54 protein-coding genes are annotated in these 55882 nt (G+C 72.2%); 31 read left to right on the forward strand and 23 right to left on the reverse strand.

Annotated features, from left to right (window positions below; all coding sequences use genetic code 11):
• Positions 1-153: 153 nt before the first annotated feature.
• The 4 genes from ABZY44_RS02735 to ABZY44_RS02750 form a co-directional block, all read right to left on the reverse strand.
• Entirely contained in the window at positions 154-1596 is a 1443-nt protein-coding gene (locus ABZY44_RS02735) for a GH1 family beta-glucosidase (RefSeq protein ID WP_356649746.1), read from the reverse strand.
• Positions 1597-1791: 195 nt separating this feature from the next.
• Positions 1792-2685 (reverse strand): carbohydrate ABC transporter permease, encoded by an 894-nt coding sequence (locus ABZY44_RS02740; RefSeq protein WP_356649747.1) that lies wholly within the window; start codon positions 2683-2685, stop codon positions 1792-1794.
• Between the two features lie 4 nt (positions 2686-2689).
• Positions 2690-3775 (reverse strand): sugar ABC transporter permease, encoded by a 1086-nt coding sequence (locus ABZY44_RS02745; RefSeq protein ID WP_356649748.1) that lies wholly within the window; start codon positions 3773-3775, stop codon positions 2690-2692.
• A gap of 166 nt (positions 3776-3941) precedes the next feature.
• Complete coding sequence (locus ABZY44_RS02750) at positions 3942-5303, reverse strand: ABC transporter substrate-binding protein (RefSeq protein WP_356649749.1); 1362 nt, start codon at positions 5301-5303, stop codon at positions 3942-3944.
• A 415-nt stretch (positions 5304-5718) separates the two neighbouring features.
• On the opposite strand from ABZY44_RS02750, the gene ABZY44_RS02755 reads away from it, so the two are divergent.
• Positions 5719-6792, forward strand: coding sequence for a LacI family DNA-binding transcriptional regulator (locus ABZY44_RS02755; protein WP_356649750.1), 1074 nt, complete (start codon positions 5719-5721; stop codon positions 6790-6792).
• A 383-nt stretch (positions 6793-7175) separates the two neighbouring features.
• On the opposite strand, the gene ABZY44_RS02760 is transcribed toward ABZY44_RS02755, so the two are convergent.
• A complete protein-coding gene (locus ABZY44_RS02760; RefSeq protein ID WP_356649751.1) occupies positions 7176-8924 on the reverse strand; it encodes a glycoside hydrolase family 6 protein in 1749 nt (582 codons plus the stop codon).
• A 670-nt stretch (positions 8925-9594) separates the two neighbouring features.
• Here ABZY44_RS02760 and ABZY44_RS02765 point away from each other — a divergent pair.
• Entirely contained in the window at positions 9595-12522 is a 2928-nt protein-coding gene (locus tag ABZY44_RS02765) for a glycoside hydrolase family 48 protein (protein WP_356649752.1), read from the forward strand.
• A 177-nt stretch (positions 12523-12699) separates the two neighbouring features.
• On the opposite strand, the gene ABZY44_RS02770 is transcribed toward ABZY44_RS02765, so the two are convergent.
• A complete protein-coding gene (locus ABZY44_RS02770) occupies positions 12700-12975 on the reverse strand; it encodes an isoamylase early set domain-containing protein (RefSeq protein ID WP_356649753.1) in 276 nt (91 codons plus the stop codon).
• Between the two features lie 178 nt (positions 12976-13153).
• Positions 13154-13846, reverse strand: a complete 693-nt coding sequence (locus ABZY44_RS02775; RefSeq protein WP_356649754.1) for an HSP18 transcriptional regulator — start codon at positions 13844-13846, stop codon at positions 13154-13156.
• Positions 13847-13974: 128 nt separating this feature from the next.
• Here ABZY44_RS02775 and ABZY44_RS02780 point away from each other — a divergent pair, with 128 nt between their 5' ends.
• The 4 genes from ABZY44_RS02780 (at position 13975) to ABZY44_RS02795 (ending at position 16692) form a co-directional block, all read left to right on the forward strand.
• Positions 13975-14409: an Hsp20/alpha crystallin family protein gene (locus tag ABZY44_RS02780; protein ID WP_356649755.1), complete on the forward strand. Its 435-nt coding sequence runs from the start codon at positions 13975-13977 to the stop codon at positions 14407-14409.
• 103 nt (positions 14410-14512) lie between these two features.
• A complete protein-coding gene (locus ABZY44_RS02785; RefSeq protein ID WP_356649756.1) occupies positions 14513-14908 on the forward strand; it encodes a DUF2267 domain-containing protein in 396 nt (131 codons plus the stop codon).
• Positions 14909-14960: 52 nt separating this feature from the next.
• Positions 14961-15407 (forward strand): DUF2267 domain-containing protein, encoded by a 447-nt coding sequence (locus tag ABZY44_RS02790; protein WP_356649757.1) that lies wholly within the window; start codon positions 14961-14963, stop codon positions 15405-15407.
• A gap of 793 nt (positions 15408-16200) precedes the next feature.
• Positions 16201-16692: a hypothetical protein gene (locus ABZY44_RS02795; RefSeq protein ID WP_356649758.1), complete on the forward strand. Its 492-nt coding sequence runs from the start codon at positions 16201-16203 to the stop codon at positions 16690-16692.
• A gap of 58 nt (positions 16693-16750) precedes the next feature.
• On the opposite strand, the gene ABZY44_RS02800 is transcribed toward ABZY44_RS02795, so the two are convergent.
• A complete protein-coding gene (locus ABZY44_RS02800; protein WP_356649759.1) occupies positions 16751-17599 on the reverse strand; it encodes an aldo/keto reductase in 849 nt (282 codons plus the stop codon).
• Between the two features lie 267 nt (positions 17600-17866).
• On the opposite strand from ABZY44_RS02800, the gene ABZY44_RS02805 reads away from it, so the two are divergent.
• Complete coding sequence (locus ABZY44_RS02805; protein WP_356649760.1) at positions 17867-19450, forward strand: FMN-binding glutamate synthase family protein; 1584 nt, start codon at positions 17867-17869, stop codon at positions 19448-19450.
• 76 nt (positions 19451-19526) lie between these two features.
• Positions 19527-21254 (forward strand): thiamine pyrophosphate-dependent enzyme, encoded by a 1728-nt coding sequence (locus ABZY44_RS02810; protein ID WP_356649761.1) that lies wholly within the window; start codon positions 19527-19529, stop codon positions 21252-21254.
• A 112-nt stretch (positions 21255-21366) separates the two neighbouring features.
• Here ABZY44_RS02810 and ABZY44_RS02815 read toward each other — a convergent pair whose 3' ends face one another.
• On the reverse strand, positions 21367-21858 hold the full coding sequence (locus tag ABZY44_RS02815) for a hypothetical protein (protein WP_356649762.1): 492 nt from the start codon (positions 21856-21858) through the stop codon (positions 21367-21369).
• A gap of 222 nt (positions 21859-22080) precedes the next feature.
• Between ABZY44_RS02815 and ABZY44_RS02820 the strand changes: the two genes are divergently transcribed.
• Entirely contained in the window at positions 22081-22506 is a 426-nt protein-coding gene (locus tag ABZY44_RS02820; RefSeq protein WP_356649763.1) for a profilin, read from the forward strand.
• A gap of 24 nt (positions 22507-22530) precedes the next feature.
• Here the strand turns inward: ABZY44_RS02820 and ABZY44_RS02825 are convergent, their stop codons facing one another.
• Complete coding sequence (locus tag ABZY44_RS02825) at positions 22531-23406, reverse strand: oxygenase MpaB family protein (protein WP_356649764.1); 876 nt, start codon at positions 23404-23406, stop codon at positions 22531-22533.
• A gap of 355 nt (positions 23407-23761) precedes the next feature.
• Here ABZY44_RS02825 and ABZY44_RS02830 point away from each other — a divergent pair, with 355 nt between their 5' ends.
• The 8 genes from ABZY44_RS02830 (at position 23762) to ABZY44_RS02865 (ending at position 33025) form a co-directional block, all read left to right on the forward strand.
• Positions 23762-24115: a PRC-barrel domain-containing protein gene (locus ABZY44_RS02830; protein ID WP_356649765.1), complete on the forward strand. Its 354-nt coding sequence runs from the start codon at positions 23762-23764 to the stop codon at positions 24113-24115.
• Positions 24116-24331: 216 nt separating this feature from the next.
• Positions 24332-24523, forward strand: coding sequence for a hypothetical protein (locus ABZY44_RS02835; protein WP_356649766.1), 192 nt, complete (start codon positions 24332-24334; stop codon positions 24521-24523).
• Positions 24524-24746: 223 nt separating this feature from the next.
• On the forward strand, positions 24747-26231 hold the full coding sequence (locus tag ABZY44_RS02840) for an aldehyde dehydrogenase family protein (protein ID WP_356649767.1): 1485 nt from the start codon (positions 24747-24749) through the stop codon (positions 26229-26231).
• A 15-nt stretch (positions 26232-26246) separates the two neighbouring features.
• A complete protein-coding gene (locus tag ABZY44_RS02845) occupies positions 26247-27836 on the forward strand; it encodes a GMC oxidoreductase (RefSeq protein WP_356649768.1) in 1590 nt (529 codons plus the stop codon).
• Between the two features lie 5 nt (positions 27837-27841).
• On the forward strand, positions 27842-28933 hold the full coding sequence (locus ABZY44_RS02850) for a glycine betaine/L-proline ABC transporter ATP-binding protein (protein ID WP_356649908.1): 1092 nt from the start codon (positions 27842-27844) through the stop codon (positions 28931-28933).
• 52 nt (positions 28934-28985) lie between these two features.
• Entirely contained in the window at positions 28986-31049 is a 2064-nt protein-coding gene (locus ABZY44_RS02855) for an ABC transporter permease subunit (RefSeq protein WP_356649769.1), read from the forward strand.
• Positions 31050-31182: 133 nt separating this feature from the next.
• Positions 31183-32064, forward strand: a complete 882-nt coding sequence (locus ABZY44_RS02860; protein ID WP_356649909.1) for an ABC transporter substrate-binding protein — start codon at positions 31183-31185, stop codon at positions 32062-32064.
• Between the two features lie 517 nt (positions 32065-32581).
• Positions 32582-33025, forward strand: a complete 444-nt coding sequence (locus ABZY44_RS02865) for a transglycosylase SLT domain-containing protein (protein WP_356649770.1) — start codon at positions 32582-32584, stop codon at positions 33023-33025.
• Positions 33026-33241: 216 nt separating this feature from the next.
• On the opposite strand, the gene ABZY44_RS02870 is transcribed toward ABZY44_RS02865, so the two are convergent.
• The 3 genes from ABZY44_RS02870 to ABZY44_RS02880 all read right to left on the reverse strand — a co-directional run bounded on the left by ABZY44_RS02870 (position 33242) and on the right by ABZY44_RS02880 (position 35136).
• On the reverse strand, positions 33242-33550 hold the full coding sequence (locus tag ABZY44_RS02870; RefSeq protein WP_356649771.1) for a hypothetical protein: 309 nt from the start codon (positions 33548-33550) through the stop codon (positions 33242-33244).
• 186 nt (positions 33551-33736) lie between these two features.
• Positions 33737-34276: an EF-hand domain-containing protein gene (locus ABZY44_RS02875; protein WP_356649773.1), complete on the reverse strand. Its 540-nt coding sequence runs from the start codon at positions 34274-34276 to the stop codon at positions 33737-33739.
• A 158-nt stretch (positions 34277-34434) separates the two neighbouring features.
• Positions 34435-35136, reverse strand: coding sequence for an aspartate/glutamate racemase family protein (locus ABZY44_RS02880; RefSeq protein ID WP_356649774.1), 702 nt, complete (start codon positions 35134-35136; stop codon positions 34435-34437).
• 269 nt (positions 35137-35405) lie between these two features.
• Here ABZY44_RS02880 and ABZY44_RS02885 point away from each other — a divergent pair, with 269 nt between their 5' ends.
• Positions 35406-36491 (forward strand): oxidoreductase, encoded by a 1086-nt coding sequence (locus ABZY44_RS02885; RefSeq protein WP_356649775.1) that lies wholly within the window; start codon positions 35406-35408, stop codon positions 36489-36491.
• A 425-nt stretch (positions 36492-36916) separates the two neighbouring features.
• Positions 36917-37288: a hypothetical protein gene (locus ABZY44_RS02890; RefSeq protein WP_356649776.1), complete on the forward strand. Its 372-nt coding sequence runs from the start codon at positions 36917-36919 to the stop codon at positions 37286-37288.
• 122 nt (positions 37289-37410) lie between these two features.
• Here ABZY44_RS02890 and ABZY44_RS02895 read toward each other — a convergent pair whose 3' ends face one another.
• The 3 genes from ABZY44_RS02895 to ABZY44_RS02905 are packed head-to-tail and all read right to left on the reverse strand — an operon-like array spanning position 37411 to position 40065.
• Entirely contained in the window at positions 37411-38442 is a 1032-nt protein-coding gene (locus tag ABZY44_RS02895; protein WP_356649910.1) for an FAD-dependent monooxygenase, read from the reverse strand.
• The gene (locus tag ABZY44_RS02900) at positions 38439-38987 is read right to left on the reverse strand and encodes an isoprenylcysteine carboxyl methyltransferase family protein (RefSeq protein WP_356649777.1); all 549 of its coding nucleotides are present in this window, start codon (positions 38985-38987) and stop codon (positions 38439-38441) included. The genes ABZY44_RS02895 and ABZY44_RS02900 overlap by 4 nt, the downstream gene beginning before the upstream one ends.
• 7 nt (positions 38988-38994) lie before the next feature.
• Positions 38995-40065, reverse strand: coding sequence for a 3-oxoacyl-[acyl-carrier-protein] synthase III C-terminal domain-containing protein (locus ABZY44_RS02905; RefSeq protein ID WP_356649778.1), 1071 nt, complete (start codon positions 40063-40065; stop codon positions 38995-38997).
• 79 nt (positions 40066-40144) lie between these two features.
• On the opposite strand from ABZY44_RS02905, the gene ABZY44_RS02910 reads away from it, so the two are divergent.
• Together ABZY44_RS02910 and ABZY44_RS02915 are read left to right on the forward strand one after the other, a co-directional pair.
• A complete protein-coding gene (locus ABZY44_RS02910) occupies positions 40145-41062 on the forward strand; it encodes a UbiA family prenyltransferase (RefSeq protein ID WP_356649780.1) in 918 nt (305 codons plus the stop codon).
• Positions 41063-41309: 247 nt separating this feature from the next.
• Entirely contained in the window at positions 41310-41585 is a 276-nt protein-coding gene (locus tag ABZY44_RS02915; protein ID WP_356649781.1) for an isoamylase early set domain-containing protein, read from the forward strand.
• Here ABZY44_RS02915 and ABZY44_RS02920 read toward each other — a convergent pair whose 3' ends face one another.
• Positions 41586-41909, reverse strand: coding sequence for an STAS domain-containing protein (locus ABZY44_RS02920; RefSeq protein ID WP_356649782.1), 324 nt, complete (start codon positions 41907-41909; stop codon positions 41586-41588).
• Positions 41910-42306: 397 nt separating this feature from the next.
• Here ABZY44_RS02920 and ABZY44_RS02925 point away from each other — a divergent pair, with 397 nt between their 5' ends.
• On the forward strand, positions 42307-43575 hold the full coding sequence (locus tag ABZY44_RS02925; RefSeq protein ID WP_356649783.1) for a DUF3533 domain-containing protein: 1269 nt from the start codon (positions 42307-42309) through the stop codon (positions 43573-43575).
• A 35-nt stretch (positions 43576-43610) separates the two neighbouring features.
• Positions 43611-44312 (forward strand): 2-phosphosulfolactate phosphatase, encoded by a 702-nt coding sequence (locus ABZY44_RS02930; protein ID WP_356649784.1) that lies wholly within the window; start codon positions 43611-43613, stop codon positions 44310-44312.
• A 43-nt stretch (positions 44313-44355) separates the two neighbouring features.
• On the opposite strand, the gene ABZY44_RS02935 is transcribed toward ABZY44_RS02930, so the two are convergent.
• The gene (locus ABZY44_RS02935) at positions 44356-45300 is read right to left on the reverse strand and encodes a hypothetical protein (RefSeq protein WP_356649785.1); all 945 of its coding nucleotides are present in this window, start codon (positions 45298-45300) and stop codon (positions 44356-44358) included.
• A 341-nt stretch (positions 45301-45641) separates the two neighbouring features.
• Here ABZY44_RS02935 and ABZY44_RS02940 point away from each other — a divergent pair, with 341 nt between their 5' ends.
• On the forward strand, positions 45642-45872 hold the full coding sequence (locus tag ABZY44_RS02940; RefSeq protein ID WP_356649786.1) for a hypothetical protein: 231 nt from the start codon (positions 45642-45644) through the stop codon (positions 45870-45872).
• A gap of 212 nt (positions 45873-46084) precedes the next feature.
• On the opposite strand, the gene ABZY44_RS02945 is transcribed toward ABZY44_RS02940, so the two are convergent.
• From ABZY44_RS02945 to ABZY44_RS02955, 3 genes are all read right to left on the reverse strand, one after another.
• Positions 46085-46486 carry an ATP-binding protein gene (locus ABZY44_RS02945; RefSeq protein ID WP_356649787.1) on the reverse strand — a complete coding sequence of 134 codons (402 nt, stop codon included), beginning with the start codon at positions 46484-46486 and terminating at the stop codon, positions 46085-46087.
• Between the two features lie 474 nt (positions 46487-46960).
• Positions 46961-47764: a hypothetical protein gene (locus tag ABZY44_RS02950; protein ID WP_356649788.1), complete on the reverse strand. Its 804-nt coding sequence runs from the start codon at positions 47762-47764 to the stop codon at positions 46961-46963.
• Between the two features lie 67 nt (positions 47765-47831).
• Entirely contained in the window at positions 47832-48338 is a 507-nt protein-coding gene (locus ABZY44_RS02955; RefSeq protein ID WP_356649789.1) for a SigE family RNA polymerase sigma factor, read from the reverse strand.
• Positions 48339-48787: 449 nt separating this feature from the next.
• Here ABZY44_RS02955 and ABZY44_RS02960 point away from each other — a divergent pair, with 449 nt between their 5' ends.
• The 3 genes from ABZY44_RS02960 to ABZY44_RS02970 all read left to right on the forward strand — a co-directional run bounded on the left by ABZY44_RS02960 (position 48788) and on the right by ABZY44_RS02970 (position 50461).
• On the forward strand, positions 48788-49120 hold the full coding sequence (locus tag ABZY44_RS02960) for a hypothetical protein (protein ID WP_356649790.1): 333 nt from the start codon (positions 48788-48790) through the stop codon (positions 49118-49120).
• 223 nt (positions 49121-49343) lie between these two features.
• Entirely contained in the window at positions 49344-49757 is a 414-nt protein-coding gene (locus ABZY44_RS02965; RefSeq protein ID WP_356649791.1) for a rodlin, read from the forward strand.
• 140 nt (positions 49758-49897) lie between these two features.
• Complete coding sequence (locus ABZY44_RS02970) at positions 49898-50461, forward strand: dihydrofolate reductase family protein (RefSeq protein WP_356649792.1); 564 nt, start codon at positions 49898-49900, stop codon at positions 50459-50461.
• A gap of 122 nt (positions 50462-50583) precedes the next feature.
• Here ABZY44_RS02970 and ABZY44_RS02975 read toward each other — a convergent pair whose 3' ends face one another.
• Both ABZY44_RS02975 and ABZY44_RS02980 read right to left on the reverse strand, forming a co-directional pair.
• Positions 50584-52086, reverse strand: a complete 1503-nt coding sequence (locus tag ABZY44_RS02975) for a SulP family inorganic anion transporter (protein ID WP_356649793.1) — start codon at positions 52084-52086, stop codon at positions 50584-50586.
• 124 nt (positions 52087-52210) lie between these two features.
• Positions 52211-52618, reverse strand: a complete 408-nt coding sequence (locus tag ABZY44_RS02980) for an ATP-binding protein (protein ID WP_356649794.1) — start codon at positions 52616-52618, stop codon at positions 52211-52213.
• A gap of 289 nt (positions 52619-52907) precedes the next feature.
• Here ABZY44_RS02980 and ABZY44_RS02985 point away from each other — a divergent pair, with 289 nt between their 5' ends.
• From ABZY44_RS02985 to ABZY44_RS03000, 4 genes are read left to right on the forward strand one after another with little or no spacing between them, the layout of a single operon-like run.
• On the forward strand, positions 52908-53252 hold the full coding sequence (locus ABZY44_RS02985) for an STAS domain-containing protein (protein ID WP_356649795.1): 345 nt from the start codon (positions 52908-52910) through the stop codon (positions 53250-53252).
• Entirely contained in the window at positions 53252-53935 is a 684-nt protein-coding gene (locus ABZY44_RS02990) for a response regulator transcription factor (RefSeq protein WP_356649796.1), read from the forward strand. Before ABZY44_RS02985 ends, ABZY44_RS02990 begins: the two co-directional genes overlap by 1 nt.
• A complete protein-coding gene (locus ABZY44_RS02995) occupies positions 53932-55080 on the forward strand; it encodes a PAS domain-containing sensor histidine kinase (RefSeq protein WP_356649797.1) in 1149 nt (382 codons plus the stop codon). Before ABZY44_RS02990 ends, ABZY44_RS02995 begins: the two co-directional genes overlap by 4 nt.
• Entirely contained in the window at positions 55077-55556 is a 480-nt protein-coding gene (locus ABZY44_RS03000; protein WP_356649798.1) for a response regulator transcription factor, read from the forward strand. Before ABZY44_RS02995 ends, ABZY44_RS03000 begins: the two co-directional genes overlap by 4 nt.
• Positions 55557-55882: the final 326 nt, after the last annotated feature.

Raw genomic sequence — 55882 nt, forward strand, 5'->3', positions numbered from 1 at the left:
GCGCCCCCCTACGGCCGGGACCGGGGGCCGCGGCCCGGGGCGGAGGACCACGCCGCGGCCGCCGCCCCGCCCGCGCCGGGGGGGGGCGGCCCCCGGCCGCGGTCGTCGTGGCGCCGGAACGTCTTCGCCGCGCGCCGGCGCGGCCCTCAGGGGCTACACGTCGCCGGGAGCGCGCAGTTCGCCGGTCCGTGCCACAGCCGCGTACCAGTGCGCGCTCGACTTGGGCGTGCGCTCCAGCGTCTCGTAGTCGACGTGGACGGCGCCGAAGCGCTTGGCGTACCCGTACGACCACTCGAAGTTGTCGAGCAGCGACCAGAGGAAGTAGCCCCGTACGTCCGCTCCGGCTTCGATCGCCCGGTGCAACGCGTCGAGGTGGTCGTGGATGTAGTGGGCGCGTTCCGGGTCGTGGACCGTGCCGTCCGGGCCGACCTCGTCCTCGTACGCCGCACCGTTCTCGCTGACGACCAGCGGCAGGCCCGGATACCGGGCGGCGGTCCGGGTCAACAGGTCGTACAGCGCATCGGGGTCGACCGCCCAGCCCATCGCCGTACGTTCGCCCGGGGCACGGTGGAAGGCGATGTCGTCGGCGCCGGGCCAGGGGGAGTGCTCGCTGTTGCCGTGGCCGTCGTCCTGCGGCTTCTGCGCACCCTTCGCGACGTGCGAGACGACCGTCGGGGTGTAGTAGTTGACGGCGAGCAGGTCCAGGGGCTGGTGGGTCGTGGCGGTGTCGCCGTCCCGGACGAAGGACCAGTCCGTCAGGTGCGCGGTGTCCGCCAACAGGTCGGCGGGGTAGGCCCCTTCGACCATCGGGCCCAGCCAGATGCGGTTGCCCACGGCGTCGATCCGGCGGGCGGCCTCGAGGTCCTCGGGCGAGGAGGTCAGCGGGCGGACCTCGTGGAGATTGAGGGAGACGGCGAGCTGGCCGCCCCCGGGCAGCGCGGCCCGCAGGGCCTGTACGGCGAGACCGTGACCGAGGTTGAGGTGGTGCGCCGCGCGCAGGGCGTCGACCGGGTCGGTGCGGCCCGGGGCGTGGACCCCGGAACCGTAGCCGAGGAACGCGCTGCACCAGGGCTCGTTCAGCGTGATCCAGCGCTGGACCCGGTCTCCGAGGGCGTCCGCGACGAGGCCCGTGTACTCCGCGAACCGCTCGGCGGTGGAGCGCTCCGGCCAGCCGCCCGCGTCCTCGAGTTCCTGGGGCAGGTCCCAGTGGTAGAGGGTGAGGGCGGGCTCGATGCCGGCGGCGAGCAGTTCGTCGACGAGCCGGCGGTAGAAGTCGAGGCCCCGCTGAACGGCAGGGCCCCGGCCGGTCGGCTGGACCCGGGACCAGGAGACGGAGAACCGGTAGGCGTCCAGGCCCAGTTCGGACATCAGCCGGACGTCGTCGCGGAACCGGTGGTAATGGTCGACGGCCACGTCACCGGTGTGGCCTTCGAAGACCTTGCCGGGGGTGTGGGAGAAGGTGTCCCAGATGGACGGGGTCCGGCCGTCCTCGCGGGCGGCGCCCTCGATCTGGTACGCGGCGGTGGCCGTGCCCCACAGGAAGCCGGGCGGAAAGGTACGGGCGGTGGTGAGGGGCCGGGTCTCGGACGCGGTCATAGGAGAGCGCTCCCAACGCATTCGGATGAAGTGGTGCCGGATGAAGCCGCGCCGGATGACGGGGCGCGGACAGGAAGGCGGAGGAACAGAAGGGCAGAGGGACGACCGAAGGGACAGAAGGGCAGGGGGAGGGCACGGGGAGGGCACGGGGCGGAGCGGCAGGAGGGCGGTCCGGCCGTTCCGCGGCGAGCGGCGTCAGTTCTTGACGGCGCCGGCGGTGATGCCGCCCACGATGTGCTTGCCGAGCACGGCGAAGACCAGCAGCAACGGCAGGGTGGATATCAGCGCACCGGTCAGCACGACGGCCTGGTCGACGGTGTGGTTGCCCGCGCCGAGACCGGCCAGGGCGACCTGGAGGGTCGGGTTCCCGTCGGGGGTCAGCGCGATGAACGGCCAGAAGAAGTCGTTCCAGGCCTGGACGAAGACGAGCATCCCCAGGACCGCCATCGCGGGCCTGGCCACCGGGAACACCACGTGCCAGATGATGCGCAGGCTGTGCGCCCCGTCCATCCGGGCCGCCTCCACCAGCTCCACCGGGAGGGCCTCGATGAGGTACTGGCGCATGAAGAACACGCCGAAGGCGGCGACCAGCGACGGCAGGACGACCGACTGGAGCTGGTCGACCCAGCCCAGGTCGGTGATGATCTGGTACAGCGGGATCACGCTGAGCTGGGGCGGGATCGTCATGGTCGCCACCACCAGGGCCAGCAGGGCGCCCCGGCCCTTGAAGGCCAGTTTGGCGAAGGCGAAGCCTGCCAGGGTGGAGAACAGGACGGTGGACAGGGCCACGAGCCCGGCCACGACCGTCGTGTTGACCAGCGCCTCGCCCATGTCGACCTGGTTCCAGGCGAAGGAGAGGTTGTCGAAGAGCCGGGGGCCCGGGAGGAGCGGGGCCGGGGCCTCGACCACGCGCTCGCCCGAGTGGGAGGCGGCGACGAGGTTCCAGTACAGCGGGAAGAGGGAGATCAGGGCGGCCAGGCCCAGCAGGACGTACGTCAGGGGACCCGCGTGGTGCTGACGGCCCGCCGACGGCCGCAGGCGCAGCACGCGCGGGGCCTTGGCGGAGGTCGTGTCGAGTGTGTGAGCCATGAGGTCAGCTCCCCGGGTTCTCGCGGTCGCGGCCGTGGCTGCCACGGGTGGCGCCGCGGCGGTCGCGGTGGTCGTTGCGCTTGCGGTTCGAACGGGAGACCAGCGCCTGGAGGCCGCCGATGAGCAGCAGGAGCAGCAGCATGACCCAGGCGATGGCGGAGGCCTGGCCCAGCGCGCCGGTCACCCAGCCCTTCTCGTACATGAGCAGGCTCAGCGTCTGGAACTGGTTGCCGCTGCCGCCGCTGATGCCGACGCTGCCGCCGAAGAGCATCGGCTCGCCGAAGAGCTGGGTGGCGCCGATGGTGGAGACGATGACGGTGAAGAGGATCGTCGGCCGGATGGAGGGGATGGTGACGCTGAGGAACTGGCGCCAGCGCGAAGCCCCGTCCAGCGCCGCGGCCTCGTAGAGGTCCTGCGGTACGGCCTGCATCGCCGCCAGGTAGATGAGCGCGTTGTAGCCCGTCCAGCGCCAGGTCACGATCACCGAAATCGCTATCTGGGCCGGCCACTTGGAGGACTCCCAGGCGACCGGATCGAAGCCGGCCCAGCCGAGGACCGTGTTGATCAGACCGTAGTCGGTGTTGAACAACTGCGCGAAGACGAGCGTCGCCGCGGCGATCGAGGTGGCGTACGGGGCGAGGATCGCGACGCGGAAGAACCCCCGCCCGCGGAGCTTGTAGTTGAGCAGGTGGGCCAGACCGAGGGCCAGCAGCAGCTGGGGAACGGTCGAGATCACGCCGATGGTGAAGGTGTTGGCGAGTGCGTTCCAGAAGAACTCGCTGGTCGCCAGGGAACTGTAGTTGTCCAGTCCCCTCCACTGGGGGCTGCCGCCGAGCTCCACCCGGTGGAGCGAGAGCCAGCCCGTGTAGATCAGGGGGAAGAGGCCGAAGGCCGCGAAGGTGAGGAAGAAGGGGCCGATGAAGACGTAGGGGATCGCCTTCAGATCGAGGCGGTAGAGCGTGCTGCGCCAGCCGCTCCGGCCGGAGGGCCGCTGCTTGCGGGGGCCGGAGGCGGTGCCGGCGCTGGGGCCCGGGGGCTGGGCGGCGGGCGGCGGGGAGCCGCCGCCGGTCGCCCGTACGGAGGTGGCCACGGGGGCGTCCTTCCAGGTCGATGCGTGCGGTGGTGCGGTGCTGGTGACTCGGAGGTGCGGGGGAGGTGTGGCGGAGGGGGGCGGAGGTGCGGTGGTGCGGACGGCGACGGCCCGCCGCCACCCGCGGGGAGGCGGCGGGTGGCGGCGGGCCGTCACGCTGCCCCCGCTACTGGTCGATCTTGTCGTCGACCAGCTTCTTGACGTTCTCCCAGGCCTTCACCGGGTCGGTGCCGCGCTGCTCGATGTCGAGGATGCCGTTGTCGGTGAGGAAGGTCTTCACCTGTCCGTCCCACCGGCTGATCGGGGCGGGCGAGATGCCGGCCGCGGCCTCCGAGTAGATCCTGCCGACCGGGGTGTCGCCGAAGTACGCCAGCTTGGCGTCCTGCACCGCCGGCGAGGTGAGCGTGTCCTTGGAGGAGGGGATGTTGCCGTTCACGCCGAACACCTTGGAGTGCTGCGCCGGGGCGGTGAGCCAGGCGGCGAGCTCGGCCGCCTCCTTGGCGTGCTTGCCCGACTTCGGAACGGCGAGGAAGGAGCCGCCCCAGTTCCCGGCCACGGGCGGCGCGGCGATGTCCCACTTCCCCTGGTTCTCCGGGCCGGCCTGTTCCTTGATGATGCCCGTCATCCAGCTCGGGCAGGCCACCGTGGCGAACTTCGAGTTCTTGAAGGCCGCGTTCCAGCTGCCCTTCTCATCGAACTGACGCAGCTTCGCCGTCAGTTCGCCCTGGGCCGCCGCCACGGCGGTGTCCCAGGCCTTCTTCACGCCGGGGCTGTTCTGGTAGTCCAGCTCGCCCTTGGCGTTGGCGTACTGCACCGGCTCGCTGGAGACCACGGCGTTGAACAGACCGCTCGCCGAGTCGTGGAAGGAGGTCCCTTCCGGGGCGCTCTTCTTGTACGTCTCGCCGGTCTGTATGAACTTCGCCCAGTCGCCCGCCCAGAGTTTGGCGACCTCGGCGCGGTCGGTCGGCAGTCCGGCCTTGGTGAAGAGGTCCTTGTTGTAGCAGATGGCCATCGGACCGATGTCCGTACCGAGGCCGATGACCTTGCCGTCGCCCGTGGTGGCCTGCTTGACCTTCCAGTCGAGGAACGCGCCGAGGTCCGCCCCGCCCGTCTTGCCGAGATCGGCCCACTTGTCCGCCAGGGCGGGACCGGTCGCCTCCGCGATGTAACCCACCTCGAGGGCCTGGATGTCCGCGAGGCCGCTGTCGCGGGAGAGACGCAGTTTGAGCGTGTCCCAGTACTTCTGCCCGTCGGCGACGTTCGACTCCTCGATCTTGATGTTCGGGTGCGCCTTCTCGTACTCGGCGTAGAGCTTGGCCCCCGTGGCGTTGTCGTAGCCGAAGGAACCGAAGGTCCCGATCCGCAGCGTGATCTGCTCGCCACCCGCGGCACCGTCGTCGCCGCCGTCGTCACCGCCGCAACCGGTGAGCAAGGCGGCGCCGGTCACGACGGCGACGGCCGCGGCGATCGCGGTGCTCGCGGTACGGCGTCCGTGTCCGTGTCCGCGTCTGCTGCTGGAAGTGCGCATTCCACTCTCCTCGTCCAAGGTGGTGCTCGTTGTGCGCCAGGGTCGTGCGCCAGGGTCCGGCGGGCTGTTCGCGGCTCGGCGAGGGCCCGCCCCGGCCGGATGTGGAGGCCTTGTCGCATCCCCTGAATGGGAGCGCTCCCACGTCGCTGCCGGAAGGTTGCTGCCTGGCGGGTGTGGGTGTCAAGAGATGAACGCGAATTCATTACACAGCGCCCTCCGGCGCAGATCCGTGCACCGTTCCGGCGTGTGTCCCGTCGGACGGTGAACACGGCCATGGCATCGGGAGGGGATCGAAGGTAATGTGGGAGCGCTCCCATCTCTCCGTCGGCGTACCGTGTTCCGCGGCGGACGGGGGGCGGGATCGAGCGTCTTACCTGTTCAGCCGACCGGGCCGGCTTGCCCGGCACCAAGTGCGATGGCGTACGAGGGGAGTTACGTGAGCGGACGGCAGAACGGCAGGCCCACCCTGGAGGAGGTCGCGGCCCTGGCCGGCGTCGGCCGGGGCACGGTCTCCCGGGTCATCAACGGGTCGCCGCGGGTCAGCGAGCAGGCCCGGACGGCCGTCGCCCGCGCCGTCGAGGAGCTCGGGTACGTGCCCAATCAGGCGGCCAGGGCCCTGGCCGGCAACCGCACCGACGCGGTCGCCCTCGTCATTCCGGAAACCGAGGCCAGGCTGTTCGCGGAGCCGTACTTCCTCGACCTGATTCGTGGGGTCAGTGCCGAACTGGCGGAAGCGGACAAGCAGTTGCTCCTCACCCTGGTGCGGACCGAGGCGGAGCGGCAGCGCTTCGAGCACTATCTGGCGGCCCAGCGGGTCGACGGCGTACTGCTGGCATCCGTCCACGGGGACGACCCGCTGCCCGACCGGATCGCGCAGCTGGGGCTGCCGGTCGTCATGAACGGCCGGCGCTCCGAGGCCGAGCCCGTCGCCTATGTGGACTCCGACAACGTCGGTGCGGGCCGGGCGGCCGTCGCCCACCTCGTGGGGCGGGGCAGGAGCAGGATCGCGACCATCAGCGGGCCGCTCGACATGTACGTGGCCCGCGCGCGCGTGGGCGGCTACCGTGCGGGGCTCGCCGAGGCGGGTATCGCGCCCGACGAGTCGCTCGTGGCGGCCGGTGACTTCACGGAGGAGGGCGGCAGGCTGGCGATGCGCGAGCTCCTGCTTCGCAACCCGGGTCTGGACGCGGTCTTCGCCGCCTCCGACGTGATGGCGGCCGGTGCGCGCGGTGTGCTGCGCGAGGCCGGGCGTCGGATTCCCGAGGACGTGGCCCTCGTCGGGGTCGACGACTCGGCGGTGGCCCGCCTGATGGACCCGCCCCTGACCAGCGTGCGCCAGCCGATCGAGGAGATGGGCCGCACGATGACCAGACTGCTGCTCCAGAAGATCGCGGAGGAGTCCGGAGCCGGCTCCACCCGCACGCGGGCAAGGAGCGAGGAGCCGCGCCGGGTCCTCCCGACGGAGCTCGTCGTGCGCGATTCCTCCTGACCGCGGGCCGCCTCCGTCCGGCGGAGAACGGGGCTGCGCGCTGACCGGCTCCGGGCGGGAACCGCCCACGCGCCGACGGGCTCCGGGCGGGAGTCGCCGGACGCCGGCGTATCGCCCGCGAGCCGAGAGTTTCCGGACGGGAGCCGCTGGGCGGAGGCGTACCGGAGCGGGCGGCAGGCCCGCTCCGGCCGCAGAGCCGGCCCGCCAGGACCGCTCCGGGCCGGCGACCCGCCGCACCGGGCGGCGGAGTAGGGCGGCCCGGTCCGCGCCGTCCCCGCGGATGGGCCCGACGGGCGACGGCCGACGGCCGACGCCCGTCGCCCGGCGCCGTACGGAACGGACAGTTCCGCACGGCTCCGGGCTGTCGGCTCATCGGGGGTGGGTCAGAGTGCGGGGTGGGCGTTCTTCATGAGTTCTTGGAATTGGGCGGAGAACCATTGTCCTGCGAGGGGTGCGTCGGGGAGGGATCCGGACATGCTGTTGCCGTTGCGGGCGTTGCCGGTGTAGGTGGGGTCGCACATGCGGTCGAAGCCCTTGCCTTCGTTGTTGGGGATCTCCTTGCTGGCGCCGTCGGATTCGCCCGGGGGCTTGATCCACACGTAGGCGTCGATGCCGGCGGCGGGGGCCGCCTGGGGTCGTTCGCCGAGTCCGGCGCCGGACTGGTTGCACCAGTTGCCGAGGTGGATGCGGCGGTCGTAGCGGCCGCCGTTGACGTAGGTGTCCACGCTCGTCAGCGCGCCGGGGCCGGTCGGGCGGGCGGTGCCGCCCCAGCCGTTGCGGGAGGTGTCGATGAGCATGCCGATGCCGGGGTCGAAGCCGAGGGAGATCAGCTTGGTGCGCATGCCCTGGGCGTAGGACAGCTCGTCGGTGTAGCGGTTCCAGTCGACCCACTTCGACTGGCGCACGGAGGTGCCGTTGACGGAGTCGTCGATGGTGAAGTTGTTCTCCTTCAGGGCGCTGTAGTTGGCGGTGTTGACGATGAAGCCGTGCACGTTGGCGAGCGTGGAGCCCTCGGCGGTCGCGGCCTGCTTGAACATCTCGGCGGAGGCGCCGAGGTTGTCGTCCCAGCCGAGCCAGCCGTGGTGGCCGGCGTCGACGTAGTTGTAGACGTTGGGGATCGAGCCGAGTTTGTTCAGGGCGTAGCCGACGCCCTTGATGTAGTTGCCGTTGGTCTTCATGACGTCGCAGTTGGGGGTGGCGGTGGGGCGTCCGGAGACGTTGGTGACGAGGTTGGGCAGTGAGTCGATCTCGACGGTGGTGACGATCCGCAGCCCCGCGTACTTGGCTTCGCGGAGGATCGAGGCGATCGGGTCGATGTACTGCGTCTTGTACTTGTCGATCTCGGTCGGGCCCAGTTCGCCGTTGGAGGCGAGCGCGGAGCAGTCCCGTCCGGGGAGGTTGTAGATCACCAGCTGGACGACGAGTTCGCCGCTGCCCTTCTGTGTCAGGGCCGCGTCGAGGTGGTCGCGCAGACCCATCGTGCCGCTGGTGCCCGTGACGAGGGCGATGCGGTCCAGCCAGACGGCGGTGGGCTGGTTGGCCACCCTGCTGCCGCCCGGTTCGGCGGCGGCGTGGGCGGACCACTCGGGGTTCACGTACATTTTGGCGCCGGCGTAGGGGTTGTCGACCTTGTTGCCGGTGGGCGGAGGTGTGGTGGGCGGCGTGGTGGGCGGGGTCGTCGGGGGTGTGGTGGGGGGCTGGGTCGGGTCGGTGGCGCCGTTGCAGGTGACGCCGTTGAGCTTGAAGGTCGCGGGGACGGCGTTCGTGCCGTTGTGCGAGCCGTTGAACCCGAAGGACGTCGAACCGCCCGTGGCCAGCGCCCCGTTGTAGGACACGTTCTTCGCGGTCACCGCGGCCCCGGACTGGGTGATGGTGGCGTTCCAGCCCTGGGTGACCTGCTGGCCGTTGGCGTAGGACCATTCCAGGGTCCAGGAGGCGACCGGGTCGCCGGTGTTGGTGACGATCACGTTGGCGCCGAAGCCGGTGTTCCACTGGTTCGAGATCTGGTATTCGACCTTGCAGCCGGTGGTGGCGGCGCCGGTGCTGGTACCGAACGCCGTGGCCGTGGCGCCGGCGGCCGTGACGAGGCTGAGGGCCGCCAGCAGGGCGGTGCGGGGGATGGTGCGGCTCATTTCGTGGGGTGCCTTTCAGTTCAGGGCGCGCAGGCGGTCGCGCACCCGGTGCCGATCGGGGGGGAGTGCCGTGGTGCGGAGGGGTGCCGTCGTACGGAGCGGGTGCGGTCGTCGGAACCGGGCCGCGGCGCGGTCGATGAACGCGTGTCCGGTGTGCTCGCCGCTCTCGCCCGTGACCGGGGGACCCGGTCCGCGACCGGGGCGGGGGTGGGGGAACGGGTGAGCCACTGGCTCGGGTCGTTGTAGGCGATCCCGGGGACCGGCAGGAAACTGCGGGCCCCGGTCGCCTGCACGGCCTGCACCAGGTCCTGCGTGCCGGCGACGTCGTGGCCGATGCCGCCGGGTACCGCCGTCGCACGAGGTCGGCGCTGCTCCGCCGAGCAGTGCTGACAGGCGCGGGGGGTGGTGGGCGGGTCTTGCAGCGAGGTGCGCCCTGACGGCGCACCGAATGATGGAACCGCTCCCACTGGTTGGGGCCAGACCGTAGCGCCAAGTGCCGCCGATCAAAAGAGGAGTTGAGTAAATTCCTCGCAGATTGCTTTCGACTCTTCACACGTCTTGACGCCGTCACGCCACGTATGCACAGTGGGAGCGCTCCCACTGGTTCAGAGCTTGTGCGCAGACCGCTCCTCCCATCCCGTCTCCCCGAGCCGCGAGGAGAACCATCCGCATGTCGTCACATCCCCCGCCCAGATTCCGCGGACGACGCAAACTGCTGACCGCGTCCGCCACGGCCGTGGCCCTCTCCCTCCCCATGGGCCTCACGGCCGTCGGCGCCACCACCGCCGCGGCAGCAGCGGTGCAGTGCAGCGTCGACTACAAGATCAACAACGACTGGGGTTCGGGCTTCACCACCGAACTCACCCTCACCAACCGGTCCACGACCGCACTCGACGGCTGGACCCTCACCTACGACTACTCCGGCAACCAGCAGCTGACCAACGGCTGGAACGGCGTTTGGACCCAGTCCGGCAAGAGCGTCCGCGTCGCGGCCCCGGACTGGAGCAAGACCGTCGCCGCCGGCGCGGCCGTCACCGCCGGCGCCCAGTTCAGCTACAGCGGGACCAACGCCGCCCCCACTTCCTTCGCCGTCAACGGCACCCCGTGCACCGGAGCCCACCAGCCCCCGGTCGCCGTCCTGACCAGCCCCACCGCGGGCGCCGTCTACACGGCGGGTACTCCCGTCCCGCTAGCCGCCACCGCCGCCGCGGCCGACGGCGCCACCGTGGGCAAGGTCGAGTTCTACAGCGACACCACGCTCCTGGGCACGGACACCACGGCGCCCTTCACCCTGGATGCCACCGGCCTCGCCGCCGGTTCCCACTCCCTCTACGCCAAGGCCTACGACAGCCTCGGGGCCTCCGCCGAGTCCGCCCCCGTCGGCATCTCCGTCGCTGCGGGCCCCGCGCTCGTCGCCACCCCCGCGCAGCTCTCCGTACGCCGCGGGGAGACGGGCACCTTCGACCTGAAGCTCTCCAAGCAGCCGGCCGCGAATGTCACGGTGGCCGTGGCCCGCACCTCGGGCAACACCGACCTCTCGGCGGCACCCGCCACGCTCACGTTCACCCCGGCGAACTGGAACACCGCCCAGAAGGTGACGGTCACCGCCGGGACCACCGGCAGCGGATCCGCCGTCTTCACCGTGACCGCCCCCGGCCACGCGAAGGCCGAGGTGACGGTCGCCGAACTGGCCGCCGACTCCACGTACGACGCTCGCTTCCTCGACCTCTACGGGAAGATCACCAACCCGGCGAACGGCTACTTCTCGCCCGAGGGCATCCCGTACCACTCCGTCGAGACGCTGATCGTGGAGGCCCCGGACCAGGGGCACGAGACGACCTCGGAGGCCTACAGCTATCTGATCTGGCTGCAGGCGATGTACGGGAAGATCACCGGGGACTGGACCAAGTTCAACGGTGCGTGGGAGACCATGGAGAAGTTCATGATCCCCACCCATGCCGACCAGCCGACGACCGGCTCCTACAACGCCTCCAAGCCCGCCACCTACGCGCCCGAGCAGGACCTCCCCTCGCAGTACCCGGCCAAGCTCGACGGGGGAGTCGCCGCCGGCGCGGACCCGATCGCCGGTGAGCTGAAGAGCGCGTACGGCACGGACGACATCTACGGCATGCACTGGCTCCAGGACGTCGACAACGTCTACGGCTACGGCAACGAGCCCGGAAAGTGCTCCGCCGGACCGACCGCGACCGGGCCCTCGTACATCAACACCTTCCAGCGCGGACCCGAGGAATCGGTCTGGGAGACCGTGCCGCACCCCACCTGCGACAACTTCACCTACGGAGGCAAGAACGGCTACCTCGACCTCTTCACCGGGGACGCCTCCTACGCCAAGCAGTGGAAGTTCACCGATGCCCCGGACGCCGACGCGCGCGCCATCCAGGCCGCCTACTGGGCGGATGTCTGGGCGAAGGAACAGGGCAAGGGAACCCAGGTCACCGCGACCGTCTCCAAGGCGGCCAAGATGGGCGACTACCTGCGGTACTCCATGTTCGACAAGTACTTCAAGAAGGCCGGGAACTGCGTCGGCCCGACCGTCTGCCCCGCCGGCACCGGCAAGGACAGCGCGCACTACCTGATGTCCTGGTACTACGCCTGGGGCGGCGCCACCGACACCGCGGCCGGCTGGTCCTGGCGGATCGGCTCCAGCCACGCGCACAGCGGCTACCAGAACCCGCTCGCGGCCTACGCGCTCAGCGAGTACGCCCCGCTGAAGCCCAAGTCGCCGACCGGCGCCACGGACTGGGCGACCAGCCTCGACCGGCAGCTGGAGTTCTACCGCTGGCTCCAGTCCGACGAGGGCGCCATCGCGGGCGGCGCCACCAACAGCTGGCAGGGGCGCTACGCACAGCCCCCGGCCGGGACCCCCACCTTCCACGGTCTGTTCTACGACGAGAAGCCGGTTTACCAGGACCCGCCGTCCAACCAGTGGTTCGGCTTCCAGGCCTGGTCCATGGAGCGGGTCGCCGAGCTCTACGAGCAGACGGGCGACGCGGGCGCCAAGGCCGTGCTCGACAAGTGGGTCGGCTGGGCCCTGTCGAAGACCACGATCAACCCCGACGGCACCTACCGGATCCCCTCCACCCTCAAGTGGTCCGGCGCCCCCGACACCTGGAACGCGTCGGCGCCCGGCGCCAACGCGGGCCTGCACGTCACCGTCGCCGACTACACCGACGACGTGGGCGTGGCCGCCGCGTACGCCAAGACCCTGACCTACTACGCCGCCAAGTCCGGGAACGCCGAGGCCAAGCGGGTGGCCAAGGCCCTGCTCGACGGCATGTGGGCCCACCACCAGGATCCGCTGGGCCTCTCCGTCCAGGAGACCCGGACCGACTACAAGCGCTTCAACGACCCGGTGTACGTGCCCAGCACGTGGACCGGAAAGATGCCGAACGGCGACGCGGTGAACTCCTCGTCCACCTTCGCCTCGATCCGCGGCTTCTACAAGAACGACCCGGCCTGGCCGAAGGTCGAGGCCTACCTCGCGGGCGGCGCCGCGCCCGTCTTCACCTACCACCGGTTCTGGGCCCAGGCGGACATCGCCCTGGCCATGGGTTCGTACGCGGAACTGCTCGAATAGCAGGGCGCCCCGCCGGGAGACGGCGACGCGTACGACGAGGCCGGGCAGCCCGCGAGGGCCTGCCCGGCCTTGACGCGCCCAGGCTTTCGCCCCACCCGTGCGGGCCGGTGGCCGGGACAAGGGATCAGGCGATCAGGTGGATCAGGTGGGTCAGTCGGATCGGGTACATCAGGCGGATCAGGTGTGGAGGCGGCCGTTGGTGCCGTCGTGGCTGTCGGCCTGCTCGTCGTCGAACCAGTGGTCGTCCGCGGCGAGGTAGCGGAAGGAGTGCGCGCCGTGCCGGGGGAGGGTGACGGTCGCGGTGCGGGTGCCGTCGCCGCGCGGCTGAAGGGGGTGGGCGGCGGGATTCCAGTGGTTGAAGTCTCCCACCACGCTGACCGGGCCGGGGGGACTGTCCTCGGGGAGGACGAAGGTGACCTGGGCCCGGTTCTTCAGTTGCTTGCGTTCGAGCACGGGAGGACTCCAGCCGCGAAGGGAAAGGGAACGAGCCCGTGCATCCTCGCCGCTGCGGGAGCCCGGCGCGGTGCCACACGGCCGCCGGCGGCCGGATCTCACCCGGCCGGTCTCCGCACCGGCCTGCTCGCGAGCCGGGGCCCCTCCACCGGCGAGCGGGCGGGGACGCGGAGCCGGATCAGGCGTTGCGCTGATCTCGGGTGTCCCGGCGGAGCTGGTCCGCGTGCCGGGTCAGGGTGTCGATGCGTTCGGCGAGCTCGGAGTCCTCGGGCCGCAGGTGGGCGCGGGTGTCGGTCAGCGGGCGCACGAGGCGGGCGGCGTCGCTGTCGGCGAGGGCCAGGTTCAGGTCGCCGACGGCGCCTTCGGCATCGGCGGGGAGGCCGGTCAGGGAGGTGACCTGACCGGCGAGCCGGCGCAGGTCGGCAGCGTTGTCACGGGCCCAGGCGGTCACGGAGCGGTCGGCCGCGCGGGTGTCGCGCGTGGCCTGGACGCGCTGCTCACCGGTGCTTCCGTCGGCGCCGGGGCGCAGCCGGAGGTAGCGCCGTTCGGCGGCCTGGCGGCTGGCGACCCCGAGGGGGCCGGCGAGGTCGGCCCAGCTCGCGCCCCGCCCGCGGGCGGTCTCGATGAGCCCGGTCTCCCAGCCGGCGAGCTGCTCACGGACCTCGCGCAGCAGCAGCAGGGTGGCCAGGGCCGGGTCCGGGCCCGCGTCCCGCGCGGGCTCCGTGGCCGCCGACGCGGCTGTCGGCGTAGCGGCCTGCGGCGGTTCCGCGGATGCTCGGTGCGCGGTCCTGACGGCCTGATCGATGGCCTCCAGCGCCGCGGCCGCCGCGAGGAAGGAGACCTGCGGCGCCGTCGGGGCGTACTCGTTCATGGGGCACTCCCTGCTCTGTCACCCTCTGGGTGACATCCTGCTTGTCATCGCTTCGATGACATGTTACAACGGAAGCACGTTGAAGCGCATTGGCAGTTTCTGCCTGAACCAAGTGGAGGTGTTTCGCGATGTTGATGCGCACTGACCCGTTCCGCGAGATGGACCGGATCGTCCAGCAGCTGTCGGGTACGTCGGGTACGTGGTCGAAGCCGTCCGTGATGCCGATGGACGCCTACCGCCAGGGCGACGTGTACGTGATCGCCTTCGACCTCCCCGGAGTGAGCACCGAGGCGATCGACATCGACGTCGAGCGGAACATGCTGACGGTCAAGGCCGAGCGCCGGCCCACGGGGAAGTCCGACGGTGTGCAGATGGAACTCTCGGAGCGGCCCCTCGGTGTCTTCTCCCGCCAGGTCATGCTGGCCGACACCCTCGACACCGAGCGCATCGAGGCCGACTACGACGCGGGCGTACTGACCCTGCGCATCCCGATCGCCGAGCGCGCCAAGCCGCGCAAGATCACCATCAGCGGCGAGTCCGACCGCAAGCAGATCTCGGGCTGAGCGGCCCGTACCAGCGGCGGAGGACCGGGGGAGCCGGCTTCCTCTTCCTCCGGACCCCGGTCCCCGCCGCTGTTCTCGTTTCCCCGTCTCCGGAGGTGACGTGATGTCGATGCGCCGGGAGTCGTTCCTGGCCCATGTGCAGGAACGCGGCGAGTACCCGAGTCCCGTGGAAGCCGAACGGGCGGCCCGCGTCGTCCTGGCCCTGCTGGGAGCCCACCTCGTCGGCACCGTCCGCGCCCAGCTCGCGGCCCGGCTGCCCGAGACCTACGCCCTGATCCTCCTCAACCCCCTCCAGGCCGCGGAGCCGCTCTCCGCGGAGCGTTTCGTCCGCGCGACGGCGGCCTGGATCGACGGCGCCACCGAGAAGACGGCCCTGTGGGACATCGGAGCCGTCCTGTCCACGGTGGCCGCCGCCGCGGGCGACATCCTCGTCCGCGAGGTCCTGCTCCAGCTCCCTCCGGGCTACGACCTCCTCTTCGGCCACCCCCAGCCCACCTGAACCCACGCGTCGGCCGAGCCCCATCCGCAACCCACCAGGAAAGGACGGCGTCATGTACGACCAGAGCGGCCCGGAACGCTCCCTCGTGGCCATGACGTACCACCAACTGCTCGAACGCGTCCGCTACGAGGGCGCGTACCCCACACCGGAGCACGCCGAGGCAGCCGTCCGTGCGGTCCTCACCGCGCTGGGCCGGCAGCTGACCGGCGATGAACGCGTCGACCTCGCCCGCCTCCTGCCCGTCGAGGCGGCCCTCGCCCTGACCGCGTCGGTCCCCGACACCGGACGCCTCACCGGATGGGAGTTCGTCAAGGACCTCGCGGCCCGGACCGGCGGCACGCCGGCCACCGCCCGCTGGGACACCGGCGCCGTCCTCGCGCCGGTCTCCGCCCTCGCGGGGCCCGATCTCCTCTCCCGCATCCTGCGGCAGCTCCCCGACGGCTACGCCCTCCTCTTCGGGCAGGCGCAACTGCTCCGGCCCCAGCCCGTGGCCGCCTGACCCGCCCCCGCCCCCGCCCCTCCTCGCCTCCGTCTCCGCCCCCGCGCCGTGGGCCGCGGCTGCCGTCGCCGCCGTCGGCCGACGGCGGAGAGGAGGGGGTACGGCGTGTCGGCCGCGGGGCCGGCATCGGGCCTGCTCCAGTGGCCTGGACCTCGGCTCCATGCGAGGGGAAGACCTGAGACGAGGGTGACGCCGGTGGTGCCGGATCGTTTCAGCTGGCGTGAATGAAAGATTCCGTTTTTCGGGGCCCCGCCCCCACCTCACTCCACCCGGAGCCCCGCCGCACGGCCCCCCGCCGCGAGCGGTTCGCCCTGCTGCCCCGTCCCCACACCGGGAGGCGGCGTGAGGAGGGGGAGCTTCTACTGGTGCCGTTCCTGTCGGCAGCCCCTATACGCCACCAGTTCGGCATCCGGCACGGCCGGCGGCCGGGACTGGGAGATCGACCACCAGCGGGCCGGTGACTGTGCCAACGGGTACTTGATGCCCCTGACCGGAACGGCGACGGCCCCCGAGGACCTGCCGGACGCCCGCCCGCCGTGATCAGGGGTCGCCGCGGGCGGTGCCGCAGATGACGCGGGTGGCAGTGGACGAGCCGTACGTTCCTTCGGGGCCCTGGCGCCACAGGCACCAGGGCCCCTCCGTGCGTCCGGGGACGCGACGCGTACCGTCCCGCGGTGCCGGCCCCGGCCGGCGGGTCGTCGTGAAGAAGCCCGCCGTGGTCGCGCGGCCGCCGACGTGCCGGTGCCTCGGATACGGAGCACCGTGGAGGTAGCCGTACGACAGAGGTGAAGCAATGGCGATGCCGTCGGGTCCACAGCCTCCTTCCCCCGGCGATGGCTGGGGCGCCCGGGCATCCCAGCCGTCGCAGCCGCCGCGGACGTCGCGGACGTGTCTGGTCGTCGCGCTGGTCGTCGGGGCGGTCGCGCTCCTCGGGGTGATCGCCCTCATCGCCTTCCTCGCGCTCGTGGCCCACGTGGACGACCCGCACCGCGACGGTCCCGACGGGCCCACGGGGGACGTGAAGCTCACCGGCTGCACGGTGGACGCCGATACGCAGTGGCCCCGCGCCGATCTCGACGTCACGAACCGCAGCAGCGAACCGAGCGACTACACCGTCGCCGTGGAGTTCGTCGGGCCGTCGGGAGAGCGCCTCACCGAAGCCCACACCGCCATCACGCACCTGGCCCCCGGACAGGTCGCCCACGACCGAGCCCAGAGCCTCGCGCACGTGGATGCCCCCGTCACGTGCCGGATCACCGGCGTGACCCGATTCGCCTCCTCCTGAGGAGTCGGTCGCCCTCGGAAGGTGACGGTCCATGGCCTTGCCGTGTGCCCCTTGCGGCTCAGTCCCCCAGGACGTGGCTGCCGAGCCGGCTGACCATGGCGGGGTCGCGGTGGTCGAAGAACAGCGACGCCCCGGTGTCCAGGGCGGCGAGGGACGCCATCTCTTCGGCGGTGAGCTCGAAGTCGAAGACGTCGAGGTTCTCCGCCATGCGCTCGGGCCGGACCGACTTGGGGATGACCACGACGCCCCGCTGGACGAGCCAGCGCAGCACGACCTGCGCCACCGACTTGCCGTGCGCGGCCCCGGTCTTCGCGAGCACCGGGTCGGTGAAGAGGTTGTTGCGGCCTTCCGCGAAGGGCCCCCAGGACTCGATCTGCACGCCGCGCTCGCGCATGAGCTCCTGGTCGGCGGTGCGCTGGTAGAAGGGGTGGGTCTCGACCTGGTTGACCGCCGGGGTGACCTCGTTGTGGTCGATCAGGTCCACGAGCCGGTCGCCGTGGAAGTTCGAGACGCCGATCGCCCGGACCAGGCCCTCGCGCTGCAGGCTCTCCATGGCACGCCAGGAACCGTAGACGTCGCCGTAGGGCTGGTGGATCAGGTACAGGTCGAGCTGCTCGAGGCCGAGCTTGCGCAGCGAGGTCTCGCAGGCGCGCCTGGCCTTGTCCTCGCCGGCGTCGGAGACCCACAGTTTGGTGGTGACGAACAGTTCCCGGCGAGCGATCCCACTGGACCGGATCGCACGGCCGACGGCCTCCTCGTTGCCGTAGGCGGCGGCGGTGTCCAGCGAGCGGTAGCCGGCGGCGAGGGCGTCACCGACGGCCCGCTCGGTCTCCTCGGCCGGGATCTGGTAGACGCCGAAACCGAGGACGGGCATCTCGACGCCGTTGTTCAGGGTGACGTTGCGCATGCGGGGTTCCTTACGCAGCTCGGTGTGAGTGTGGGGGAGGGGAGCCCGGCCGGCTGCCGGGCGCGTTCGGAGCGGAGCGGAGCGCGGAGCGGGACGGACGGTCGCGTCCGGGACGCGTCCATCGGTACCCGCCGCGGGGCGGTTCCTCACGGCCGGTGCTCCATGTGGACCCGGCGCGGCGATGTCCGGCACCGTACCGTCCCCTCCCCGCACCGGCCGCAGGGCCCGGCCGCGATTGGTGTGCGGCTATCCGGACACAAGCAGGGCGTGCTGAAGATACTTCTCGTGGTCCTGCTCGGTGCGACGGCGGCCATCGCCGCAGGCGCCGCCGTCCTCTCCTCACCCTGGTGGTGGGTCGCGGCCGCGCCCCTGCTCCTGCTCGTGGCGACCGCCGTGCACGACCTCCTGCAACGGCGGCACTCCATCCTGCGGAACTACCCCCTCCTCGGGCACCTGCGGTTCGCCATGGAGACACTGCGGCCGGAGATCCAGCAGTACTTCATCGAGCGCAACGTCGAGGGCCGTCCCTTCGACCGCGACACGCGCAGCATCGTCTACGAGCGGGCCAAGGGCACCGACGCCGAGGAGCCGTTCGGCACCGAACTCGACCTCTACCGGCCCGGCAGCGAATACCTCACTCCCTCCATGGCACCCCTCCCGGTACCGACCGACCCGCCCCGGGTCCGGATCGGCGGGCCCGACTGCACCCAGCCGTACGACATGGCCCTGCTCAACGTCTCGGCGATGAGCTTCGGCTCCCTGTCGGCCAACGCGATCCTGGCCCTCAACACCGGTGCACAGCTGGGCGGTTTCGCCCACGACACCGGCGAGGGCGGCCTGTCCGAGTACCACCTGGGGCCCGGCGGCGACCTCGTCTGGGAGATCGGCACCGGATACTTCGGCTGCCGGACCGCCGACGGGGAGTTCGACGAGCGCGAGTTCGCCGAGAAGGCCGCGCACCCGCAGGTCAAGTGCGTGTCCTTGAAGATCAGCCAGGGAGCCAAGCCCGGTATCGGCGGTGTGCTGCCGGGTGCCAAGGTCACCGCGGAGATCGCGAAGGTACGCGGGGTGCCGCAGGGGGAGACCGTGATCTCGCCGCCGTACCACCGCGCGTACTCCACCCCGCGCGAGCTGGTGCGCTTCCTGGCCCGCATGCGCGAACTCGCCGGCGGCAAACCCGTCGGCTTCAAACTGTGCGTCGGGTCGCGCCGCGAGTTCCTCGCCGTGTGCAAGGCCATGCTGGAGGAGGGCACCACGCCCGACTTCATCGTCGTCGACGGGGCGGAGGGCGGGACGGGCGCCGCGCCCCTGGAGTTCGCCGACAACGTCGGCCAGCCGCTCGGCGAAGGGCTGATGACCGTGCACAACGCCCTCGTGGGCGCCGGACTGCGCGACCGCGTCAGGATCGGCGCCTCGGGCAAGGTCGCCACCGGGAGCGACCTCGTCAAACGCCTCCTCCAGGGCGCCGACTACACCAACGCGGCCCGCGCCATGATGTTCGCGATCGGCTGCATCCAGGCGCAGCGCTGTCACACCAACACCTGCCCCGTCGGTGTGGCGACCCAGGACGAGAGGCGCGCCCGCGCCGTCGACGTCGGGGACAAGTCGCAGCGCGTACGGCGCTACCAGGAGGCGACCGTCAAGAGCGCCCTCCAGATCATGGCGTCGATGGGCGCGGAGGACGCCCGCGGACTGCGGCCCCACATGCTGCTGCACCGGGTGGACCCCCACACCGTCCGCTCCTACGCCGAACTCCACACCTGGCTCACCCCGGGGCAACTGCTCGCATCTCCGCCCGAGGCCTGGGCAGGCGACTGGGAAGCGGCCGATCCCGACCGCTTCAGCGGCTGACCCTCCCCAGCTGACCTCCCCGGCTGCCCCCGGCCCTCGTACCGGGCAGCCGCACACCGAACCGAAGGGCACTCCTGTGGCACGCACCGTCGCCCACGTGATCGTCAACGCACTCAAGGAGCTGGGCGTCCAGCACGTCTTCGGCGTCGTCGGAGACGCCCTGAACCCGCTGACCGACGCCATCCGCACCACCGACGGCCTGGAGTGGGTCGGCTGCCGGCACGAAGAAGCCGCGGCCTTCGCCGCCGGGGCGCAGTCCCAGCTCTCCGGCACCCTCGGGGTGTGCATGGGCACCGTGGGGCCCGGCTCCGTACACCTCCTGAACGGTCTCTACGACGCCGCCAAGAGCCACGCCCCCGTCCTCGCGATCTGCGGACAGGTGCCCCTCGCGGAGATCGGCAGCGACTACTTCCAGGAAGTCGACAACGACCTGCTCTTCCGGGACGTGGCCGTCTACCGGGCCACCGTCACCTCCCCCGACCAGATGCCCCGCCTGCTCGAAACCGCCGTACGCGCCGCCGTGACCCGGGGCGGCGTGGCCGTCCTGACCGTTCCCGGCGACCTCGGCGACCAGGAGCTGAGCGACGACCGGCCCACGCGCTTCGCCCTCGACCGCGCCGTGACCCGCCCCGACGACCCGGCGCTCGTGCGGGCAGCCGCTCTCCTGAACGAGGCTTCGCGCGTGACCCTGCTCGTGGGCCAGGGCGCCCGCGAGGCCCGTGCCGAGGTCATGGAGACCGCCGAGCTGCTCGCGGCCCCCATGGTCCTCACCCTGAAGGCGAAGGAGGGCTTCGAGGACGGCAACCCCTTCCAAGTGGGCCAGACCGGCCTCATCGGCAACCCCGCCGCCGCCCACGCCCTCGACAGCGGAGAGGCGCTCCTGATGCTGGGCACCGACTTCCCGTACCGGGAGTGGTACCCGACGGATGTCAAGGTGGTCCAGGTCGACGCGCGGGAGGACCATCTGGGGCGCCGCACTCCCGTGGACGTGGGCCTGGCCGGCGACGTGGGCGCCACGTTGCGGGCGCTGCTGCCGATGCTGAAGGCCGTCCCCGACCGCGCCCACCTGGACGACGCGCGGGAGCGCTTCGTCCGGTGGCAGGAAGGGCAGCAGGGGCTGGCCGACCCCGCGCACGGGCACCGCTGGACCGGGAAGCTGCGGGCGGCACTGGACAACCGCGAGCACGAGATCCGCCCCGAGGCACTCGCCGCGGCGGTGGACGCGTACGCGGCCGAGGACGCCGTCTTCACGTCCGACACGGGTATGGCCACCGTCTGGCTCTCGCGCTTCGTCACCATGCGCGGTGACCGCCGCCTGATCGGTTCGTACAACCTCGGCTCGATGGCCAACGCCATGCCCCAGGCCCTGGGAGCCCAGCTCTGGGCGCCGGAACGGCAGGTCGTCGCGCTCTGCGGGGACGGCGGGCTGAGCATGCTGCTGGGTGACCTGATGACGATCAAGACGTACCGGCTGCCGGTGAAGCTGGTCGTCTTCGACAACCGGCGCCTGGGCATGGTCAAGCTCGAACAGGAGCAGATGGGCCTGCCCGAGTTCGGCACGGAACTCGACAACCCCGACTTCGCCGCGGTCGCCACGGCCCTGGGTCTGACGGGCATCAGGGTCACTGATCCGGCCGACCTGGACGACGCGGTACGCCGGGCCTTCGCCACCCCGGGCCCGGTCCTTCTGGACGTCCTCACCAACCCCGAGGAAGTGGCGGTACCGGGCAAGCCGACCGTGTCGCAGGGCTGGGGATTCGCCAGGGCCAAGATCAAGGAGATCCTGCCGGGCCGCGAGGACTGACGGGCGCACACACCGGAGTACCGCTCGCCGGGCCGTCCAGGCCGGCGGGCGGTACTCCGTGTACCTCACGGCCGGCACCCGGCTCTCCGGCCGGCGCCCGGCCGGGAGAGCCTCAGGCAGCCGGCTGTACGGGGACGGGCGCGCCGCATGCGCATCCCGTGTCGGCCACGTCGGCCGTGGGGATGCGCATGCGGCGCAGGAGGTCCCGGGTGGTGCGCCGTGTGAGAGTGCTGCGCCAGGTGAGGTCGGGATGGCGGGAGCGCAGGTGGGACAGGGCGCGGGTGTCGAGCCCGCTGGAGTGGAAGGGCTGGTCGATGTCGACACCGGTGATCACGCCCTGACCGCAGTCGGCGCAGGCCCGGTAGTGGACCTGCCCGACGACCTTGCGGATGTGGACGAGGAGCAGGCATTCCTCCTGGAGCCCCGTTCCGGTGGAGGTGCCGGGGATGTGGGAGGACAGGAACTCGATGTCACGGTAGGCGAGGATCCTGCGCCGCAGCCTTCTGGCGAAGCCTCCGCGGCGGCCGTGCCGCGCGGCGTGCGAGGACACTGCGGTTTCCGGGGCGGAACGGACGAGGGCGGGACGCGCGTGGAGTCCAGACATGGCTCGCGTCTGCCCTCGAGCCAGCCCCTGACACCCCCGCCGACGGGGCCGCCCGCAGGTCCGCCCCCCGTCCGACGACCGGCCGGACCGCTCGTACTCCCCACCTGTCGTGCCCTCTGTCCATGGAGGGCGGCTTTGCGGGTAGGCGCGGGACGCGGAGCCGGCCAGGAGGGCCGGACCCGGGCACCGGTACGGGTGCCCCGGACGAGGAGGGATGCCGCCGTGGACGAGTCGAGGCTCTACCTGCAGGAAGCCATGGACTCGGGGACCGTGGTCCGCGCCGAGATCCTGCACGAGGACGGATCGGTCTGGGCGTCGGCGGGCCGGCCACTGACCACGGAAGAGGAGGGCGGACGGCTGGTCGGACTCTTCGAGGCGCCGGCGGACGCCATCGGCACGGGCATCACGGTGGGAGAAGTGACCTATGTGGCCGCGGAAGCGGACCGGCGCCTCCTGCACGGCAGACACGGCAGCGCCGGGGTCGTGGCGGTGAGGAACCCCCCGTACGTCGTGGTCGGCCTGTACGAAGAAGGCCGCCGGCCCGAGGACGCCGTCCTCACCCTGGGGAACCTCGCGGACAGGCTCGCGGACCGTTCCCGGCAGACGCCCGCGCCGGACACCGGAACGGCGATTCCGTCGCCACCCTGACCTCCCCGTCCCCGGGGCACCGGCTCAACCCGGCGGTCGGGCGGGCGGAGCCATCGCCCACCGGATCGTGCGCGTCAGGGCGTGCCCGGACAGGCGTACGGACGCCGCCCTCGGACCCGTCACGGGGCGCAGGCCCATCAGGGCGGGGGCCCACGGGGGCAGCAGGGCGATCGCGTTCGCGGCGAGCAGGGCGTACGGGACGCGGGCCGGCCAGGGCAGCGGCGGATGGCGGAGGATGAAACGGGCCGCGTCGAGGGCCTCGGGAGTGGCCCGCAGTTCCGGCCGGTACGCCGACAGCAGGGCCGTCAGCGCGGCCCGGTCACGCGGCGGGTCCACGACGCCGAGGGCCGTCGCCACCACCGCGGTGTCCGCGACGTAGGCGTCGCAGCCCGCCGGGTCCAACGGGTGGGCGCCGAAGCGCTGGTGGGCACGGAGGAAGCTGTCCACCTCGGCCGCGTGCACCCAGCCCAGGAGGTGGGGATCGGCCGCGCGGTAGGGCTCGCCCGCCGTGGTGGTGCCCCGTATCCGTTCGTGGACCGCCCGCACCCGGTCGACGGCCTCCTGCGCGTCCTGCGCGGTGCCGTACGTGGTGACGGCCAGGAACGTGCTGGTCCGTTGGAGCCTGCCCCAGGGGTCGCCCCGGAACCCGGAGTGGGCCGACACCGCGGCCATGGCGAGCGGGTGCAGGGACTGGAGCAGGAGCGCGCTCAGGCCCCCGATGAACATCGAGGCGTCGCCGTGCACCGTACGGATGGGCCGCTCCGGGCCGAACCAGCGCGGTCCGGGCGTGCAGTGGATCCGGGCGCGGTTGGCGGGGCCCGACGGGCCGGCCACCCGGGCGAAGAGCATCGAGCCGAGCCGCTCCCGCAGCTTCACGCTCCCGGTCGCCGTCGTGTCCATGAGGGTGTTCTACCCGCCGTGCGCTCGGCTCATCGCTCGCCCCGGCCGGGGCTCTCTGAGCCGTACCGGGTGAAACCGGATATCAGGGGTAATCGGGAACGTGCCGGGACGGTCGTCGTGACGCAGCAGGGAACCTGCTCACCTCCGATGATCGACGGCCGTCCCGGTCCCGGCGCGATCCACGAGGTGTGGGGAAGAGAACGCCGGGCATGCGAGGCAGGACGGAACGCGAGGACGGAACGCGAGTTCCGTTGTGCACGCGGTGGTTCTGCCGTGCACGCGGTACGGAAGAGGGTGGATCGGCAGGGAAGTGGCTTCCCTCCGACTCCCGTTGACCGGAGGAGTTGTTTTTCGCATGACTGAGAACGTGTGGGGTTACCGCGAGACGTCCGGCCGTCTGTCCGGCGCCGATCTGACGGGCTACAAGGTCGAGGCGGCGGACGGTTCCATCGGCAAGGTGGACAAGCACTCCGACGAGGTCGGTTCCTCGTACATCGTGGTCGACACCGGTCCGTGGATCTTCGGCAAGGAAGTCCTGTTGCCCGCGGGCACCATCAGCCGGATCGACGAGAGTGACCAGAAGGTCTTCGTGGACCGGACGAAGGAACAGATCAAGAACGCTCCCGAGTTCGACCAGGGCAAGCACCTCGGCAACGCGGAGTACCACCGCGAGGTCGGGGGGTACTACGACGGGCCGCACCGTCTGTGACCGACGCGGTCACAGGCACCGCGGAGGCGGGGGCGGCAACCACACGGTTGCCGCCCCCGCCTCCGTCGTTGCCCGAACCGTCACGCCGGGTCGGGGGCGTGAAACCGCCGACGCGCGGGCGCCGCCCGCCCGTTCATCACCAGGAGTGTTTAACGGCCGCCATTCCGGTTACACCAAGTAACTACAGTTGCTCAGACTCCGACGGAAGGCTGGAACATGACCCTCGCTACCGCGCTCATCCTCGTTGCGGTCCTCGTCCTCGTGGTCCTCCTGGTTCTTGCCCCCAGCGCCCCCGCGCGGAGCAACCCGTTCCCGGGCCGCCGGCGCCGGGCCACCCGCCGCCGGTCCACGACGGCCCGAGGGACCGGGATTCCCGGGCAGCGCGGCCTCCAGCACCACGCCCGCTGACGGGAGCGCCGGGTCCCGCGCCCGCACCGTCCGCCGCCTGCGCCCGCCGCCCCCGCCCGCCCGTAGTGCCCTCATGAGGCTCATGTCTCCGCCGAGCAACAGGGAGTGACTCCCGTCACTTCCAGTGACGGATGCGACATAGCCTCCGTGAAACGGGGCACCCGGGCACCAGCACCACCACCGCGGGCAGGCCGCGGTGCCGCCACCGGAGGTACAGCGCGCCGTGTCCGAGCAGACGACCATCCACATCGCCGGGACCTGGCGTTCCGCCGTTTCAGGAGCCACCCGAGAGATCCTCGACCCGGCGGACGCCACGGTCCTCGCCGTCGTCGCCGAGGCCGGCACCGAGGACACCGACGCGGCCGTCAGTGCCGCCCGCACGGCCTTCGACGAAGGGAAGTGGCCCCACACCCCCGTCCTCGAGCGGGCCGCACTGCTGCGCCGCACCGCCGACCTGCTCCACCGCGACCGGGAACGCCTCGGGCTGCTGGAGAGCCGCGACGCGGGCAAGACCCTCGAAGAGGGCCGCGTCGACGTGGACTGCGTCGCGGACGCCTTCCGCTACTTCGCCGACCTCGTCGCCGGCGAGAGCGCGGGCCGCGTGGTCGACGCCGGCAGCCCCGACGTCCACAGCGTCGTCGTCCACGAGCCCGTCGGGGTCTGCGCCCTGATCACCCCGTGGAACTACCCGCTCCTCCAGGCCTCCTGGAAGATCGCCCCCGCCCTCGCCGCGGGCAACACCTTCGTGCTCAAGCCCAGCGAGATCACCCCGCTGACCACGGTGGCCCTCATCGGACTGCTGGCGGAGGCGGGACTGCCGGCCGGCGTCGCGAACCTGGTCACCGGCCCCGGCGACCCCGTCGGCGCCCGCCTCGCCGCCCACCCGGACGTCGACCTCGTGTCCTTCACCGGCGGACTGACCAGCGGCACGAAGGTGATGCGCGCGGCCGCCGACTCCGTCAAGAAGGTCGCCCTCGAACTCGGCGGCAAGAACCCCAACGTCGTCTTCGCCGACGCCTGTGCCACCGAGGAGGGCTTCGACACCGCCGTCGACCAGGCCCTCAACGCCGCCTTCATGCACAGCGGCCAGGTCTGCTCCGCCGGCTCCCGGCTCATCGTCGAGGAGGGCGTCGCCGAGCGGTTCGTCGCCGAACTCGCCCGCCGGGCCGACCTCATCCGCCTCGGCCGCGGCACCGACCCGGGCGTGGAGTGCGGACCGATGGTGTCCGCCGCCCAGCGCGAACGCACCGAGGAGTACGTGGCCTCCGCCCTCGCCGAGGGAGCAGTGCTCCGCTCCGGCGGCGAACGGCCCGACGGCCCCGGCTACTTCTACCGGCCCACCGTGCTGGACCGCTGCCACCGCGGGATGCGCGTCGTACGGGAAGAGGTCTTCGGGCCGGTCCTGACCGTCGAGACCTTCCGTACCGAGGACGAGGCCGTGGCGCTCGCCAACGACACCGAGTACGGGCTCGCCGGCGGGGTGTGGACCTCAGACCCGGGCCGCGCCCGCCGCGTGGCGGGCCGGCTGCGCCACGGCACCGTCTGGATCAACGACTTCCACCCGTACCTTCCGCAGGCGGAGTGGGGCGGCTTCGGCAAGTCCGGCACCGGACGCGAGCTCGGCCCGTCGGGCCTGGCCGAGTACCGCGAGACCAAGCACGTGTACCAGAACCTCGACCCGCGCCCCGTGCGCTGGTTCGCGGGCTGAAGGAGGAGCAGAACCATGACCGTCCCCACGCCCGCACCCGCCCCCGTGCCCGCCCCCGTGCCTCGCGAACAGGGACCGGAGCAGGAGTACGACTACGTCGTCGTCGGCGGCGGCACCGCCGGCTCGGTGATCGCCTCCCGCCTGACCGAGGACCCGGACGTCACCGTCGCCGTCATCGAGGGCGGCCCCAGCGACGTCGACCGTCCCGAGGTGCTCACCCTGCGCCGCTGGATGGGCCTGCTCGGCGGCGAGCTCGACTACGACTACCCCACCACCGAGCAGCCCCGCGGCAACTCGCACATCCGCCACAGCCGTGCCCGCGTCCTCGGCGGCTGCTCCTCGCACAACACCCTCATCGCCTTCAAACCGCTCCCCTCCGACTGGGACGAATGGTCGAGGGCGGGAGCCGAGGGCTGGCACGCGGCCGCCATGGACCCGTACTTCGACAAGCTCCTCAACAACATCGTCCCGGTGGCCGAGAAGGACCGCAACGCCATCGCCCGCGACTTCGTCGACTCCGCGCAGACCGCCCTGGGCGTCCCGCGCGTCGAGGGATTCAACCGCAAGCCCTTCCACGAGGGCGCCGGCTTCTTCGACCTCGCCTACCACCCCGAGGACAACAAGCGCTCCTCCGCGTCGGTGGCCTACCTCCACCCCGTCATGGACGAACGCCCCAACCTCACGATCCTGCTGGAGACGTGGGCCCACCGCCTGGAACTCGACGGCACCCGCGCGCGGGGAGTCCACGTGCGCGCCGCGGACGGTACGGAGTCCCTCGTCACCGCACGCCGGGAGGTACTGGTGTGCGCCGGCGCCGTGGACACCCCCCGGCTGCTGCTCCACTCGGGCATCGGACCGCGCGCGGACCTGGAAGCCCTCGGCATCCCCCCGGTGCACGACCTGCCCGGGGTCGGCGAGAACCTGCTCGACCACCCCGAGTCGGTGATCGTCTGGGAGACCGACGGCCCGATACCCGAGAACTCCGCCATGGACAGCGACGCGGGGCTGTTCGTCCGGCGCGATCCCCGGTCGCCGGGGCCCGACCTGATGTTCCACTTCTACCAGGTCCCCTTCACCGACAATCCCGAGCGCCTCGGCTACGAACGCCCCGCGCACGGCGTGTCGATGACCCCCAACATCCCCAAGCCCCGCAGCCGCGGCCGCCTCTACCTGACCAGCGCGGACCCCGAGGTCAAACCGGCCCTGGACTTCCGCTACTTCACGGACGAGGACGACTACGACGGCCGGACCCTGGTGGACGGCATCAAGATCGCCCGCGAGATCGCCGCCACCGAGCCCCTCGCCGGCTGGCTGGGGCGCGAGGTGTGCCCCGGCCCGGAGATCACCGGTGACGAGGAGCTCAGCGCCTACGCCCGCTCCGTCGCGCACACCGTCTACCACCCGGCCGGCACCTGCCGGATGGGCGCCCACGACGACCCCGGGGCCGTCGTCGGCCCGGACCTGAAGATCCGCGGGCTCGAAGGCATCCGCATCGCGGACGCCTCCGTCTTCCCGACGATGCCCGCGGTCAACCCGATGATCGGAGTACTCATGGTCGGCGAAAAGGCAGCCGAACTGCTGGCCCGCGAAGACGGTACCCGGTGAACGCCATGGTGAACGGCACCCCGGCCGCGCCCGCCGGCCCCACCGCACCCCCCGTCTTCGCCGTGGACGGCCTGTGGAAGGTCTTCGGCCCCCAGAAGGCAGCCTCCAAGGTCCCCGGCTCCGCCGACGCCGACCTGTCCGCCGCCGAACTGCGCGAGCGCACCGGCTGTACCGCGGCCGTCCGCGACGTCACCTTCGACGTCCGCAAGGGCGAGGTGTTCGTGGTGATGGGCCTGTCCGGCTCCGGCAAGTCCACCCTCGTACGCTGCCTCACCCGGCTCGTCGAACCCACCGCCGGAAGCCTCGCCATCGACGGCGAGGACGTCCTCGCCATGGACACCGCCCGGCTCCGCGGCCTGCGCCGCCACCGCGCCGCCATGGTCTTCCAGCACTTCGGCCTGCTCCCGCACCGCACCGTCCTCGACAACGTCGCGTACGGACTGGAGATCCAGGGCGCCGGACGCGGCGACCGGCGGCGCAGGGCCGCCGAGCTCGTCGCCAAGGTCGGCCTCGAAGGACTGGAGGACCGCCGCCCCGGCCAGCTCTCGGGCGGCCAGCAGCAGCGTGTCGGCCTGGCCCGCGCCCTCGCCTGCGACCCCGAAGTGCTCCTGTTCGACGAGCCGTTCAGCGCGCTCGACCCCCTCATCCGCCGCGAGATGCAGGAAGAGGTCGCCCGGCTCCACCACGAAGAGGGCCGCACCATGGTCTTCATCACCCACGACCTCGCCGAGGCCCTGCGCCTGGGCGACCGGATCGCGCTGATGCGCGACGGCCGCATCGTGCAGCTCGGCACGCCCGAGGAGATCGTCGGCTCGCCCGCCGACGACTACGTACGGGACTTCGTCCGCGACATCCCCCGCGAACAGGTGCTCACCGTCCGCACCGCGATGCGCCCGGCCACCGCGGGCGAGGCGGAACAGGGACCCGCGCTGGGGCCGGCCACCACCGTCGTCGAAGCCATCCAGGCCGTCGCCCGCAGCGGCGGTCCGGCCCGCGTCGTGGACCGCGGCCGCTGCCTCGGCGTCGTCGACGACGCCGGGCTGCTCGCCGTCGTGGCAGGCCTGCCCCGAGCCACCGGACGGGGGGTGGCGGCATGACCGGCCCCGCCCTCCCCGCGGCCCCCGTCCCCGATGCCCGGAGGTGGTGCGCATGACCACGACCCCGACCCACACCCCGCCCGACACCCGCGCCGCCGCCCCTTCGGAGGCCCCGCAGTCCTCCGAACGGCCCGCCGGCCCGCGTCCCGCCCTCGCGGAGCCCGCTCCGCGGGACCGCCCCCGCAGAGCCCGGTCCGGCCCCGGCGCGCGCCGCCGCATCCTCCTGCCGCTGGGCGTCGCCGCCGTCCTGCTGATCCCGCTCGCCGTCGCCTTCCCGGGCGCCGGCGGCTGGCCCGCCGCCCTGGCCGTGGACCTGTCCGGCCCGCTCGGCCGCGCCGGCGACTGGATCATCGACCACCGCGACAGCCACCCGTTGTTCCTCTACTTCTTCGGCCACGTCAGCAACGCCGTCGTGGTGTCCGTCCGCGCCGTGTACGTGCTCCTCCTCGCCGCCGGCTGGACCGGGGTCACCGCCCTGGCCGCCCTGGTCGCCTGGCGCCTCGCCGGCATCCGGCTCGCCCTCACCTGCACCGCCGCCTTCGCCGCCTGCGGGCTGCTCGGCATGTGGGTGCCTACCATGCAGACCCTCGCGCTGATGGTCGTCGCCGTCGCCGCCTCCGTCGTGCTCGGCGCCCTCCTCGGTCTCGCCTCGGGGCTCTCCCCGCGCGCCGACCGCCTGCTGCGGCCCGTACTCGACACCATGCAGATCCTTCCCGCCTTCGCGTACCTGCTGCCGATGGTGCTGGTCTTCGGCATCGGCGTGCCCGCCGCCGTCCTCGCCACCGTCGTCTACGCCGCCCCGCCCATGGCCCGCCTCACCGCCCTCGGCCTGCGCGAGGCCGACGCCGGCGTCATGGAGGCCGCCGACTCGCTCGGCGCCACCGGGCGACAGCGGCTGCTGACCGCCCGGCTCCCGCTCGCGCGCCTCCAGCTCCTGCTCGGCGTCAACCAGGCCATCATGACCGGCCTGTCCATGGCCGTCATCGCCTCCGTGATCGGCGCGGGCGGCCTCGGCGACCGCGTCTACCAGGCCCTCGCCTCCGTCGACGTCGGCGCCGCCCTGGCCGCCGGCATCCCGATCGTGCTGCTCGCGGTGGTCATGGACCGCACCGCCGACGCCGCGGGCCGCCGGGTCGGCACCGCCCCCGTCCCCCTGGCCGACCAGCACCTGCTGCGCCGGGTGTTCTCCGGCTGGTACGGCCGGCTGCTCACCGTCCTCGCGGCCGTGGCCGCCGCCGTCGCCGGGCGCATCGCCGGCAGCTCCCTGTGGCCCGAGTCCTGGACCGTCTCCCTCGCCGACCCGGTCAACTCCGCCGTCGCCTGGATGACCGGCCACCTCTACTCCGGCGTCCCCTTCGTCGGCGGCACCGCCGACTGGGCCGCCCGCTTCACCGGCTGGATCCTCGACCCGCTGCGCGCGGGACTCCAGGCCGCACCCTGGTGGCTGCTGCTCCTCGTCGCCTGCACGCTCGCCCTCCTCGCGGGCACCTGGCGCACCGCGCTCACCGCGGTCCTCGCCCTGGCCGCCGTCGGCGTCCTCGGCGTGTGGGAGGCCTCGCTGGACACGCTCTCCCAGGTCCTGGCCGCCGTGGCGGTCACGCTCGTACTCGGCTTCGCGATCGCCGTGGGAGCCGCCCGCAGCGCCCGTGCCGAACGGCTCCTGCGGCCCGTCCTCGACATCTGCCAGACCCTGCCGCAGTTCGTCTACCTGATCCCCGTGGTCGCGCTGTTCGGCGTCGGCCGCGCACCGGCCGCCGCTGCCGCCGTGGTGTACGCGCTCCCGGCCGTCGTCCGGATCACCGTCCAGGGCCTGCGCGAGGTGGACCCGACCGTCGTGGAATCCGCCCGGTCGCTCGGCGCGACCCGCTCCCAGCTCCTGCGCCAGGTCCAACTGCCCCTGGCCCGGCCCGCGCTGCTCCTGGCCGTCAACCAGGCCGTGGTCCTCGTCCTCGCCGTCGTCATCATCGGCGGCCTGGTCGGCGGCGGCGCGCTCGGCTACGACGTCGTCCTCGGCCTCGCCCAGGGCGACCTGGCCACCGGTCTGGTGGCCGGAGCCGCGATCGTCTGCCTCGGCCTGCTCCTCGACCGCGTCACCCAGCCCGCGAAGGAGGCCTGACATGCGCGACGTCCACACCCGGCGCCCCCGGCGACCCCTGCGCCCCCTGCGCCCCCGGCGCCTCCTGCGCACCGGTGCCGTCCTCGCCGCCGCGACCGGACTCGCCGTGCTCACCGGCTGCGGAGCCGCCGACATGACCCGTCAGGCCTCCCCGTACGCCGCCGCGCAAGGCGCGAAGACCGTCACCCTCTCCGTCCAGTCGTGGGTCGGCGCCCAGGCGAACACCGCCGTCGCCTCCTACCTCCTCGAACACGAGCTCGGCTACCGCGTGGACACCGTCCAGGTCGACGAGGTCCCCGCCTGGGACGCCCTCAGCCAGGGCCGCGTCGACGCGATCCTGGAGGACTGGGGACACCCCGAGCAGGAGAAGCGGTACGTGGAGGGCAAGAGGACCATCACCCCCGGCGGGGACCTCGGGGTGACGGGCCACATCGGCTGGTTCGTCCCCACCTACTTCGCCGAGGCCCACCCCGATGTCACCGACTGGAAGAACCTCGACAAGTACGCCGATCAGCTCCGCACCCCCGAGAGCCGCGGCAAGGGCCAGCTGATGGACGGCTCCCCGTCCTACGTCACGAACGACAAGGCGCTGGTGAAGAACCTGGGACTGGACTTCGAGGTGGTCTTCGCGGGCTCGGAGGCGGCCCAGATCACCCAGATCAAGCAGTTCGCCAAGGAACACAAGCCCTTCCTGACGTACTGGTACGAACCCCAGTGGCTCTTCGAGCGCGTCCCGATGACCGAGGTGAAGCTCCCCGAGTACACCGAGGGCTGCACGGACGATCCGCAGAAGGTGGCCTGCGCCTACCCGCACACGCCGCTGCAGAAGTACCTGAACACGCGCTTCGCGGACTCGGGCGGCAAGGCGGCCGCCTTCTTGAAGAAGTTCCACTGGACCAAGGAGCAGCAGAACGAGGTCTCACTGATGATCGCCGAGGAGAAGCTGTCACCGCAGCAGGCGGCGAAGAAGTGGGTGGAGCGCAACGAGAACGTGTGGAAGCCCTGGATGAATTGATCACCCCGGGCCCTCCCCGCTCCCGCCGCCGTGGGGAGGGGGGAGGGCCCGGAGCCGCCGGGGGCCGGAGGCAGCGGCCGACCGTATCGCTTCGCTCCCTCCGGCCGCGCCAGACCTCCTCCGGCCCGCGGGCAATATACGCGGGGATTTCCTTAGATTTCATAGCATTTCGGACATTCGACTCGGTCTCCCGAAGGGCTACGACCGGTCGCTCTCGGTGAGATCCGGGGGCCCCGAAGGTGAGCCGCCCCATAGGGCCCACGTCACATACGAGCTGGCCTAGTAGCTCGTGACGGCGCGCTGCCGCCCCCTTGGTACCGGCTCCCACCAGCGCCGATGCGCCCCGGCCCGCCCATGGGCGGCGGGCTCCTGTCTAGGGGGACCCGTAGTAGAGGGGTTCGTTGCCAGGCCTGCGGGGCGTCTGTAGAACTGGATGAGTCGCCGGGCGGCACGGGTGCTTCACCCGCCGCCGACGAACCCCTCTCCTGTGTGTGAGTGGCTCACGCATGTCTACGGCATGCCGCGACCGTCTCTGCCGCCTTCGAAAGGTTCATCCGTGTCTCGTTCGGTCATCCGTCGTATCGCCGCTTCCAAGAAGACCCTCGCCGGTTCCCTCGTCGCCCTGGGCGTCGCCGGCAGCATGCTCGCCACGGTTCCCGCCCAGGCGGCTCCGATGGACGCGAAGGCGATCGCGCACCGGATGATCAAGGACCCGGCCCAGTTCGCCGCCTTCGACAAGATCATTTCGCACGAGAGCGGCTGGAACCACACCGCGACGAACTCCTCCTCGGGTGCCTACGGCCTGGTCCAGGCCCTGCCGGCCTCGAAGATGGCCTCGGCGGGCTCGGACTGGAAGACCAACCCGGCCACCCAGATCAAGTGGGGCCTGGACTACATGAACTCCCGCTACGGCAGCCCCGTCGGCGCCTGGAACTTCTGGTCCGCCAACCACTGGTACTAAGCCACCAGCACGCAGCCGCCAGCAGCAGCGGGCGGCGGGCAGCAGACGCACGAAAACGCTCGGCAGGGACTTCCCTGCCGGGCGTCTTCGTGCAGGGGGGCCGCCGCGTTCACCCGTCGCCCCGCCGAGGACGGTCCGCCCGGAGTCTTCGCCGGACCTGCCCGGGAGTCGCGCCGCCCCTCTTCCGTTCTCTGCGGGGAGCGGCGGAATCCGAGCTCAGAACTCGCCGTCGATCCCTGTGACCGCCGGAGGGCCCAGGGGCGCGTCCTTCTCCGGGAAGCCCAGCTCTTCGAGGGCGCCCGCCACCAGGCGAACGGCGTCGCCCTCGGCCGTGGCCCGGTCGGGTGCCTCGACCTCGAGGCGGGCGGAAAAGGTGCCGCCCTCGTGGACCGTCAGCAGTTCGACGTCTTCGGTCTCGCTCAGGTCGGTGTGGTGCGAGGCCAGCCTCCTCGCCAGCTTGGAGCGCGTCGCGTCGTCGACGTCCCTCAGGAACGTGCCGGGCACGGTGATGACGTAAGTGGTCACGGTTACCTCCTGTCGGCTGGCAAAGGATCTCGCGGGCCGCACCCTCGGTCAACCGCGCGCGAGGCGATTCGAAGATCGCCCACCGGACGGATCACTGCCCGGCGGCGCGCGGCCACCCCCATCTTCCGCGGGGTGCTGCGGGCCCCGGAACTGCGGGCCCGCCCGGCTCCACCGTGCCACCAGGACTCAGCAGGGGAACCGGCCGCAGAGCCAGTTGCCCGGCTCCGTCGGGTCGTCGCTCATCCAGAACTGCCGCCACAGCAGGGCGAACTCCTCGCGGCTGAGGTGCCCGTCGCCGTTCAGGTCGAGCAGCTCGAACACGCCCGCCGTGTCCACGGGCTGCCCGTTCCAGGTTTCGACGAGCCGGCGGTGTTCCTCCGGTGAGATGCGGCCGTCACCGTTGGAGTCCACGGCGGCGAACACGGTGTCGGCCGTCGCCGTGACCTCCGCGACCATGGCGGGCAGCCTGTCGACGAGGGAGAGCAGCTCACCCATGTCCACCGCGCCGTCCCCGTTCGCGTCCCCCGCCTCGAGCAGCGCCGCCCACCAGCCCATCAGCAGCGCCTCCACCCGCACGCGCAGCTCCGTCCCGGGGCCGACCCCGGGCAGCCGGCTCCAACGGTCGACGAGCGCGGTGAAGTCCTCCTCGCGCAAGTAGCCGTCGCCGTCCGCGTCGAACGCGGCGAACATCCCCCTGAGCTTGCGCTCCTGAAACGCGCTGGCCATGACCGGCCTCCCTCGTAGCGGAACCGAACCACCACCCGCCGACCTGCCCGACCGGTGGCGGACAGCGCGTAACTATAGGTCGAGGCGCACACCCGCCCCCATCGGCACATGTGCGCGAACCTTCACCCCCGGTGCGGCGCGGTCCGGCCGCCGCACGGTCAGCCGGTGCGGTCGGCCAGGGCCGCGTCGACCGCGGCCTCGGCGTGCAGGCGGGCGGTCGGGAAGACCGGTACGGGGCTGTCCTCGGGCCCGATGAGGAGCTCGATCTCGGTGCACCCGAGGACGATGCCCTCGGCGCCTGCGGCCACGAGGTCCTCGACGACCCGGCGGTAGGCCGCACGCGACCCGTCCCGGACGACGCCGAGACAGAGTTCCTCGTAGATCACCCGGTGCACGAGCGCCCGCCCCTCGGAGTCCGGGACGAGGACGTCGAGCCCGCCCGCGGCGAGGCGTCCCCGGTAGAACTCCTGCTCCATGGTGAACGCGGTGCCCAGCAGCCCCACCCGGCGCAGTCCCGCGGTGCGGACGGCGGCCACGGTGGTGTCCGCCAGGTGCAGCAACGGGACGGAGACCGCCGCCTCGACGGAGTCCGCGACCTTGTGCATGGTGTTGGTGCAGATGAGCAGCAGATCGGCGCCGGCCGACTCCAGCGACCGGGCCGCGGCCGCCAGTACCTCGCCGGCCTCCGCCCAGCGGCCCTGGACCTGCAACTGTTCGATCTCCGCGAAGTTCACGGAGTAGAGGAGACAGCGAGCCGAGTGAAGCCCGCCGAGACGCTCGCGCGTCCGCTCGTTGAGGATGCGGTAGTACTCCGCCGTCGACTCCCAGCTCATCCCGCCGATCAAACCGATCGTCTTCATGCCCGTCTCCGTGCTCCGCTCCGGTACCTCGTCCATCCCGTCCACTGACTATAAGCAGAGTGCGATCTGCCGCGCACCTTCATAAGTAATACTTTGAGACCCTCGCGGCCGGGCTGCAGGCGGGCAGGCGGGTCGGCGGGTCGTCCTGCCGGCCCGTGTCGCGTCGTCGTAGGCCTCGGATTCCGGGGGACGCCATCGCCGCTCCGTGGCACCCGGCGGCCGCGGCGCACCCTGGACGGCCCCTCGCGGGTGCGTTACCTTCCGACGCCATGAGACTTCTGGGAGTTGGCATGTGCGCGGCAGCTTTGCTGCTGGGGGTGGCGGCGCCTCCGGCGCAGGCCGCAGGTGGGTTACGGGACCTCCAGGGCGCGGGCTGGGCGCTGAAGGAGACCGGGAAGGACGCCCGCTTCCGGGGGCTGGCGGCGGTCAGCCGGTCCACGGCCTGGGTGGCCGGCTCGAAGGGGACCGTGCTGCGCACCGCGGACGGAGGGCGGAGCTGGCGGGACGTCTCGCCGCCGGGGGCCGTCGCGGACGGGCTGGAGCTGCGCGACATCGAGGCCTTCGACGGGCGGCGCGCCGTGGCCCTGTCCATCGGCGAGGGCGAGGCGTCCCGGGTGCTGCGCACCGAGGACGGCGGTGCCACGTGGACCGAGACCTTCCGCAATCCCGATCCGCGGGCCTTCTACGACTGCCTGACCTTCTTCGACGCCCGACACGGGCTCGCGATGAGCGACCCGGTGGACGGGAAGTTCCGCATCCTGTCCACGGACGACGGCGGGCGGAGCTGGCGGGTGCTGCCGAACGCCGGGATGCCGGACGCGCTACCGGGTGAGGCGGGCTTCGCGGCGAGCGGCCAGTGCCTGGTCGCCGCCGGGCCGCGCGATGTCTGGATGGCCACCGGCGGGGGCGCGCTCGCGCGGGTGCTCCACTCCACGGACCGCGGCCTGACCTGGAAGGCGGCCGACTCGACCGTCCCGGCCGGTGACCCGGCACGCGGTGTCTTCGCCCTCGCCTTCCGGGACCGTACGAGGGGACTCGCGCTCGGCGGCGACTACCGAGCCGGCCAGGCCTCCCCGCAGGCCGCGGCGGTGTCCTCGGACGCGGGCCGCAGCTGGCGCCAGGCGTCGACCCCGCCACCGGCCTACCGCTCGGGCGCGGCCTGGTTCCCGTACGGCGCCGGCACGGCCCTGGCCGTGGGCCCGACGGGCACGGACGTGACCGGCGACGGTGGCCGCAACTGGCGTCCGCTGGATCCGGGGTCGTTCGACACGGTCGCCTGCACGGCCGACGGTGGCTGCTGGGCGGCGGGGGAGAAGGGGCGGGTGGGGCGTCTGGAGCGGGTGGGCCGGGACTGATCGGGGGCGGGCGGGCCGCAGCCCCTGACCGCACCTCCGCCGAGACCGTGTACGCGTCCTCACGAGCGGACGGTGAGGGCCGCCCGCCGGCGGCGGAACACGGGCCGTTCCGTCCCCGCCGCCGTGGAGCGGGCCGGTGGCCTCAGGGGCGAACGAACCCGCGGCGTTCGAGGGTGAGATGGGCGTTTCCCCCCGATCCCTCCCACGGCCTGCCAGGATGGTCCCGTCTCGTAGTCACATGCCGGGAGGCCGAGTTGACCACTTCTCCGGAGGCCGCAGGGCCCAAAGTGCCACCGTCCTACCCGCCGAAGTCGCCCCCGCCGCCCAAGAAGCCGGTCGAGCCCCCGAGGCCGCAGCCGACCACGACCTCGGCGGGCCAACCGGCTCTGCCCCGGCCCCGGATGCGGATCAGGAACCGGCAGACGGTGGCACTGACCTTCCGCGTGGACGAGTGGGCGTCGAAGAAGGCTGCCGGTCAGGCGCTGGATGCCGTGCGCACCTGGGGCTATCCGGGGCTCAGCGAGCCGGACCTCGAGGCCGCCGTACGGCTTCTGGTCGACGCGGCCGTCAAGGACGGTGGCCGACGGGTCAGTGTGCACCTCGGCGACCAGGACGAGAAGGTCCTCGTGGTCGCGCTGAGTCATCGTGCGGGGACCGCGCCGGAGGGGAACGTCTTCGACGGACTCCGGCGACTGGCGACCCTGGACAGCTGCGGCGACGACCTCGGCGACGACGGACGCCGTGTGTGGGCCCTGCTCGACGCGGCGCCCCGCAGGCGGTCCGGCACCGCCGCGTAGGGAGGCGGCGGAGCGTAGGGAGCCGACGGAACGCGAAGAGCCGGCGCAGGAGCGAGAGCTGACGGGGCGTCGTCCCCGCGCGCCGGCCGCACGCTACGCCGCCCCGGCGCGCCTGACGCCGGTCACGCCAGCAGGTTCACGGCCTGCTGGAACAGGCCGGGGAAGTGGGCCGCGGCGGGGGTGATCAGGGGCGCCAGCCGGGGCTGGTTGCGGGCCCACAGCAGGGACTTGGTCAGCAGCCGGTAGTTGCGGGACAGCCGGCACCACGCGCGTTCGTAAGCCTGCGGGCGGCCCTCGCGCAGGCAGCGCACCAGTTCGGCGGCGGCCGTGAGGGCGAGGGCGAGTCCCTCGCCGGTCAGAGCGTCCACGTACCCGGCCGCGTCCCCCACGAACAGGACCCGGCCGGCCACCCGGGAACGGGCCTGCTGGCGGAGCGGACCCGCGCCCCGGACGGGCGTCCGGCCCGACGCCTCTTCGAGCCGGGACAGCAACAGGGGAAAACGGGCCAACTGCGTGTCGTACGGCAGGTGTTCGGAGGTCAGGACGGCGATGCCGACCTGACGCGGGCCCAGCGGAGTGACGTACGCCTCGCAGCCGGCCGACCAGTGCACCTCCACGAGATCGCTCCACGGCTCGACGCAGTAGTGGCGCCGCAGCCCGTACCGAGGCCGCTGCCGTCCGGAGGCCGGCCGCTCGCCCAGGCCGAGCGCCCGGCGCGTCGGCGAGTGCAGTCCGTCCGCCGCCACCAGATAGCGGGCGGCCGTGCCGTCCGCCGTGACGTACCCGTCGTACTGGCCCACCTGGCGGACACGGCGCGGGACGACCCGGACGCCGAGCTCGGCGGCCCGGGCGGCGAGCGCCTCGTGCAGCACGGTGCGGCGCGCGCCGAGGCCGTGGCCCGCCCGGAACACGGCTTCGGCGCGCCGCCCGCCCGCGGCGTCCACGTAGCGGATGCCGCGAAGGGGCCGCCCTGGCACCTGCACGCCGAGAGCGTCCAGGGCGCGCACCGCGCCGGGCATCAGACCCTCTCCACAGGCTTTGTCGATGGGCGCGGGACGCGGTTCGGCGACGACGACGTCGAACCCGGCGAGCGCTCCGTGGATCGCGGTGGCCAGACCCGCCGGGCCGCCGCCGACGACGAGGAGGTCGATCACGGGGCCGTGCCCGGGGCCGTGCCCCGGGCGGCGACGGGACGCGCGCACGTCAGGGCCTCGTCCTCGCAGCGGATGCGTACGGTCAGCAGCGCGGCGTTCAGCAGCGAGAAGCCCAGGGCGGTCATCCACGCGGTGTGCACCAGGGGGAGGGCCACGCCCTCGACGGCGACCGCCACGTAGTTGGGGTGGCGCAGGTACCGGTAGGGGCCGCGGGTGATCAGCGGCAGGCCGGGGACGATCAGCACGCGGGTGTTCCAGCGGGGTCCGAGGGAGCTGATGCACCACCACCGCAGGCCCTGGGCGGCCAGCACCAGGACCAGCGCGGGCCAGCCGAGCAGGGGCACGAAGGGCCGGTCGGCCACCCAGGGCTCCACCAGGCAGCCGAGCAGCAGGGCCGTATGCAGGGCGACCATCGCCGGGTAGTGCCCGGCACCGTGCTCGAGGCCGCCCCGGGCCCGGCTCCAGGCACCGTTGCGGCGCGCGACGCAGAGTTCCGCGAACCGTTCGGCGATGACCAGCAGGACCAGCACGGTGTACGGCGTCATCACGCGATCACCAGTTCAGCAGCACGAGTTCGGAGGAGAAGCCCGGCCCGAAGGCGATCATCAGGCCGGCCGATCCCGACGGCGGGGCTGCGGCGCGGGTGTCGCGCAGGATCTGCAGCACCGATGCGGAGGACAGGTTTCCCGTGGCGGCCAGCGCACGGCGGGAGGGGGCCAGGGCGGAGTCCGGCAGGCCGAGCTCGTCGGCGAGCGCGTCCAGGATCTTCGGGCCGCCCGGATGGCAGATCCAGGCCGCGACGTCCCGGGGCTTGAGATCGTGCAAGGCGAGGAAGGACTCGATCTCCTCCGCCACGTGCAGCCTGACGAGGTCGGGAACCTCCCGGCCGAGCACCATGCGGAAGCCCCAGTCGCCGACCTCCCAGCCCAGCAGGTGCTCCGTCCCCGGGTACAGGCGGCTGCGCGTGGCCGCGACCACCGGTCCGCACGGGCCGGCCCCCGGTGCTGCCGAGGACGTGCGGTCGTCACCGACCGCCACCAGCGCGGCGGCTCCGTCCCCGAACAGGCTTCCCGCCACCAGGTTCGCCATCGAGGTGTCCGAGGGCTGCAAGGTGAGCGAGCACAGTTCGGTGGACAGCAGGAGCGCCGTACCGTCGGGCCGGCCGGTGAGGAAGTCGTGGACCCGGGCCAACCCCGCCGCCCCGGCGGAACAGCCGAGCCCGAACATCGGCACCCGCTTGACGTCGGGCCGCAGGCCCACCTGCGCGGCCAGCCGGGCCTCCAGGGAAGGCGCCGCGACCCCGGTCACGGTCGTCGAGACGACCAGGTCGATCTCCTCGGCCCGCACTCCCGCCTCGCCGAGTGCCCGCTCGACGGCTTCGGCGCCCAGGGCTACGGCGAGTTCGACGAACAGGCGGTTGGTCCGGCCGAAGCCGCCGAGTTCCCGGTACTGGTCCAGGGGGAGGGCGAGGTGGCGCGTCTCCACCTGGGCCGCGCCGTGCAGCCGGCGCAGGAGCGCGCTGTCGGCGCCGGCCGGCAGACAGGAGGCGAGGACGTCCGTGATCTCCTGCTGCGCGTGGCGGTGCGGCGGGAACACCGTGCTCACCGCGAGGACCCGTGTCATTGCTCCAACATAGGGACAGCGGGACGTCGGCACGCTGAACGCGGCCGCCTCGGGCGCGTCGGACCCATAGCGTGGTGCGGTGCCCGCCACCACCGACGAAGGAGCCACCGTGCCCGCCGCACCCCCCGCGCCCGCCGGGGCGACGACGGCCCGACGGCCCCTCCGCGTGAACGTGCCGGGGCTCCTGAAAGCCAGTCACCCCGTGCCCGCCGCCGCCGTCACCCTCCTCGCGGCCCTGCTGGCCGCCGCCGTCGGGCTCGGACCCGCCGCCGGGATCACGGCGGTGGCCGCCGTCGCCGCGGGCCAGCTGTCGATCGGCTGGTGCAACGACCGGGTGGACATGCGGCGCGACGCGGCGGCCGGCCGCCACGACAAGCCGCTCGCCCGGGGTGAGGTACGGCCCGCGGCGGTGGCCGCGGCCTCGTGCACGGCCCTGCTCGCCTGCGTCCCGCTGTCGCTGGCCTGCGGCGCCCGCGCCGGCTGGATCCACATCGGCTGCGTCGCGGCGGCCTGGGCCTACAACCTGTGGCTGAAGCACACCCCCGCGTCCTGGCTGCCGTACGCCGTCGCCTTCGGACTGCTTCCCGCATTCCTCACCCTGACCTCGATGCCGGCCGGCTGGCCGCCGGTGTGGCTCACCGCCGCGGCTGCCCTGCTGGGCAGCAGCGCCCACTTCGCCAACGCCCTGCCCGACATCGACGAGGACATCGCGGGCGGTGTGCTGGGACTCCCGCAGAGACTGGGGCGACGGGCGTCCATCGCGCTGGCCGCTGTCCTCGCGTCCGCCTCCTGCGCGGTGGTGACCATCGGCCCGCCGGGACCGGTGTCCCCCGCGGGTCGGCTGCTGCTGGGCGTTACCCTGGCGTTGTGCCTCGCGGCACTGGCCGCACCGCCCGCCCTCGCACGCGGCCGGATGCCCTTCCTGATCGTCCTGGCCCTGGCCGCGGCCGACGCCGTGCTCCTGGTCCTGGCCGGTCACGCCCTGCCCGTCGGCTGAGGGCGACGCGCCGGCGAGAACGCCACCGGCTGGGACGCAGGTCGTCCGCCGCATCCCCGGCGGACGAATGATCACCACTTCCGGCGGCCCCCTCCGCGGGCCGGGCCCCGAACGCGTGTCCCGGCCGGGGGCCGGCCGGGTGACCCGGCACGGTCACACGGCCGTGTCCGCGTCCTCGGGCAGGCGCGAGGGCAAAAATGCACGGGCACATCCCCCCTTCCACGTGTCCCCGAGGCTGGAGTCGTCCGTGCTCGAACGCAAGAAGCTCAAAGGCGGTACGCAGGTCACCTTCGTCCTTCCCGAGGACACCCCGGACGGGCCGGTCAGTGTGGTGGGGGACTTCAACGAGTGGGACCCCGCCGCGCACCCGCTCAAGCCCCGTGGCGACGGTACCCGCGCCGTCAGCGTCGCCTTGGCCGCCAGCAGCGCGCACTCCTTCCGCTATCTCGCCGCCGGGGACTACTGGTTCGACGACGAGCAAGCGGACGGCCACGACGGCGCCAACAACCGCATCCGCACCTAGCTAGGCCGTCTTCTCGGCCAGGTCGAACAGGTCGCGGGTCCCGGTGATGTCCAGGACGCGCATCGCCTGACGGGGCACACCGCGCAACTCCAGTGCGCCGTCCTCGGCTTGGACGCGCTGGCGCAGGGTGAGGAGCATGTTGAGCGCGCTGGAGTCGATGAAGGTGACGGCTGACAGGTCCAGGATGAGGGTCTGGCCGCGCAGAGTGAGAGCGTCGGTGGTTTCGGTGACGCGGGGGCACGTGTCCATGTCGAGCGAGCCCGCTACGGTCACGACGGCCCGGCCGGCATGCACGGTGGCGTGGACGTTCGGAGTGGGGTGCATGTCTGCTCCGCCGTTCGGGATCGAGCCCATTACGGTCGGCCCCCGAAATCGGGGCGCGGAGGAGGCCGTCAAGCGTGCGGCCGTCAGAGCCGCTCACAGCCGAGCGAGACCACCCGCACCCCCTCCGGTCACCTGCGGTGACCACCGGCGGCTCGGGGTATCCCACCAGACCAGGCTGGTTACTCCTCTCACCGTGTCACGCTCCGGCCCGAATCACCAGACCGAACCCGGCCATGCGCCGCCGCCCGCACCCCCCTCTCCCGCGTCCGGCCCGAAATCCCGAGTTCCGCCGCGGGCGGCCGCATCCTGATGGCTCGTGTGGCCGGCATGCGGCCACTCGTCCGCCACCACAGCCCAGGTCCGATCCCCCCGCACTGCCGGGAAGCTACGGAGAGCGATGTCCGTGCCCGCCGCCACCGAAGTCCGCGCCTCGACGCTGCTGCGCCGCCCCCGACTGTGGCTCCTGCCCACGCTCCTCACAGCTCTGCTCGCCTGCCTGCTGTCCCTGCTCTACATGGGCGGCGTCGTCAACCCCAACGCGGAACTCCGCCGCCTGCCCATCGCCCTCGTCAACGACGACACGGGCAAGCCGCCGAGCGGGCAGCAAGCGAACCTCGGTGCCCGGATCACGGCCGCCATCGGCTCCGACGACGCGGGCGGCAAGGCCGGGTGGCGTGTGCTGACCCGCGCCCAGGCGCAGGACCAGTTGGACTCCGGCCAGGTCTACGGCGCCCTGGTGGTCCCGGCCGGCTTCACGGACTCCGTCACGGCCCTCACCACCCCGGGGGCCACGCAGCAGCCGGAGATCACCGTGCTCACCAACCCCGGCAAGGGAAGCCTCGGTTCCTCCCTCGCCAGTCAGATCACGACCCGGGCCGCCCATCGCGCCTCCCAGTCCATCGGCCAACAGCTCACGGCGTCCGCCGGCGCCCAGACGAGTCCCACCACGAAGCTCCTGCTCGCCGATCCGGTCGAGGTCGTCACCGAGATCGGCCACCCCATCGGCGCGCACAGCGGGCTCGGCCTGACCGCCTTCTACTACACCCTGCTGCTCGTACTGGCCGGCTTCATGGGCGGAAACGTGATCAGCAATGGTGTCGACACGGCCCTCGGCTACGCCGACAACGAGATCGGGCCCTGGCACACGCGCCGCCCGACCGTGCCGATCAGCCGCACGCAGACACTGCTGCTGAAGATGGTCATGACCGCGGGCATCACGCTCGTCAGCAGCTCCCTGGTGCTCCTGGCCTGCGTCGCCGTCCTCGGCATGGACGCGTCCCACCTGCCGCTGCTGTGGATCTACTCCTATTGCGCGGCCCTCGCCGTGGGCCTGGGTGTCCAGGCCATCAACGCGGCCTTCGGCGGTCTGGGCCAACTGGTGTCGATGTTCGTCTTCATCGTTCTCGGGCTGCCGTCGTCGGGTGCCACCATCCCGCTCCAGGCGGTGCCCGGCTTCTATCGCTTCCTGTCCCACTTCGAGCCGATGCGCCAGCTCAGCGACGGCGTGCGCGCCATCCTGTACTTCGGTGCCCGTGGCGACGCCGGGCTCAGCCGCTCCTGGCTCATGATCGCGATCGGCACCGTGCTCGCGCTGCTCTTCGGCTTCGCCATGACCACCTACTACGACCGCAAGGGCCACAAGCGCCTCACGCCCCAACCCGCTTGAGGATCCCCGTCCCGGCATGCGCGATCATGACCGGTATGGACGCCCGATTCCTCGGCATCACCGAACTGGCCGAAGTCCCCTCCGTGGCGGTCGTGGTCGACGTCATGCGTGCTTTCACCGTGGCTGCCTGGGCCTTTGCCCAGGGGGCGGAAAAGATCGTTCTCGCCGAGTCGCCGGCCGAGGCCCTGGCGCTCAAGGCGCGCCACCCGGACTGGGTGGCGCTCAAGGACGGTCCCCCCGCACCCGGGTTCGACACCGTCAACTCGCCCGGCCTGCTGCGGTCCCTGGACCTGGGCGGACGGACCGTCGTGCAGAAGACCACGGCCGGGACGGTCGGCGCCCTCGCGGTCAAGGAGGCACCGCTGGTGCTGTGCGCCGGCTTCGTGGTGGCGGAGGCGACGGCCCGGCTCCTCGGAACCTGCGGGAGCGACGGCGTCACGTTCGTGGTCACCGGTGAGGACGGGCAGGCCGAGGAGGATCTGGCGTGTGCCCATTACATCGCTCGGAGGGCCACCGGCGCGGCGACGGACTCCGCCGAGTTCCTCCGCCGCGCCGCCGGGTCGCGCGCCGCCGCCGAACTGACGGAGGGGGTGCGTCAGGGAGTCCACCCTGACGACGTCGCGCTCTGCCTCGAGATCGACCGGTTCCCCTTCGCCATGGTGGCGACCTCGGAAGGCTCGCTCATGGTCCTGCGTCCGCGCGCGGTGCCTTCGCCGAGCGACGGGGATCCGGTCTGATCGGTCTGCCCGGTGCGGTCGGCATCCGCCTCGGCGGTCGTGGCTACTGCTTCGACGAAGCCGGCCCGCTCCGAAGCCAGTACGAGCGTGCGGCCGCGGTCAGCGCGAGCCCGTACACGGCGAATGCGGCCGTACCGATCCAGGCGACCAGGAGCGCGTCGGCAGGGGAGTGGAAGTCGCCGCGGCGCATCGTCACCACGCCCGCCGTGGCCAGGGCCGAGTAGCCGAGGCCGAACACCCCGTACGGCGCGAGGGTGGCGGCGCCCGTCAGGGCCGGGGCCAACGGAAGCCAGCGCGGGACGCGACGGCCGCGAAGGAACGGCGTCCAGCGCGGGAAGACCAGACCCCACGGACGAACCAGCCCCCAGAGCAGGAAGACGCCGAGAGCGGCCAGCAGCGCCGTGCCGTCCAGACCCCACGACTCCAGGGTGAGCCAGATCCCCGAAGCACCGTTGCGCTCGGAGATCGCGCGCATCTCCCCTCCGGAGATCCCGGCGAAGTGGCCGCCGGATGCCCAGACCAGCTTCATGACCACGTACGGGAGGAACGCGGCGGTGCCGGCGCCCGCGGCGAGCTGGACGGCCCACGGAGCCGCGGGGGACGGCTTTGCCGGGCTCGCGATGGTTGTCGTGCCGGATCCGGAGCGGGCGGTCGCCGCGAGCAGGAGGACTCCGACGGCCGCCAGTACGTGGTGGGCCGCAGCCGGCCAACTGTCCACCGTCTGCCCGAACATCAGGGTGATGACGTCCATCAGCAGGCTGAACGCGGCGAGTGCGGCCAAGCCGCAGAGCACCCAGAGCATCGTCCGCAGTGCGGGCCGCGGGCCGCGGCGCGCCACCGCCCCACAGCACAGCGCCGCCAGCGTCCCCACCGCCACGACCACCCACCCCAGCGCGACGGGCCCCGGGGCGTCGCCGTGGCGGAACACGGGGGTCCCGCTCAGCATGCACGCCAGACCGAAGCCGGCGTAGGCCACCGCCCATGACATCGTTGCCCAGTTCGTCCAACGCGGGCATCGCCGCCGGCGCGTGCGCAGCGACGGGTTCGTCATTCGTGGGTCACCGGTCATGCTCCGAACGTCCCACCGACGGTGCCGGACGGCGTCGCCCGGCAGCACGATCCGCCTCCCCCTGCCGGGTGAGCGCCTGGTGGGACTCCGGTACGAGGCGAAGCGGCGGGTGAGCCGCCGGCCCGCCGGATGCGACCGCTGCCGCTCCGCGACCGCTGCCACTCCACGCTGTAGTCGAAATGATGCGAAGCGTCACGACCTGTGTCAGGTTGATGGAGCAGGAGCACCACTTCAATCTCACGAATCAAGGAGTCGCCGTCATGGGCGGTACGCAGAACAAGCGCCAGGAACCGGGCAAGGGTCGCGAAGAGCAGCAGCGCCCGCAGCGGCCGGGCCAGCCGGGCCCGGTCACCCCCGAGCCCGGCACTCCCTCCCGCGGCGGCCAGCGCCCGCAGCAGACGGAGCGGCGCCGCGAGGAAGACCTGCTCGGCGGGGCACACGACGCCCGAGCGGTCCGCGACGTCCGCCCCGTCCGGGACGACGACTTCTAGGCGCACCCCCACACGCAGAGCCCGGCCGGGCCCGTAGTCACCCGGCCGGGCTCTGTCACGTCCGGGCGCAGCGCCCATCCCGCGCGGGGCGATCCGGCGGGCTGCCTGGCAGGGGTATGCCTCGTGCGGCCCCAGCCTCGTCGGCGGTGAGGCCGAGGGGCTGCCGCCGCACCCGCATGCTCGGGCACCGGCGACTACGAGGGGAGCGGCGGCTACCAGGGGGTGTCGGCGTAGATGGTCTTGCCGCCGTTGGGGGCGGGCTGGGTGTGGGTATGGGTGGTGAGGTGGTTGATCAACTGCCATCCCCAGCCGCCGGTCCCGTCGGTGTGGGGCGGGCGGGGCTGGGGCGGATCGGGGCTCGAGTCGGTGACGCGGATCTCGATGTGATCCTCGTGAAGCTCCAGATGGAGGGTGCAGGGGCCATCGGTGTGGCGGATCGCGTTGCTGATGAGTTCGGCGACGATCAGGAGCACGGCGTCGGTGTTCTCGGGGTCGGTGGGGGCTCTCGTCCGTGCGGCGCGGCGGAGGAAACGCCGGGTGGCGTCACGTGCGATTGCGGTGGGCTGACCAGTGCGCGGCACGGACTGGTCAAGGACGGGGACGGGTGGGGCCACTGGTCCTCCCTCCGGCTGGGGGCCTCCTTGGCCCCTACCCCTCCTGCGTGCCGATATCCGACGTTGCCCCTACCGCAGCTGCCGCTGCGCAGCGGTGGGGCGGCCGTCCTGCCGCCTGGACAGAGGGGATGCCCGACGGTGACGGGTTGATCACGGCCCGCTACGCCGCCCCGTGCCGGGTCGTTGGGCTGGTCATGGACCAGAGAATCGTTCCGGCGCAGAGGGGCTTCGCAGACCCACGGGCAGGCGACGAGTGGGCTTCGGATTCGCCGATCTACGACGCGGTCGAACGGCTGTGGCTCCAGGAGGGCCGCGAAGTTCCCGGGGGAGTGGGTACCGCGCCACGCGGCAGGCACCGGTCAGCGGACGTGGACCTGTTCCGCCGCGGCTGACCGGCGCGAGCACGGCAGGGTCTCGTGAGGCCAGTCACTCGTCCGGAGGAGTCCGGCCGCGGGCGGGCGGTGTCGCGAGGGATCAGGCCACAGCGCCGAGGATCGGCGCCCAGGTGGCACCCGTGAGCGCGGCCACGGCCTGCTGCTCGGAGAGCGGGGGAGCGGTACGGGTCGGCTTCGGCGTGTCGGAGCCGCTGCCGCCGCCGGTGCTGTTCCACTGCACCATCTGAAGCTGCGCGCCGGTCGCCTTCAGGGTCACCGTCACCGTCCAGCGCCGGGCGGTGTCCGCGCGAGCGGGGTGCTCGGCCGCGTTCTGCTCGGACATCACCACGGCCCCGCCGGGAATCGCGGCACTGCTCGGCAGCTCGCTCAGCGTGCAGGTGTCCCCCGCGGCACGCGCGGGCGTCTGCTCGCAGCTCAGCCCGTCGCCGTCCCTGAGCGGCAGCTTCAGCCGCATGGCCGACACGCCGACGAAGGCGGCGCCGTGCCCGTCGTCGACGACCAGCTCCCCGTTGGCGACGTAACCGCCGGACGGATCCGAGGGATCGTTGCTCTGCCCGGTCACCTCGCTGAACCGGCCCCCGGGGAGCGTCATCTCCAGCGCCTGGATCATCTGGGTGCCGGTGATCGCGGAGCGGGGCATCGCCAGCGCCACGGGCTCGATGTCGGAGCCCGCGGAGCAGATTGCGGCGAGCGCGCCGGGAACCACCAGAGCGGCCGCCGCGATCACGGCGCAGCCGCCGACCGCGGCGACGACGGCGGCGCTGCGCCGACGGCGTCGGCTCCGCCCGCGCCGGACGGCTCCGCTCAGGAGAGCGGTGAGGTCGGGGTCGAGGGAGTCGGTCGTGCGGTCCAGCGCATGAGCGAGGTCTGTTTCGAACGGCATGCTGGCGTCACCTTTTCTGTTCGCTGATGGGGGCGGTGCGGCGGTTTCGGCCTACGTGCGCCGGTGCTCAGTGCGGAACCAGGTCGGCCAAGCTGTCGCCGAGCAGGGCGCGAAGCCTGCTGAGTGCTCGGGTGCCCTGGGAGCGGACCGCGCTGCTGCTCAGCCTGAGCATCTGGGCGGTCTCCTCGATGCTGCGGTCCTCCCAGTAGCGCAACAGCAGCACCGCCCGGTCGCGGGGCGGCAGTTGGCCGAGCGCGCCCAGCAGGGTCACCCGCAGCGCGGCGTCCGGGCCGCAGGCCGCACTGTCGGGCATGTTCCCGACCGGGCGCTCGCCGGTGCTTCGGCGACGCCGCAGGCTGAGGAAGGTGCGGACCAGAACCGTCTGGGCGTAGGCCGCCGGACTCTGCGCACCGGCCACCCGGCTCCAGTGCACGTACACCCGGCTGAGGGTTTCCTGGACCAGGTCCTCGGCCAGGTGCGAGTCACCGGCAGCGAGGACGTACGCCGAGCGGTACAGCGCCTTCGCCCTCCCGGCCACGAACTCCAGGTACGCGTCCTCCTGTGCTGATTTCACTCGGCCCCCGCCTGTTCTCTTGTCCTGTGGTCCCCGTGCATACCCCTGATGACTACGTGAGAGCTCAGGATGTCGCGCGGGCGGGAGATCCTTTTCGGCGAGCGCGTTCCGGGGGCGCGGGCCGGACGTCGATCGCGGCGAACCGGCCGCGGGCGGCGCGGGCCGCCCCCGCATCCGTACGAGGCTTGCCGAGCGGGGCCCTCGTCGCCGACGGGGCCGGGGACCGTGCGCCCAACTGACCCAACTGACCCAACTGACCCAACTGACCCAACTGACCCAAATGGCCCAGCGCACGGCTGCGCGGCAGGGCCGTGCGGCAATCCGGCTCGCATACTGGCGGTGCGCCCGGTATCGGCCGGCCGGCCGGTCGGCAGGTGCGCACCTCCAGCTCCGTGTCCCCGAGGTCCCTCCGTCCGGCGTCACCCCCCTTGCCGAAGGAAGTCAGATCGATGCGCCTCTCCTTTGCCCGAGCCGGCTTCGGCGCCACGGCGGTCGCGCTGGGCGCGGCGTCCCTCGTGGGCCTCGGCGTTGCCGGTTCCGCCGCCGACGGCGCCGCGGTGACCTGTGGCAGCACGGTGACCGACGGGCCGGACATGGTCGTTGCCTACGACTGCGACCGCGACGGAGGCGGCGGCGCGGCGGACAACCTGGTCACGACGGCCTCCGGCACCTACCGCTGCGAGGAACCCGTGTACTTCTTCGTGAGTCCGTTCAGGGAGCTGGAGAAGCAAGGAGTCGACACCGGGCACCAGTTCATCGGTGGGGCCTGCTCCACGATCTGAGCGGTGCTCGCGAGGCACTTCCGGTCGGGGGAGACGGGCGCCCTTCTCGCGCCCGCGAGGAGTCGACCGGCAGCGGTGGGCGACGCGAAGGGACGGCCCGTCGTGGCTCCGGCCACCGCCACGCGAACGGGTGACGTGCCGCCACGTCTGCGCTTCGCACTCGTTCCCAGAGCGAGTTCCTCCCGGGGCAAGGTCCCCATTTCCAGTGAAGGATTGCCTGAGCATGCTGAAGAAGATGATGGTCACCGCTGCCGCCACCGCCGCCGCCCTCGGCGCGGGTGCCGCCGTGGCCGCCCCGGCCATGGCCATCGGCAACGACAACGGGGTCAACACCGTCAACGGCAACGGGGCCCAGCAGATCTACGGCAACCAGAAGACGGCCGGCGCCATGAGCCCGCAGCTCAGCGCGGTCCAGGGCACGCTCAACAAGCCCTGCATCGCCCTGCCGGTCAAGGTCAACGCCCAGTCCCTGGTGGCCGTCCTCGCCAACGTCGGTGTCCAGGACGTCAACGTCCTGTCCAACCCGCAGAACCAGCAGTGCACCGAGAACTCCACCCAGGCCAAGGGCGACGAGCCGCTCTCGCACATCCTGGACAACATCCCGGTCCTGTCCGGCAACCTGTCCGCCGGAAGCTGACGCAACCCCTCCATCCCGGGCCCTTCGGGGCCCGGCCCCGGCCGCGGACGCCCGCACGAGCGTCCGCGGCCGGAGCACGTCGAACCCCTCCGCGTGCCGCGCCGCTCCCGCCGCGGCGGGCGGCCGTAGTCTGGGCGGCCATGCGGAAGATCATCCTGATGATGTCCATGTCCCTCGACGGCTACATGGAAGGCCCCGACCGGCAGATCGACTGGCACCTCGTCGACGACGAAGTGCACCGGCACATCAACGACGAGGCCCGCGCGATGGGCGGCTTCCTCGAAGGCCGCGTCACGTACGAGCTGATGGAAGAGTTCTGGCCCACGGCCGACGCCGACCCGCAGAACGCCGGGCCGATGGCCGACTTCGCGGGCATCTGGCGCGACACCCCCAAGTACGTGTACTCGCGCACCCTCCAGCGGGCCGGCGACAACGCCACGATCGTGCGGGACGTCGTCCCGGAGGAAGTGGCCGCCCTCAAGGCCGCCCCGGGGGGTGACCTCGGGCTCGGCGGAGCCCGGCTGGCCGCCGCGTTCCTGGCCCACGACCTGGTGGACGCGTACCGGATCTACGTACACCCGGTACGGATCGGCCGCGGTACACCGCTGTTCCCGGAGCTGGACGGCGGAGCGGTCCCGCTGCGCCTGGAGGGCACGCACGCCTTCGGCAACGGTGTCGTGCAGCTGCGCTACGCCCGCCCCTGAGCCTCGTCGCGGCGCATCCCGGCGCGTCCCGGCTCATTGCGACGCATCCCGGCGACCGCGTCGGACGTCCGCCGACTCGCCGAGCGGCAGCCCCGAGGACAGCGCACGCGATGCGGTGCCGGTCAGCCCGCGGCCGTCAGTTCGCCGCTGAGGGTCTTGTGCAGGTGGGCGCTGGGGCCGTTCAGGCCGGTGATCTCCACGGTCTTGCCGCGCTGGGCGTACCGGTGTGCGATCGCGTCGAGCACCGCCACCGACGAGGCGTCCCAGAGGTGTGCGGCGGAGAGGTCGATGACGACCCTGTCGGGGTCGTCGGCGTAGTCGAAACGGCCGACGAGCTCGTTGGAGGAGGCGAAGAACAGCTGGCCGCTGACGGCGTAGACGACCTGGCCGCCGTCGGGGTCGGTGACGGCCGTGATGTCGGCGAGCCGGGCGACGCGCTTGGCGAAGATCACCATGGCGGTGACGGACCCGGCGACGACGCCCACGGCGAGGTTGTGGGTGGCCACCACACAGGCGACGGTGACGACCGTGACGGTGATCTCGCCCGCGGGCATCCGCTTCAGGGTCCGCGGCGCGACGGAGTGCCAGTCGAAGGTCGCGAAGCAGACCATGATCATGACGGCGACCAGGGCGGCCATCGGGATGTCGGACACGACCGGCCCGAAGACGATGCACAGCACCATGAGGAACACGCCCGCGAGGAAGGTGGAGAGCCGGGTCCGGGCGCCGGAGACCTTCACGTTGATCATCGTCTGGCCGATCATCGCGCAACCGCCCATGCCGCCGAAGAAGCCGGTGACGATGTTCGCGATGCCCTGCCCCACGGACTCGCGGGTCTTCGACGAACGGGTACCGGTGATCTCGTCGACCAGCTTCGCCGTCATCAGGGACTCCATCAGTCCGACGAGGGCCATGGCGAAGGCGTACGGGGCGATGGTGGCCAGCGTGTCGAGCGTGAACGGTACGTCGGGCAGTCCGGGCACGGGCAGCGACGAGGGCAGCGCACCCTTGTCGCCGACCGTCGGCACCGCGATGCCCGCGGCGACGGTGACCACCGTGAGGATGACGATCGAGACCAGCGGGGCCGGGACCGCGGTGGTGATCCTCGGGAACAGCACCATGAGGGCCAGACCGGCCGCGAGCAGCGGATACACGGCCCACGGCACGTTGCGCAGCTCCGGTACCTGCGCCATGAACACCAGGATGGCGAGCGCGTTGACGAAGCCGACCATCACCGAGCGCGGAACGAACCGCAGCAGCTTGCCCACGCCCAGCGCGCCGAGCACGATCTGGAAGGCTCCGGCGAGGATGACCGCCGCCACCAGGTACCCGAACCCGTGCTCGCGGTTCAGCGGGGCGATGACCAGCGCCACCGCCCCGGTCGCGGCGGAGATCATCGCGGGCCGCCCGCCGACGAAGGCGATGGTCACGGCCATCGTGAAGGAAGCGAACAGGCCGATCGCCGGATCGACCCCGGCGATGATCGAGAAGGAGATCGCCTCCGGGATCAGCGCCAGCGCGACCACCAGGCCGCCCAGCACCTCGGTGCGCAGGACCTTCGGCGTCAGGACGGACGGCCGCAGGCCGCGCAGCCGCGCGGGTACGGAGACAGCGGAGTGAGGCAAGGAGAGCAGACCTTCGGGCGGGCACACCGCCGGCGGGCGGGCGTACGGAGGGTGGGAGCGACCCTCCAAGGTACCGTGCGGCCGCGCGCGGCCCGCCCGCCGAACCCCGCGCGGCAGTGTCCCTCTACCAGGCCAGTTCCACCCGGACGGTCTTGCCGTCGCGGAGGGGGACGACGGACACCCGACGGGCGAGGCTCTGGACGATGCGCCACCCGCGCCCGCCGGTCAGATCGGGAGTCCGGGAGTGCGGGAGGCCGGCGCCGGTGTCGCGCACGGCGATCCCGATCCCGCCGGGAACCAGCCCGAGTTCCAGGACGAGGGGCCCGGGAGCGTGGCGGACGGCGTTGGTCACGAGCTCGGAGACGACCAGCACGACGTCGTCGTGGAAGGTCCGGTGGCCGACCGGGGCCTGGTGGCGGAGGAAGGTGAGGGCGGCTTCCCGTGCCGCGGCGATGCAGCCTGGGGCGCCGTCGAAGTCCAGGCGGACCTCGCCGGGACGGGCGTCGTGAGCAGTGGCCGGCGGGAGTTCCATCCCCACTCCCTTTCCGCTGCGTGTCCCACCGCCCGGGCGTCCACCGCTGCCTGTGACCCGTAGCGCTGCCGGGGCCTGCTCCCTGGCTTCTTCCCCTTGACGCAGAGTACCCAGTCCGCTCCGAACCTTCACGGGTCTGTCTCCTCGGACGGGGTGCGGTTTTGCGGCGGTCCGCCTCTCCTTGCGGTGATCCGTCCGACGGTATGGGTGCTCTTCTAGTGCAGATTCACTACGCTGTCCTGGTGCTCGTTACCCAGGCTGGGGGTTGTCACATGAGGGAAGACCCAACGTGAAGAGCTCGTTGTTCCAGGTCAGCACCGCGCTCGGCAGCGACGTGACCGCGCTGCGGCTCATCGGAGTGCTGGACCTCGACAGCGCCGCGCAGCTACGTGCCGCCGTCTCCGACTGCTGGGCGCGACGGTCCCGCCGCATCGTGATCGACCTGCGGGACCTGCGCTTTTGCGACTGCGCCGGACTCGGCGTGCTGCTCGAGGCCAAGGCCGCGGCGGATAGGATCGGCACCGAACTGTGCGTGGAGGGCGCCCGCGCACAAGTGGCCCGGCTGTTCGCGCTCACAGGCGTCGACGACCTGGTCGCCGGCTGCGTGCCGCGTCTACCACCGAGGACCGTCTGATGCCTTCGACACCGCCGACCGCACCGGAAACGGTGCCGCGCACCGTCGGCGGGCGCATCACCATCCTGCTCGTCGAGGATCACGACATGGTGGCCGAGGCCCTCCGGATCGCCCTGGACCGCACCGACGACCTGGAGGTGGTCGGCCGCAGCCCCTCCGTACGGGACGCCCTGGCCGATACCGCCCGGCTGCGCCCCGACGTCGTCGTGCTGGACCGGCGGCTGCCCGACGGTGACGGGATCGCCGCCATCGCCGCGCTCAGGACCGTCGCCCCCGGAACCCGGGTCCTGGTACTGACCGGCGAGGGGAACCCGTCGGTGGCCGCCCGCGTGGCCGAGGCCGGCGGCTCGGGACTCATCCTCAAGGTCGGCAACCTGCGCGAACTCCAAGATGCCGTACGCCTGGTGGCGACGGGTGAAGTGGCCTTCAGCAGCGGCCTGCTCAGCGGAGCGCTGGACCGGCTGGCGGGCCGTGCCGACGGCCTGGGCGGCACCCTCACCCCGCGCGAGCGCGAGGCCCTCGGCCTGCTCGGGGAAGGCCTGGGCACCGCCGAGATCGGTCAACGGCTCGGCGTCGCCCTCAACACCGCCAGGAACCACGTCCAGCGCGTCCTGGAGAAGCTCGGCGCCCGTTCCCAACTGGAGGCGGTCGCAGTGGCCCGGCGCGAGGGCCTCCTCCCGTGAGCAAGGACGGTCCCACCGGACACGGACAGAGGGGCGCCCTCGCGCCGACCGAGACGGCGTTCACGCTGCTGGTCACGAGCGTCATCGACTACGGCATCTTCATGCTCGACCCCGGAGGCCACGTATCCAGCTGGAACGCCGGCGCCGAGCGGATCAAGGGCTACAGCGCCGCGGACATCATCGGCAAGCACTTCTCGGTCTTCTACCCGCCCGAGGACATCGTTGCCCGCAAACCGCACCTCGAGCTGGAATCGGCCGTCGCCGACGGCCGGCTGGAGGACGAGGGCTGGCGCATCCGCAAGGACGGCTCCCGTTTCTGGGCCAACGTGGTGATCACCCCCCTCTTCGACGAGAACGGCGAACTGCGCGGTTTCGGCAAGGTGACCCGCGACATGACCGAGCGCCGTGCCGCCGAGCAGGCCCTCACCGAACGCCGCCGCCTGTTCACCCACCTGGTGCAGGCGCAGGAACTGGAACGCCGCCGCATCGCCTGGGACGTGCACGACGACTCCATCCAGGCCATGGTCGCCGTCGGCATGCGGCTGCAACTCCTGGCGGAGCGGGCCGACGAGCCCCATGCGCGTGAACTCGCCCAGCTCGACGTGTCGGTGCGCGAGGCCGTGGGCCGCCTGCGCAACCTCACCTTCCGGCTCCAGCCGCCCGGCATCGACCGGCACGGGCTGGTCGAGTCGCTGTCCCAGCACCTCAACGAGGTGGTGGCCGGGAGCTGGGGTCTCGAGCCGCACCTGGAGCACGATCTGGCGCGGGAGCCGGCCCCCGAGACGGCGATCACCATCTTCCGCATCGTGCAGGAGGCGTTGCTGAACGTGCGCAAGCACGCCCGGGCGCGCAGCGTACGGGTCAGCGTCGCCGCCGCGAACGGGGGCCTGCAGGTCCGGGTGACCGACGACGGCACCGGGGTTCTCGAGGGCCCCCGCAGCTCGCACGAGCACTTCGGGCTGATGGAGATGCGCGAGCGGGCCGAGACGGCCGACGGCTGGTGGACACTGCGCAGCGAGCCCGGCGCCGGCACCACCGTGGAGTTCTGGGTCCCCGATCTGCCGACCGGCCCGCCGGACGAAGTGCTGCCCGGCGTGGCCCTCCGGAGCTTCGACTCCCGCCCTGCCGCCCCGGAGCCTTCGTGACCCGGCCCGTCCCGCCGGCGGCCCCCCTGCGGGTGCTGATCTGCGACGACAACGACATGGTGCGCTCGGCGCTGGCGGCGGTCGTCGGGGCCCAGCCCGACCTCAGCCTGGCGGGCAGCGCGGCCGACGCCGCCGAGGCGATCCGGCTCGCCGCCGCCGGGCGGCCGCACGTCGTCGTGCTCGACGTGCGCTTCCCCGGCGGCGGCCCCTACGCCGCCCAGGAGATCATCCGTACCGTCCCCGGCGTCCGCATCCTGGTGTTCTCCGCCTACGGTGACCAGGGCCCGCGTGCCGAGATGGCCGCGGCCGGCGTCGCGGACTACCTCGTCAAGGGCATCACCAACGCCCAACTGCTCTCCCGGATCAGGGCCTTGGGGACCGAGGCCGTCAGGTCCACGTCCTGCGCCGGCGAGGAGGGCGGCGACGCGGGACACGAGCGGCGCGGCGCGCTCCCACCGCCGCGCAGTCAGACCTGAACCGGAGGACGCGCCCGGCGGAGCTCTGAAGGAAGTCGCTTCAGGACCGGCTCGGGGTCGGCGGGCTCCGGCGACGATCACCTCGACGGCGGGCGGGCCCCGGCGGCCACCGCCTCGCCGACGCCCGGTACGCGCCGGAGGCCGCCTGCCGTCCGAAGCCCTCTCCCACCGCCCGGTTCCCTCCGGAAATCGTGAGATGCCTCACGTCACGGGCGCGTCCGTGGCGGGCTCGAAGAGATCGCCAGGGCAGCCACATTTCTCTGTTTGTACCTGTTTGGCGTTGATTTGCCTCACTCCGCCGGAAACGGAATCCGTGACCCTCGTTT

The organism is Streptomyces sp. NPDC006544, assembly GCF_040611715.1.
Classification (GTDB): Bacteria; Actinomycetota; Actinomycetes; order Streptomycetales; family Streptomycetaceae; genus Streptomyces.

Coding starts and splice junctions, on each gene's coding strand:
- ABZY44_RS02925 (WP_356649783.1), top strand. CDS start 42,307: ATGTCCGTGCCCGCCGCCACCGAAGTCCGCGCCTCGACGCTGCTGCGC.
- ABZY44_RS02750 (WP_356649749.1), bottom strand. CDS start 5,303: ATGCGCACTTCCAGCAGCAGACGCGGACACGGACACGGACGCCGTACC.
- ABZY44_RS02875 (WP_356649773.1), bottom strand. CDS start 34,276: ATGGCCAGCGCGTTTCAGGAGCGCAAGCTCAGGGGGATGTTCGCCGCG.
- ABZY44_RS02920 (WP_356649782.1), bottom strand. CDS start 41,909: ATGCACCCCACTCCGAACGTCCACGCCACCGTGCATGCCGGCCGGGCC.
- ABZY44_RS02845 (WP_356649768.1), top strand. CDS start 26,247: ATGACCGTCCCCACGCCCGCACCCGCCCCCGTGCCCGCCCCCGTGCCT.
- ABZY44_RS02980 (WP_356649794.1), bottom strand. CDS start 52,618: ATGGAACTCCCGCCGGCCACTGCTCACGACGCCCGTCCCGGCGAGGTC.
- ABZY44_RS02775 (WP_356649754.1), bottom strand. CDS start 13,846: ATGAACGAGTACGCCCCGACGGCGCCGCAGGTCTCCTTCCTCGCGGCG.
- ABZY44_RS02855 (WP_356649769.1), top strand. CDS start 28,986: ATGACCACGACCCCGACCCACACCCCGCCCGACACCCGCGCCGCCGCC.
- ABZY44_RS02850 (WP_356649908.1), top strand. CDS start 27,842: ATGGTGAACGGCACCCCGGCCGCGCCCGCCGGCCCCACCGCACCCCCC.
- ABZY44_RS02800 (WP_356649759.1), bottom strand. CDS start 17,599: ATGCGCAACGTCACCCTGAACAACGGCGTCGAGATGCCCGTCCTCGGT.
- ABZY44_RS02830 (WP_356649765.1), top strand. CDS start 23,762: ATGACTGAGAACGTGTGGGGTTACCGCGAGACGTCCGGCCGTCTGTCC.
- ABZY44_RS02790 (WP_356649757.1), top strand. CDS start 14,961: ATGTACGACCAGAGCGGCCCGGAACGCTCCCTCGTGGCCATGACGTAC.
- ABZY44_RS02755 (WP_356649750.1), top strand. CDS start 5,719: ATGGCGTACGAGGGGAGTTACGTGAGCGGACGGCAGAACGGCAGGCCC.
- ABZY44_RS02885 (WP_356649775.1), top strand. CDS start 35,406: ATGAGACTTCTGGGAGTTGGCATGTGCGCGGCAGCTTTGCTGCTGGGG.
- ABZY44_RS02880 (WP_356649774.1), bottom strand. CDS start 35,136: ATGAAGACGATCGGTTTGATCGGCGGGATGAGCTGGGAGTCGACGGCG.
- ABZY44_RS02965 (WP_356649791.1), top strand. CDS start 49,344: ATGCTGAAGAAGATGATGGTCACCGCTGCCGCCACCGCCGCCGCCCTC.
- ABZY44_RS02795 (WP_356649758.1), top strand. CDS start 16,201: ATGGCGATGCCGTCGGGTCCACAGCCTCCTTCCCCCGGCGATGGCTGG.
- ABZY44_RS02940 (WP_356649786.1), top strand. CDS start 45,642: ATGGGCGGTACGCAGAACAAGCGCCAGGAACCGGGCAAGGGTCGCGAA.
- ABZY44_RS02760 (WP_356649751.1), bottom strand. CDS start 8,924: ATGAGCCGCACCATCCCCCGCACCGCCCTGCTGGCGGCCCTCAGCCTC.
- ABZY44_RS02900 (WP_356649777.1), bottom strand. CDS start 38,987: ATGACGCCGTACACCGTGCTGGTCCTGCTGGTCATCGCCGAACGGTTC.
- ABZY44_RS02740 (WP_356649747.1), bottom strand. CDS start 2,685: ATGGCTCACACACTCGACACGACCTCCGCCAAGGCCCCGCGCGTGCTG.
- ABZY44_RS02935 (WP_356649785.1), bottom strand. CDS start 45,300: ATGTCATGGGCGGTGGCCTACGCCGGCTTCGGTCTGGCGTGCATGCTG.
- ABZY44_RS02960 (WP_356649790.1), top strand. CDS start 48,788: ATGCGCCTCTCCTTTGCCCGAGCCGGCTTCGGCGCCACGGCGGTCGCG.
- ABZY44_RS02735 (WP_356649746.1), bottom strand. CDS start 1,596: ATGACCGCGTCCGAGACCCGGCCCCTCACCACCGCCCGTACCTTTCCG.
- ABZY44_RS02905 (WP_356649778.1), bottom strand. CDS start 40,065: ATGACACGGGTCCTCGCGGTGAGCACGGTGTTCCCGCCGCACCGCCAC.
- ABZY44_RS02865 (WP_356649770.1), top strand. CDS start 32,582: ATGCCGCGACCGTCTCTGCCGCCTTCGAAAGGTTCATCCGTGTCTCGT.
- ABZY44_RS02930 (WP_356649784.1), top strand. CDS start 43,611: ATGGACGCCCGATTCCTCGGCATCACCGAACTGGCCGAAGTCCCCTCC.
- ABZY44_RS02815 (WP_356649762.1), bottom strand. CDS start 21,858: ATGTCTGGACTCCACGCGCGTCCCGCCCTCGTCCGTTCCGCCCCGGAA.
- ABZY44_RS02780 (WP_356649755.1), top strand. CDS start 13,975: ATGTTGATGCGCACTGACCCGTTCCGCGAGATGGACCGGATCGTCCAG.
- ABZY44_RS02765 (WP_356649752.1), top strand. CDS start 9,595: ATGTCGTCACATCCCCCGCCCAGATTCCGCGGACGACGCAAACTGCTG.
- ABZY44_RS02785 (WP_356649756.1), top strand. CDS start 14,513: ATGTCGATGCGCCGGGAGTCGTTCCTGGCCCATGTGCAGGAACGCGGC.
- ABZY44_RS02835 (WP_356649766.1), top strand. CDS start 24,332: ATGACCCTCGCTACCGCGCTCATCCTCGTTGCGGTCCTCGTCCTCGTG.
- ABZY44_RS02950 (WP_356649788.1), bottom strand. CDS start 47,764: ATGCCGTTCGAAACAGACCTCGCTCATGCGCTGGACCGCACGACCGAC.
- ABZY44_RS02990 (WP_356649796.1), top strand. CDS start 53,252: ATGCCTTCGACACCGCCGACCGCACCGGAAACGGTGCCGCGCACCGTC.
- ABZY44_RS02860 (WP_356649909.1), top strand. CDS start 31,183: ATGACCCGTCAGGCCTCCCCGTACGCCGCCGCGCAAGGCGCGAAGACC.
- ABZY44_RS02825 (WP_356649764.1), bottom strand. CDS start 23,406: ATGGACACGACGGCGACCGGGAGCGTGAAGCTGCGGGAGCGGCTCGGC.
- ABZY44_RS02970 (WP_356649792.1), top strand. CDS start 49,898: ATGCGGAAGATCATCCTGATGATGTCCATGTCCCTCGACGGCTACATG.